A 43,457-nucleotide genomic window follows, 5' to 3' on the forward strand; every position below is an offset into this window, starting at 1 on the left:
GAGTCAACGCCACGGATGTAGCTATACAGCGCTTGCACATCTTCACTGCGCGGGTCCAGCGTGGCCAGCACGTCGGCGATGGTGTCGCTACCGGTACAATTAGCTGCATACTTGGCATCATCTTTAACGGCCGGGTTCACCTCGCACAGCTTGCTAAATGGATCGCTGATATTGGCGACCTTGGCCGGATCTTCATTCACGGTGGCGATATCGAACACCGGCAGCAGGTGCAGGTGGCTGACGCCACTCTTGGCCAGCTCTTTGAGGTGCTTGACCGGTGCGCTATCGGTTTCGGTCAAACCGACAAATTTGCCGCGCTTGTCAGCGTCGGTCGATTCATCGTTACCGGTCAGATCGCGAATGTGGGCCTCATAGATCACCATTTTGGCCAGTTCGGCAGCGCTCTTCTGGCTGTGCGGGCTCTTCAGATCATCCCAGCCATCCGGTTTCAAGCTGGCATCATTCAGATCCACCACCTGGCTGTATTCGGAGTTCATCGCCAGGCTCAAGGCGTAGGGGTCGGTGACCTCATATTTTTCAATCTGGCGAGTGAGCGGGTGGTAGACCTCCATGGCATAGCGGTAGTACTGACCGACCAGATCGCTCTCCCCTGCCACGCTCCAGCTGCCGCTGGCATCGTCGAAGGTCATTGCACGTTTTTCGACAAACTCTTTCTTGTCGTTATAGAGTGCCAGCTCGACCTTGGTAGCGGTCGGAGCCCACAGCCGGAAGGTCACCTCGCCACCTTCGACCACTGCACCATAGCCGAGCTTGGTCGCCTCGGGGGCATAGATCGCATCGAGGGCGCCGGCGCTCTGCACCAGGGTGGCCCCCTGCAGGATACCGTCAGTATCGGTGCCGATGGCCACCAGCTCACCCTTGAGCAGGGGCTTGAGATCTTTACCGGCAGGCAGGGAGAAGGCGGCTGCATCCTTGAGATGCGGATATTTGGCCTGCTGCTCGGCAGTCAGACTGGTCGCGGCCAGGCTGATATAGGGGAAATCGAACACGCCATCGGCATTGGCCTTGATGGTGCCCGAGTCAGTGTAATAGAGGCGAACGTGGGGCTTGTCCTTGCCCCCTTGCCAAATCAGGGTATTGCCATCGATCAAATGAGCGCTGGCCCCCGCCACGCCAAAGGCGGCGGTGAAGGCCTCGGTACGGCTGCCGAAGATTTCGTTCTTGCCCGCGACGATGGCCACGGTGCGATCCGAGTGCTCACTGAAGATCACCTTCATATCGCTGCCAGTCAGGTTGGCCAGATCGCCGTTGCGGGCAATAAAGTTGATGCACCCTTCCACCTTGCTGAGTGGGACCACCCAGGCCGGACCAAAGCTGTCGACCTCAGCAGGAGTCTTGCTCTGGTCATCCCACCCGCTATTCAGGCCGCTATCCGCCGTGGCGTTGCAGGCGTCGTTGTTCCACAGATGCAGGCTGTGGTTGGCGAAGGGGCCCGTGACACCGCGCGCTGCGCTGCTCTGGGTATCGACCAGGGCGATCACGGCCTCGTCGGAACCCGCCATCAGCAGCTCGGCCGGGGGCTGGACATTGGGAAGACGAGCGACAGGCTCATCCTGAGGGGGGGGGGTAGGAGTCGAAGAACTGTTGTCGTTACAGCCTGACAAAAGCGCGAGGAGTGAGGCTGTTACCAGCGCCACTTTGGTCTTTTTCATATCCATATTTTTATAATTCCCGCTGTAGTTAGTCTCGATAGTCGAGCACCTGGTCATTGCCAGGCGGTGTCATATTAATCAGCGGCAATCGATTCAAATGTGAGCGGAAGGGCAAAAAAACCATCCTGTTTCAGCAAGATAACGTTTTCAGGCTGAAACTTCGATCCGGCTCACAGACCTCGCGGTCATTTGGCCTCATATCTGGAAAACGGCAGTCACAGGGTCAGAAAAGCAATGTCTGATCCAGTGGATAGACAAGGAGTTAGCGATGAAACGGATTGAAGAGCAGGCAAGACGACTCGATCAGGAGTATCAGGCGATCGGGCAACTGTTCGACCAGTTCTGCCAGCAGGCTGGTGCCCTGGCCGAACAGTATCACTTCTTCAACTGGCCCGATTATGAAGACTCGCCCCCGTTGAGCCGCGCCTTCACCCTGCTCGGGGAACCCCGCGAGCTGCGGCTGCGCTGTCAGCCCGGTGAGCGCTCCGCCCTCAATGGCCTGATCCAGGTGGTCTCGGAGGATGGCGCTATCGATGCCAGCCTCGGGTTTCGCGCCGATGGCCAGTTGCTGCTGGAGTCCGGCAAGCTGCTGGACAACCCGCCAGGACTGCTGCTCAAGCTGATGCTCGGCGCGATCTGGCAACAGAAACCGCAGGCCGATCTCGCACAACAGGAGCACTAGCAGCAGGGCCAATTGTTAACTCGCTCGGGCCATAACGAAAGCAGGAAGCATCCATAATAGTCTGCATCTGTTCAATGCTGGAGTGATGGGATGACGCCAGAGCATCATGCCTCGCTACGCCCAGTCTGCTCGGCAGCAGATGCTTTGCTGCTATTCCGGCTGCAACGGATCCGCCACCTTCCCCTCCAGCCGCCTGACCGGTTTTTGCAGGATCAGGTTGGCCGGATAGGTGACCAGATCGCCGTTGTCATCGCGCACCCGCACGTAGAAGAGACCAATCTCTGTGATGACGCCGGTGACCGAATCATCCTTGTCAAGGATGCGGATCCGATCGCCAATTCGGTAGGGAAAGGCGAAGAAGATGGTAATGCTGGCGGTGATATTGGAGAGGATCGACCACTGGGCCACCATGGCGACCCCCAGCACCGCGAAGAAGGACGACGCGAGCACCACCAGTCGAGAAAAGTCCAGTCCCCACAGACCGACCAGCACCAGCAAGGTGGCGCATCCGAGCAGAAAGTGGAAAACATGTTCCACATAGATGACCCGGCTTTCACTTACCTGCTTGCTCTGACCGAGCGTCATCAAGCTCTTGTGGATCAGCCGCCGGATCAGGGTATGTCCCAGCAACAGCAGTAGTGTGAACCCTATTGATTGCCACATGTTACGCCCCCTACCACCAGCGTCTGTACTTGAGCCAGATAGCCAGACCGATCGCCAGCGTCACCAGCCAACCACAGAAGACCCAGAAAGCGATCGAACTCTCGGCCCCGGGCATCCCGCCGAGGTTGATGCCAAACAGGCCGGTCAGGAAACTGGCAGGCAAAAACAGCAACGCCATCACTGACATCTGGTAAGCCCGGCTGTTGGTCGCCTCCGTCATCAGATTATTGATCTCGTCTGCCAGTACCGCAGTGCGCGCCACCCCGGCATCAAGATCATCGAGCCAGCGCCGCAGCCGGTCGGCGATATCGAGCAGACGGCGGCGATCATCCTCATCCAGCCAGCTGATCTTCTCATTGGCCAGGCGGGCCACCAGATCTCGCTGGGGAGAGAGATAACGGCGGATAATGATGAGCTGTTTGCGGATCAGCGCCAGCTGGCCATTGGCGGGCAGGTCGCGTACCAACACCATCTCTTCCAGATCGAGGATCTTGTCATGCAGCTCCTCAACAAACTCTCCCGCCCGATCCGTGAGGGCATCGCACATTTCCACCAGCCAGTCGCCCGGCGAGTCGGCACCGCCCCCCAGTTCGAGCTGGTTGAACACATCGAGCTCTGAGAGCAGTGGACGACGACGGCTGCTGATGATGAGATCCGGGGTAATGAAGATGCGCAACGCCACCATCTCTTCGGGCCTGTGCTCCCTGTTGTGGTTGATGCCACGCAAGACCAGCAGCACTGTATCCCCCATTCGTACCAGTTTGGGGCGACTGCTCTGACCGAGCAGCGACTCTTTAGCCGCCTCGCTGAGCAAGGGGCTCTGCAGCAGCCAGCGGGCAGCCTCAGGGTTGCCATAATCCAGATGCAGCCAGCCGGGGTGTGCCGCCGGGACCTCGCTTCCTGCTGCGAGCGGCGCCATGCCCCCCTTGCCATCCAGGGTCAGGGCATAAATTACATCAGTGGGCACCCGATCCATCTCGTCTCCTTCTCGTTGCATGTGCTGGGCCCAGCTTACACCAAAGGCGGGGCGGACTCAGCCCCGCGCCGGACGGAAGATAGCTGTGTTAACATGCCCACTCCCGTTTTTTGCCCGCTTTAACTACAGGAAACCATGCCATGCCCATCTGGGTTGATGCCGATGCCTGCCCCATTCCGGTCAAGGAGATCCTCTACCGCGCCGCCCACCGCGCCCAGGTCGTCACCACCCTGGTGGCCAATCAGGGGTTGCGGGTGCCGCCCTCACCCTTTATCAAGACCCAGCAGGTGGAGAAGGGATTCGATGTGGCAGATCATGTCATTGCCCAGCAGGTTAAGCCCGGCGATCTGGTGATCACCGGCGATATTCCCCTCGCCGCCTGGGTCATCGATGCCGGTGGTCAGGCGCTCAACCCTCGCGGCGAGATCTACACCCGCGAGACCATCAAGGCGCGGCTCGGCATGCGCAACTTTATGGAAGAGCTGCGCTCAGCCGGCGTGCAGACCGGCGGCCCGGCCCCCTTCAACGCCGCCGACAAGCAGCGATTCGCCAACGCCCTCGACAAGTGGCTGGTCAAAGGCAAGCTGTAAAGAGACCCTAAAGGCGCCCTTGCTGGGCGCTTTTTAGCCGTAACATCCTGATTTTTAAAATAACAGCTGACCACAACCATCAGGCTGGTAAGATGCGCCGCCATCTTGTCCACACCGTAATCATCATGACCGCTCAAGGGCACCTGCTCTTCTCCGTTACCTGCACCCTGATCGCCCACAAACTGCAGCTCACTCCGGCCCTGGCCGATGCCAGCCTGTGGCAGACCATACCCGCCGCCCTGGCCAGCGCCCTGTTGCCCGACCTCGATCACCCCAGATCCGTGCTGGGACAGCGACTGCCGTGGATCGCCAAACCCCTGTCACGGCTGCTTGGTCATCGCGGCTTCACCCACAGCCTGCTGGCCGTCGCCGCCGCCATTTGGGGGCTCAATCAAAGCCTGCCACCGGGCACCCTGTCGATGGGGATCAAGGATGCCCTGATCGTCGGTTATCTCAGTCATCTGCTGGGGGACTGGCTCACCCCGGCAGGCATTCCGCTCTTCTGGCCCATCAAGCGCCGCTTCCGGCTGCCGGGCTGGCCACTGCGCAGTGGCGGCGCCATCGAAACCGGCTTTTGCACCCTCACCCTGCTGGTTGCCAGTTGGTGGACCAGCGGTCTCCCCTTGCACTAGCACAGGATGGTAAGAGGGAGGCGGGGGGCGTTCAAATTTCCGCCACATCCGGTGCCACATTCTGGTATGATGCGCGGCCTTAGCGCTCGCGCATCCCCGTTTTCTCCGATATAGAGTCCTTTTGTGAACAACAGCGAATTTAGCAGCCTCAATCTCTCCCCCGCCCTGCAAGAGAACCTCACCAGCCTGGGTTACCTGCAGATGACCCCGATCCAGGCCCAGAGCCTGCCCCTGGTGCTCGATGGCAAAGACCTGATCGCCAAGGCAAAAACCGGCAGCGGCAAGACTGCCGCCTTCGGCCTCGGCCTGCTGGCCAAGCTCAACGTCAACCGCCTCGAAGTGCAGGCGCTGGTGCTCTGCCCGACCCGCGAACTGGCGGATCAGGTGGCTCAGGAGATCCGTCGTCTGGCGCGCGCCCTGCCCAACGTCAAGCTGGTCACCCTGTGCGGCGGCACCCCGACCGCACCTCAGTCCGCCACCCTGAGCTTTGGTGCCCACATTGCCGTCGGCACCCCGGGTCGTATTCTCAAGCATCTGGAGCAAGGCACGCTGGAGCTATCCGGCCTCAAGACGCTGGTGCTGGACGAAGCGGATCGCATGCTGGACATGGGCTTTGGCGAAGATATCAACCGGGTCATCAGCTATGCCCCCGAGCGCCGTCAGACCCTGCTCTTCTCCGCCACCTATCCGGAAGGGATCGCCCAGATGAGCCGTGGCGTGCAGCGCAATCCGGTCGAGGTGAGCGTGGAGTCCCTGCACGAAGGCAGCGCCATCGAACAGAAGCTCTACGAAGTGCCTGCCGGTCAGCGCCTCGATGCCCTCACCTGGCTGCTGAGCCACTACCAGCCGAGCTCCTGCGTGGTGTTCTGCAACACCAAGCGCGCCTGTAACGACGTGGCCGACCATCTGGCTGCCAAGGGCTTCTCGGCGCTGGCATTGAACGGCGATCTGGAACAGCGCGAGCGGGATCAGGTGCTGGTGCGCTTTGCCAACGGCAGCGCCACCATTCTGGTGGCCACCGACGTGGCGGCCCGTGGTCTCGACATCAAGGAGCTGGGCGCCGTCATCAACTACGAGCTGACCTATGATCCGGAAGTGCACGTGCATCGCATCGGCCGTACCGGTCGTGCCGGCCAGCAGGGTCTGGCTCTGAGCCTCTATCAGCCGAACGAGGCCCAGCGCGTCAACTTCATCGAAGAGTACCAGCAGGCCCCGATGCCGCTGGGTGATCTCGACAGCATCGGCCGCGATATCAAGCCGATCGCCCCGCAGATGGTGACCCTCTCCATCGATGCGGGTCGCAAGACCAAGGTGCGGGCCGGTGACATTCTAGGCGCCCTGACTGGCGAAGGCGGCATTGCCGGCGCCGATGTCGGCAAGATCCAGATCGCCGAGCAGTACTCCTACGTCGCGGTGAAGCGCAGCGTAGGGAGCGCCGCCCTCAAGCGGTTGCAGGAAGGCAAGATCAAGGGTCGCAGCTACCGCGCCCGCAAACTGGGCTAAGGTTCTTTGCAAGCCGTTAGCCAGACCACAGGCGCCTGACAGGCGCCTGTTTCATATCTCCGATGCCGCCATGCGGCAAGACAGGCACCATGACCCAAGCAATCCAAACCGATGTGAGCTGCCAGAACTGCGAAGCCTGCTGCTGCCGCCTCGAAGTGATGCTCTTTACCGATACCGGCGTGCCGGACCGTTATGTACTGGAAAGGGAAGGCGAGATACCGGTTATGCGCCGGCTGGACGATGGCTGGTGCGCTGCCCTCGACCGCAACACCATGATGTGCCGTATCTACGAGGTGCGGCCGCTGATCTGCCGCGAATTCGAAATGGGTGAGCCCGACTGCGTTGACGAGCGGGACAAGTGGTTTATCACCCTGAAGTGACCCGGACGCTCGACCGCACTCTCGACCACACTACCCGCGATGATGTGCCACATCCATGAGATGCGGCCGCTGACCTGCCGTGAAATCGAAATGGGCGAGCCCGATTGCGTCGACGAACGGGACAAGTGGTTTATCAAGCTGGCGTAAATGGTGGAGAGGGCGTTCAAGGCCCTTTTGATTGTTGGCGTTGGCGACCGGTGGTGATCCGTCAGGAGAGCGCCAACCCGATGGAGAGCAGCAGGCTGAACAGAAAGGCGCTGATGGCTGTTTTCTTCAGGGCGCCGGTCAGCACCTCGCCATCGTAGCTTTCGCGCAAGGTACGGGCCGCATCGCTGAGAGGCTTCATGGCGGGCAGGAAGATCCACGGCCAGAAACTGGCGGGCTGAGTCAGGATAAAGGCGATGGTCGCCAGCAGCGCAGCCCCCAGCAGCACCCAGTGATAGGCGATGGCGCGGTTGCGGCCAAGGCGCACCGCCAGGGTGATCTTGCCGCTGGCGGCGTCGGTCTCGATGTCGCGCACATTGTTGATATTGAGCACGGCGGTGGCCAGCAAACCACAAGCGGTAGCGGGCAGCAGCAGATCCCACGCCAGACTCTTGGTAAAGAGGTAGTAGGAGCCGAGCACCCCCAGCAGACCGAAGAACAGAAACACCGAGATATCGCCAAACCCGCGATAACCGTAAGGGGTCTTGCCCACGGTGTAGGTCACCGCCGCGACGATGGCCGCACCACCTAACACCACAAATGCCAAAATCTGCAGCCACTGGCCGCCGAAGGCGCTGCCCAGCAACAGCAGGCCACTGGCCACCGCCGCCAGTGCAGTCAGCGCCATCGCCACGCACATCTGCTTTTGGGTAATAAGGCCGGAGACCACCGCCCGCTGTGGGCCGATCCGCTCACCGTTGTCGGCACCGGAGACCGCATCGCCGTAATCGTTGGCCAGGTTGGAGAGGATCTGCAGCAGGATGGCGGTCAGCACGGAGAGCGCCATGATGGTGCCATCGAAGGCACCGCGGCTGGCAGCCAGCCCCGAGCCCAGCAGGATGGAAGAGCAGGCGAGCGGCAAGGTGCGCAAACGCGCCGCCAGCAACCAAACAGAGAAGGTATTTGTCATATTGTGATGGCCAAACAATCGGATTTTGATCGTGTTAAGGGTTATCGAACCGGATTTGGGTATACTTGGCCCCGGAGAGTGAAGCTCCCGCGGGCGATTTACATGGACGAATGGGCAGATAATATATAGGAAATCCTCGCCCTTTGGCATAAACCTACGGCATCCTGCTACCGGATCGCTCGTTACTACCCGGCTCAGACAAGAATCCATGTTGGCTCAGACCCATATCAAGCAACAACTGGACGCCCTGCGTCACAGCAACGTCAGCGGCTTCGTGCGGTTGCGAGTAGCGATCGAGACCCGCTCCTTTCTGGGCTGGCTCGCGGCGCAAACCCTCTATCCCCGCATCTACTGGCAGGCCCGTGGAGAGGATCGTCCCGAGTATGTTGCGCTGGGGGCCATCCATGAGCTGACCGAGCCGCACGCCATCAAGCGGGTGTGTGCCAACACGGCTAGCCAGCATCATGACGACAGCCCCCGCTACTATGGCGGACTGGCGTTCGATCCGGCCCAATCCGGTTGGCAAGGGTTTGGCCCCTGCCGTTTCGTGCTGCCCCGCATCGAGCTGGTGCGCCGTGGCGAGTGCGTCAGCCTCTGCCTCAACCTCTGGCTGGATGACGACAATCTGGAGGCCGAACTGCAAGCGGCCGAAGCCGCCCTCGATGCCCTGCGCCCGGAAGCGCCGCTGCCCGCCCTGCAAAAGCAGCCCTGGCAGCGACAGGATTGCCCCGGCCCCGCCCAGTGGCAAACCCTGGTAGAGCGCGTTACCGCCCCCGATTTTCAGGCGCACACCCCCAAGGTGGTGCTATCGCGGGAGAGCGTGCTGACCAGTCCGAACCATGATGCAGATATCAATCCCTGGACCATGCTCGACCAGTGGGCCCGCCACGCCCAGGACTGCTTCCACTTTGGTTTTCAATTCTCCCCCGAGCAGGCCTTTATCGCCTGCTCCCCCGAGCGGCTCTACCGCCGGGAAGGGAGACACCTCTTTACCGAGGCGCTGGCGGGCACCATCCGCCGCTCCGGCGATGAAGAGGTGGATGCCCAACTGGCCGCCGAGCTGCTGGCCGACAGCAAGAACCGGCTGGAGAACCGGCTGGTGCACGCCGACATCCTCAACCGACTGGCGCCACTGACCCACGATGCCAGCCTGACCGAGCCGCGCATTCTCAAACTCCGGCTGCTGCAACACCTCAAGTGCGATATCGAAGCCGAGCTCAAGCCCGGCGTCTGCGACTGGCAGTTGCTCGATACCCTCCACCCCACACCGGCGGTCGGCGGCGCCCCGCGCGAGGCGGCGCTGGCCTTTATCCGCGAGTTCGAGCCCTACGATCGGGGCTGGTACGCCGGTGCCTGCGGCATGTTGAGTCGGGAGACTTCCGAGTTCTCGGTCGCCATTCGCAGCGCCCGCATTCAGCCGGGCAGCGTCACCCTGTTTGCCGGTGCCGGCATTGTCGCCGGTTCCGAGCCTGTCGCCGAGTGGGCCGAGCTCGACAACAAGATCGCCAATGTGCTCTCCCTGCTGGGATAGTCATTCACCCTTTTCACGCTACGAGAGCCCCTATGCCCACCCGTAAAGAGCCTGCCAGCGAAGAGTTTGCCTGCCCCCCGTTTTCGAGCCAGCACGCCACCTTCAACCACGTCTGGTCCTCCCTCTTGCTGGAGGAGCTCTTTCGCCTCGGGGTGCGCGACATCGCGCTGGCCCCCGGCTCCCGCTCTGCGCCGCTGACCATGGCGGCTGCGGCGCATCAGGGCTTTCGTTGTCACCTGCACTTTGACGAGCGCGGCCTCGGCTTTATGGCGCTGGGGCTGGCCAAGGGGAGCAACCGGCCGGTGGCGGTGATCATGACCTCGGGCACAGCCGTGGCCAACCTCTGGCCCGCCGTGGCAGAGGCCCAGCTCACCGGTGTGCCGCTGATTATTCTCTCCGCCGATCGTCCTCCTGAGCTTATCGACAACGGTGCCAATCAGGCGATCGACCAGCAGGGGATCTTCGGCCACTACCCCGTCTATCAGCAGAATCTGCCGAGCCCCACCCCGACCATTCCGGCCGCTTTCGTGCTGAGCTCGGTAGATCAGGCGCTGGCCAGACAGACGCTCACCCCCGGGGTGGTGCACTTCAACTGCATGTACCCCGAGCCCCTCTACCCGGGCGAGCACTATCAGGATTTCTCGGACTATCTGGCCCCCCTCGGTGACTGGCTCGGCTCGCGCAAGCCATGGAGCCCGTGGCAACAGAGCGAGGCCACCTGCCCCCCTCAGGCACAGTGGGAAACCTTTCGGCAACAGCGCGGCATCGTTGTGGCTGGTCGCATTACCGACCCGAAGCAGGCACAGACCGCCGCCGCGCTGGCGGAGCAACTCGGCTGGCCGCTGCTGGCGGATCTGCAGAGCCAGATCCGCTTCGATAGCCGCAACCTCATCCATATGGATATGGCGCTCAACGACCCTGAATTCGTCGCCGAGCTGGGCCGGGCCGACGTGCTGTTGCAATTTGGCGCGCGGCTTGTCTCCAAGCGGCTTGGCCAGTTCATCAAACACCATTCATGGCAGGATTACTGGCTGGTGGATCCGCAACCGGCGCGGCTCGATCCCGACTACCGACTGCGCAACCGGCTGCTCTGCTGTGCCAGCGCCTTTGTCGCGGCCCATCCGGTCACCACCCGGGCCCCTTGGCACACATTGGCCGAGCTGCAACACAACGCCAGCCAGCAGATCGCCGCCGCCTGCAATCGCTTCTCGGAGCTCGGGGTCTGCCATCGCCTCAACCGCCTGATCGAAGGACAACTGTTTGTCGGCAACAGCATGCCGGCCCGACTGATGGATATGCTCGGTGAAACGGGCAAGGGGCCGAGCCGGGTGATGACCAACCGCGGTGCCTCTGGCATCGATGGCCTGATCGCCACCGCCTACGGTTTTGCCCAATCGGCCCGGCCGGGCAGCGATGAGCCCACCACCCTGCTGCTTGGCGATCTGAGCGCCCTGCACGATCTCAACAGCCTAGCCCTGCTTGGCAAGGCGAGCCGACCGCTGGTGGTGATCCTGCTCAACAACGATGGTGGCAGCATCTTCCGTATGTTGCCGGTGCCCACCGAAGGGGAGCTGCTGGAGAGCTACTACCGGCTGCCCCACGGCCTCAGCTTTGAACATGCCGCCGCCATGTTTGGCCTCGCCTATCGCGCACCGACCACCCTGGCCGAGTTCGAACGCGATTACCGCGCCGCCCTCCAACATGGCGTTACCTTGATCGAGATCCGGGTACCGAGCGAGCAGGTAGCCGATGATCTCAAGGCGCTGGGAGCCGCCATCCGTGAGCGGTAACAACACACCGCTGGTGCTGCTGCACGGCCTGCTGGGGGATGGCGGCGACTGGCAACCGGTGATCGACCGGCTGCCCGCCATCCACTGCATTGCCCTCGATCTGCCGGGTCACGGCCAGCATAGCGCTCTCAACGTCAGCGACTTTGAGCAGAGCCACCAGTGGCTGGTCGCCGAGCTGGCCAGCCGCAACATTGAACGCTATCTGCTGGCGGGTTACTCGCTGGGGGGGCGACTGGCCCTCTATCACGCCAGCCAAGAGCCCGCCGGGCTGCAGGGGCTGCTGCTGGAGAACTGCCACCCGGGGCTACCGGCCAGTGAACGGGCCGCCCGCATCCAGCATGATGAACAGTGGGCGCAGCGCTTCGAGCGCGAGCCGCTGGCCAACGTGCTGGGCGACTGGTACCGGCAAGGGGTGTTTGCCGACCTTGACGACGCGGCCCGGGCCCGCCAGATCGCCCGCCGCCTTGGCAACGACGGTCTGGGCATCGCCACCATGCTGCGCACCACCTCGCTCGGCAAGCAGCCGGATCTCGCCCCCTGGCTCATGGCGTGCCAGCTGCCGGTCACCTGGGTGAGTGGCCAGCGGGATCACAAATTCCATCAGCTGGCTTGCCAGCTGGCGAACCAAGATCGCAGAATCAACCACTTGGTGCTGGATGGCGGCCATAATCTGCACGCCCATCAGCCAGAATCCTTTGCCCGACTCCTCGCGGAGTGGGTCAACCAACAAGAAGAGACGAGTCATGATTGAAGCAATGACGGAAGCGGAACTGTACGCACCTGTTCAACATGCCGGGATTGCTCAACTCTATGTTCAACTCGGTGCTCAACTGCACTCGACCAGATCAGAAGGAAAAAACCATGATTGAAGCAATGACGGAAGCGGAACTGTACGCTCCTGTTGAGTGGCAGGATTGCTCCGCCGGTTACGAGGACATCCTCTATCACAAGTCCAACGATGGCATTGCCAAGATCACCATCAACCGTCCCCAGGTACGCAACGCCTTCCGTCCCCGCACCGTCAAAGAGATGCTGCAGGCGCTGGCCGATGCCCGTTATGACGATCAGATCGGCACCATCATCCTGACCGGTTTTGGCGAGAAAGCCTTCTGCGCCGGCGGCGACCAGAAGATCCGTGGCGACTACGGTGGATACCGCGATGATGAGGGAACTCACCACCTCAATGTGCTCGACTTCCAGCGCGACATCCGCACCTGTCCGAAACCTGTGGTTGCCATGGTGGCCGGTTACGCGGTCGGTGGCGGCCACGTGCTGCACATGATGTGTGACCTGACCATCGCCGCCGACAACGCCCAGTTTGGCCAGACCGGCCCGAAAGTGGGCTCCTTCGACGGCGGTTGGGGTGCTTCCTACATGGCTCGCATCGTCGGCCAGAAGAAAGCCCGTGAAATCTGGTTCCTCTGCCGCATGTACGATGCGAGCCAAGCCCTCGACATGGGTCTGGTCAACACCGTCGTGCCGTTGGCGGATCTGGAGCGCGAAACCGTGCGCTGGTGCCGTGAAATGCTGCAAAACAGCCCGATGGCGCTGCGCTGCCTGAAAGCCGCCCTCAACGCTGACTGTGATGGTCAGGCGGGCTTGCAGGAACTGGCGGGCAATGCCACCATGCTGTTCTACATGACCGAAGAGGGTCAGGAAGGCCGCAACGCCTTCAACGAAAAGCGTCGCCCCGACTTCTCCAAATACAAGCGGAACCCCTGATGACACTAGCCCTGTATCGCTATCAACTGCCTTTTACCCAGCCACTGACCTTTCACGGCAAGGTGGAGGTGGCGCGAGAGGGGCTGTTGGTGCACATCAACGACGGCTGGGGGGAAATCGCCCCCCTGCCCGGCTTCTCGAAAGAGAGTCTGCAACAGGCAGAGGCAGAAGCCCTTGCCACGCTGGCGGCCCTGGCCGCCGGCAACACCCCGAACCCCGTGCTGCCGTCGGTGCAATTTGGCCTCGACTGCGCGCGCCGGACATGGCCCGAGCAGCGCAACCCGCTGCCGGAGCCCTATCCCCTCATTCAAGGCTCCCCCCAGGAGCTGCTGAAAAACTGGAAAATGTGGCTGCATCGCACGCCCAGCAAGGCCAAGCTGAAGGTGGCGCGCTACCCGATGCGTGACGAGCTGGCGCTGATCCGCCTGCTGTGCGATCGCCTTCCCTCCCTCAAGCTGGTGCTGGACGCCAACCAGGGCTGGACCCGCGAGGAGGCTTGGGCCTTCTGCGGCCATCTCGACCCGAACCGCATCGAGTATCTGGAAGACCCTTGTGCCGACTTTGCCGACATCGCCTTTGTCGCCAACCGAACCGGCATGCCGGTGGCGCTGGATGAGCTGCTGGCGCAAGGCAAGCCGTGGGAGCCGATCCCGCAACTGCGCGCGCTGGTGCTCAAACCCACCCTGCTCGGTTCACTGGCCAACAGCGAAGCGCTGATCGCTCGCGCCCGCGAACTGCGGCTCAAGGTGATCATCTCCTCCTGCTTCGAATCGGATCTGGGCCTGAACCAGCTCTTTCATCTGGCAGGCGAATGGACGCCGGAACAGGCCCCGGGCCTCGATACCCGCCGCTGGATGGCAGGCAATCTGCTGGGGGACGATGGCAAACCGGATCTGAGCCGACTGGAGCAACTGTATTACCGTGATTGACCCCTCCCGTTCACCCGAACAGACGCTTTGCCCGGTACGCCACCGGGCAATTTCCACCCCGAACCACATTGCCATCCACACCGGCTCGCCCCTCAGTTACCGCCAGCTCGATGACCGCCTCAACAGCCTGTGCCAACAGCTGGAACAGGCCGGCGTGCGCCGTGGTGATCATCTGGCAGCGGTGGTGCGCGGGGCGCTGGAAGATGTGCTGCTGGCTTGGTCCTGCGTGCGCAGCGGCGTGGTGTTCTGCCCGCTCAATCCCGCCTTTCCCCTCGAAAAACAGCGCGAGCTGGCGGTGCAACTCGATGCCGACGCCTTCTGGTCGGCAGGGGAGATCCCGGCAGGCAACTGGCAATCCTTGCTGCTCGACTTCACATGCGAGCTGCTGGCAAGCGAGGAAGCGTGGCCGCTGGCATCGACCCAGCTCAACAACATGATCCTCACCTCGGGCTCCAGCGGCGCGCCGAAAGCGGTAGTGCACCGGCTCTGCAACCACCTTGCCTCGGCGCGCGGCTCTGCCACCCTCATGCCCCTCGATGAGGAATCCGGCTGGCTGCTCTCCCTGCCGCTGTTCCATGTCGGCGGCTACGCCATCCTGTTTCGGGTCTTTCTGGCGGGCGCCACGCTGGTGCTGGATCAGCGTGAACGCCCCCTCAAGGAGCGGTTGGAGTGCCAACCCATCACTCACTTGTCTCTGGTGCCGACCCAGCTCTGGCGCCTGCTGGCAGAGGGCTTTGACCCTGCTCGCACCCGCCTGCGCGAGTTGCTGCTCGGTGGCGCCGCCATCCCGCAACCGCTGGTGAGCCGCCTCTGTGCCATGGGGCTCGAACCCAAGGTGAGTTATGGCCTCTCCGAGATGGGTAGCCAGGTTTGCACCACCATCCCCGGCGATGCCGGTGTGGTCGGGCTCCCGCTACCGGGACGGGAAGTGTGCATCCGGGAGCAGGAGATCTGCGTGCGCGGCGCCACCCTGTTTGCCGGTTACTATCGGGCAGGCGAGCTGGAACTGCCCCTCGATGGCGAGGGCTGGTTTCATACCCGCGACAAGGGACGCTTCACTGCGGCAGGGGAACTGCTGGTCGAGGGGCGGCTCGACAACCTCTTCATCTCGGGGGGCGAAAACATCCAGCCCGAAACCATAGAGCAGCGACTGGTGGATCATCCCGCCATCGCCCAGGCGCTGGTGGTGCCGGTGCCGAGCGACGAGTGGGGGCAACGCCCCGCCGCCTTTATCGACTGGCACGGCGAGCCGCGGCCTTATGCCGAACTGGCCGCCTGGCTCCGCAGCGGCCTGCCCGGTTTTATGGTGCCCGACCACTGGCTCCCCTGGCCCGATCTTGGCGGCAATCTCAAACCCTCACGCCAACAGTTGGGCAAGGTTGCGCGACAACAGATCGCTCATCAATAGCGATAACCCCCGATCATCAGGATAGATGCACAAGAAGGCCATTTTATTGATTTGTCTGACATAAAAAACAGATGTCAGCAAGGGCAACGACTCCGCCCGCTGATAGCGCTTCACCTGCCCGAATGAGGCGCTCGCTCGCCGTCAAACCTGACGCCAGCGGCCGAGTTGTAATAGAATGCAGATAGCCTCCCCAACTCCAGACCCTGACCGCACCTCGCATGAAGAAGTTTGCCAAGATCCTCCTCGCCAGCCTGCTGATACTGCTGGCACTGATTGCCTCGGTGCTGGCCTATAGCGAATGGATCGTCTCGGATGCCCGCCACTACACCTACGATCAGGTGGATGAGGTGCCCTACAACCGGGTTGCGGTGGTGTTGGGCACCTCCAAATACCTCGCCGGTGGTGGCCCCAACTACTACTTCAAGTACCGTATCAAGGCAGCCGCCGAGCTCTACAACAATGCCAAGGTGGACTTCATCATCGTCTCCGGTGACAACGCCACCGTGCAGTACAACGAGCCGCGCCAGATGCATCGCGCCCTGATCAAGGCAGGAATCCCCGCCTCTGCCATCTATATGGATTTCGCCGGATTCCGCACCCTCGACTCTGTGGTTCGGGCCAGGGAGGTATTCGGTCAGAGTCACTTTACCGTGGTCTCCCAGGGCTTTCATAACGAGCGGGCCATTTTTATCGCCCGCCATTTCGGTATCGACGCGGTCGGCTTCAATGCCGAGGACCCCAGCGCCTATCAGGGGATCCGCACCCGGGTGCGAGAAGTCTTTGCCCGCCTGATGGGGCTGGTCGACCTCTACGTGCTGGACAAGGGGCCCAAGTTTCTCGGAGAGCCGGTCCCCATCGGTCTGCCTGTGCCTTGCCACTCGCTGAGCACTCTCGGCACCCTGCACCCCTGCCTCGCACAACCCAAACCGGCGGTGGATGAGGTTAAGCCAGCGGCGGCAACGGCGCCACTCACTCCCGCTAAAGCCGCCGCCGAGGCGCCTACCCTCATCCAGCCCACATTGCCGATCGCCCCTTCGGCCGCCAGCACCGACCCGGCTGCCCCCTAAACAGAGGACCCGCCAGCGGATTGATCTGCCGAGCCAGACGGGTCGTATCAGGGTGACGGGTCGCGGCATAGATCATCGCAGGGGGGAATAGCAATGAATGAGAGCGTGGTAGTAATAGGGGCTGGCGGCGGGATCGGGGCGGCTCTGGTGGTACACTGGCTGGCGACGGGTGCCGGGCCAGTGATTGCCATCAGTCGTCAACCCGTACCAGCGGGCCTCTCATCGCCGGCTCTTCACTGGATCCGTTGCGATTACAGCGATGAGCAGATGGCAGACGTGGTGGCCTGCATCGCGCAGTTGGCGCCAAGACCGCACCGTGTGGTGATCTGCAACGGCATCCTGCATCAGGGGGAGATCCAGCCAGAGAAGCGGCTGGAAGCGCTCAATCTCGACGCCATGACCCGCCTCTATCAGACCAACGCCTTGCTGCCGCTGCGCTGGATAAGCCAGCTGCTGCCACTGTTTGGCCGCGAGCCCTGCACTCTGGCCGTGCTCAGCGCACGGGTCGGCAGCATTGGCGACAACCGCGCTGGCGGCTGGTATGGCTATCGTGCATCCAAGGCAGCCCTCAACATGCTGCTCAAGTGTGCCGCCATCGAGCTGGCCCGGCGGGCCCCCGGCGTCAAATTGCTGGCCTTCCATCCCGGCACCGTGGATACCCAACTATCCCGCCCGTTTCACGCCAATGTACCGGCGGGAAAGGTGCAGAGTCCCGAGCAGGTAGCCGACCATCTGATTAACCTGATGAACCGGCTGCAACCGGATGGCGAACTGAGCTTTCTCGACTGGCAGGGCAAACCTATCGAGTGGTAGAGGAACTCAGGAGACGCGCCAGCAGCGCCCGCAAGCTCTTGATCACGGCGGGCTTGCCAGCCAGTTGCAACCTCGCAGCCAGTCTTCCCCAGTCAGCATATTGCCAGATGGTGGCGATCAGAAGATAACGCTCTTCAGGAGTCAGTGAACCCAGCACAGCCAGATGGCGCACCAGCCACAGCTGCAAGCTGGATTGGCTCAGTTCGAACGGCTTGTGATGCAGGGCAAAGCACTCAACCTCATCGCGCTCGTACTCGCCAAGCTCCGCTGCGGTAGCGGTGCTGCCTTGCAGACATTGCCATACCAGCTCGGGATCCAATCCTTTCAACTCACCCGCCAGCAGGGTCGGCAGCTGGCGTACAAAACGCTGCTGCCATTGATTCAACTCGATCTCATGCTCGGGTTTCAGCGCTTTGAGCAGCAGGGCTGCGTGACAGCCGCTGGCGGCATCCCGCTGCAGGCCGATGCGCAGCACCGTCAGTCCTGCCTTGCGCCAGAAGGGGAGCAGGTCGGCGCTAGCCGAAAAGGCAGAACCGAGGTAATCGATCCCCGCCTGACGATAATGTTCTTCAAGCCTGCCAAGCAGCAGCGAACCCAGTCCGTGGCGGTGCAGCTCGGGGTGGATGGCGATACGCATCACCCGGGCGTAACTACGCCCCCCCGCCGTTTTAAAACCGGCGTGGGCCAGCAGCGACTGGGGCAGCAGATGGCCGCGCGGACGGCGGCGACCGGCCCAGATCGCCTCGGCCAGTTCGGGATCTATCTCCCCTTCCCGCGCCACCAGCGCCACCCCCAGCAGGCTCGCATCCTGCTCCAGCAGATGGATGTCGAGATCCGGGCTCTCCAGCAGGGATCTGAGATCGCTCGGCGTGGTCTGGTAGTGGGCCAGCACCAGCAAGCCGAAGAGCTGGTTGAGCAATGCCTCGTCGCTCGCCAGCGCCTCCTGACTGACCAGACGCCAGCTCGGGCTGGTCGGCGGCAAGGGCGTTGCCACTTCGGCATTGAGGCCGAGCAGGCGGAAAATCAGCGGCTCCAGCGGATCGCGCTCACTCCAGCGGATGGGCTCAGAGAGGTGGATCTCCTGCCACTGCGGGGTCTGACTATCGAGCACCCGCTTGAAGCGCAGGTGAAAACCGCGTCCCGTCCCCTCGTAACCGTGCTCGGTAGTGGCAAACACGATGCGGCTGTGGCGGGCCAGCATAGCCTCGAGCAGCGGGCTAGGAATGGCAGCCGCTTCATCCACCAGCAGCAGATCGGGATTCATCGCCTCTTGCACCAGCCGATCCGGCGAACAGTAGCTCAGCCCGGTCAGCTGTTCAGGCGTGGTATCTAGCCCGCGAGCGGCGTGGGCAAACAGGGTCGCCACCGTCGCCTGCGAGGGGGCCGTCACCACTATGTGCAGCCCGGGCTGCTGGCGCAGCAGCTCGGCGGCAGCCAGCCCCAGCAGTGCACTCTTGCCACGGCCGCGGTCGGCGCTCAGCACCAGCGGCCGACGACGATGGCCGTGCAACACCTTGTGGATGGCGGGTAGTGCCCGTGCCTGGTCGTCACTCAACGCCCGCTCCGGCCCAAGCAGTTGCCACGGTAACGAGCAAACCGGCAGCTCCAGAGAGAGGGCAGGATCACCCTCCAGCAACCGCACCAGCCGGGCGATAAAGCCGTGGCCCGCCCGGCTCGCCTGCTCCGGCTGGGCCACCAGCCGAATCCGGTCGGGATCCGGCCATGCAGGCCACTGTGTTCTGGGCGGGGTCAGCAGCAACAGCAAGCCACCGGCACGCAGGGTGCCTGCCAGCGCTCCGAATGCGTCGGGGTGAAAACCGCTGAACGTATTGAAGACGAGCGTGTCACACTCCTGACCGAGCCGCTGCAGCGCCTTGGCGGCCGGTTGCGGGGCATAACACTCAGGCCCGGCGCCCAGCCAAAATACGGTCTCGCCGAGCAGGGATTGGGCGCGGGCAATGCACTCGACCTCCTCCCCCTCCAGCCAGATCAGGCGCCGCTCGCCGGCGCGGGCCAACGCCTCGCGCAGGCTGTTGAGCTCAGGGGGCGTCATGAAGCTTGGCGGTCAGCCGGTTTGCGGGGCTCGAACATGCGATCCCCCATCTGATCGATAAAGGTGTGTGCCTTCTGCACCATGAAACGCTCGGCATCGGCCGGATTGGCAAACAGATCGGAGCGGATGAAACGGTGGGTTTGCAGCACGCCGTCCAGCTCCTTGGTGATGCGCCCCGCCAACCGATACTGGCCACCTTCGGCCATGGGTTCCGGATAAATGAGATAGCCGGCATATTCGGTGGGAGTGACTTCAGGCGCCTTGGTCGGCTCGCCCCCGAACAGGGCGCTGAACAGTTTCTTGAGCATGGTGATCTCCTCTGGTTGCCAGCATTGTCCCCAAGGGGTTGCACAGTGGCAAGCAAGGGATCTTATTACCAATGGTTACTTGCATTACGAACCATTCTCATTTAGATTTCACTCAATTCCACAAGAGGTGACCATCATGTACGTCTGTTTGTGCCGTGGCATCACAGATACCCAGATCCGCAAGGCAGTGCAGTCAGGTAAAAGCGAATTCCGCCAGCTCAAGCAATCGCTCGAGGTGGGTGCCCAATGTGGCAAATGCGTGCGCATGACCATGGAGATCATTGCCGCCGAACTCGACAAGATGGAGCAGGAGCAACCCGTGCTCTACTACGAAGTGGCCTGATCCGGACACCTTTTTTCTGATGCGATCCGCCAACAGGGTCACCCTTCTCTCAAGCGAGCTGGCTCGCAGACCTCTTGTTGTCACTTTTCTGGACTAAGCTCTAACGATTGAAGCCTCAGGCACGAACCAAGGAGCACTGTCGATGAAAGGAGACCCCAAGATCATTGCCCACCTCAACAAGGTGCTGGCCAATGAGCTGATTGCCATCAACCAATACTTCCTGCACGCCCGCATCTACGATGACTGGGGCCTCAAGGCGCTCGGGCACAAGGAGTATCACGAGTCCATCGATGAGATGAAGCACGCCGACGAGCTGGTCAAGCGGGTGCTGTTTCTCGAAGGGCTGCCCAACTTGCAGGATCTCGGCAAGCTGCGCATCGGCGAGACCGTCGAAGAGATGCTGCGCTGCGATCTGTCACTGGAGATGGACGCCATCCCCGACCTGAAAGTGGCCATCGCCTACGCCGAATCGGTGCAGGATTACATCAGCCGCGACCTGTTTCAGGAAATACTTGAAGATGAGGAGGAGCACGTGGACTGGCTGGAGACCCAGCTCGACCTTATCGATCGCATCGGGCTGGAGAACTATCAGCAGTCACAGCTGCACCACGGCTCCTGAGCCCACAGGACCCAAAATACAGAGACCCGCCAGCGCGGGTCTCTTCATTTGGGCCGCCATTCATTGGGCCACTATTGACTGAAAACTTTTCGACAGGATCACAGTTAATACGCCCGGCGCAGCATCTGTCACGGCTTTCGATTAGGATACGGCTCTACTCAAACAACACTGCTACGGATGATGTCCATGGAACAGATTGCACGCGAGATGGCACCCCACAAGCGGGTCGCACTGGTGGCTCACGACAACATGAAGACCCCTCTGCTGAACTGGGTGATGCGCCGCAAGGAGGAGCTCAAACTCCACCACCTCTATGCGACCGGCACCACAGGCACCATGCTCGGCAAAAAGGCGCAGTTGCCCATCACCTGCCTCTTCTCCGGCCCCATGGGTGGCGACCAGCAGCTCGGCGCCCTGATCGCCGAAGGGAAGATCGACGTGCTGATCTTCTTCTGGGATCCGCTCAATGCGGTGCCCCACGATCCGGATGTGAAGGCGCTGCTGCGCCTCGCGGCGGTCTGGAACATCCCGGTCGCCACCAACGAAGCGACCGCCGACTTCATCATGGACAGCCCCCACATGCAGCAGGCGTTCAGCGTACAGATCCCGGATTACGCCAGCTACCTCAAGGCGCGCACCGAGTGATCGGCTAACCCATCATGCAAGAGGGCCGCAACAAGCGGCCCTCTTTTATTGGGAAAATGAATCAGCCAGGGAAACAAACCGGCACCGGCTTATAGTGCCCGGGCGAGAATGCGCGCCACCCGATCCGGGTCGATATCCTGCTGCTCACCGAGCGCGGTGCGCCCAACCCGTTTGAGGTTGGAGCAGATCGCCGGAATGCAGCTCTCGCTGAGACCATAGTCCGCCAGCCGGGTGCCCAGCCCCATCTTCTGGAAGAACTGCTCGGTGCGGATGATCGCCTCTTCGATGCGAAATGCCTTGTCCTCACGGGTTGAATGCCACACCCGCTCAGCAAACTGGGCCAGCTTGTCCTGCTTCTGGCTCGCCCGCTCACGCAGCAGCGAGGGGAGCACCACCGCCAGACTCTGGCCATGATCCAGCCCGTAGAGCGACGTCAGCTGATGGCCAATGGCGTGAGCGGCCCAATCCTGCGGCACCCCGCAACCGATAAGGCCATTGAGCGCCAGGCTGGCGGCCCACATCAGATTGGCCCGCACCTGATAGTTGGTCGGCTCCGCCAGCGCCTTGGGGCCGTTCTCCACCAGCACCTGCAGCAGCCCCTCCGCCAGCCGATCCTGCACCTCGCCGCCGACCGGAAAGGTGAGGTACTGCTCGGCGATATGGACGAAGGCATCCACCACCCCGTTGCCGGTCTGGCGCGGCGGCAGGCTGTAGGTGGTCGCCGGATCGAGTACCGCAAATTGCGGCTGCACCAGCGGACTTCTGAAGGAGATCTTCACATCCCCCCGGCTCACTACCGAGGTGGGATTGTTCTCGGATCCGGTGGCAGGCAGGGTCAGCACACAGCCCATCGGTAACGCCTTGTGCACGCTCGCCTGCTTGCCGCAGATATCCCAGGGATCATCCCCCTCGTAGCAGGCCGCCGCCGCGACAAACTTGGTGCCATCGACTACCGAGCCGCCGCCGACCGCTAGCAGGAAGTCGATGCGCTCGCGCTTCACCAGCGCCACCGCCTCCATCAGCAGTTCGTATCTGGGATTAGCGCCGATGCCGGAGAACTCCTGCCACGTCACCCCTTCCAGCGCCCGGGTCAACTGCTCATAGACGCCGTTTTGCTTGATGCTGCCGCCGCCATAGAGCACCAACAGCCGACTGCCGGGCGGGATCAGCTCCGGCAGACAGGCAATCTGCCCCTCACCAAAACAGATGCGGGTCGGGTTGGTATATTGGAAGTTGTACACGGCGGGATCCTCGACTTGAACAGAGCGGGGACATTGTGCGCCTGTGAGGGGGTGAGGTCAAAAGAGGTGGCAGAAGCTTGCCCATCGGTGCCGATCGGGTAGATATCAGAACAGCGGCAGGATCAGGCAGTTTTGGCCTCATCTGTGGATGAGCTCTGCTTGCCGGTCAGGCGATCCATCGCCTCCTTGAGCATCTTCTCTCGCTGCTCGTTGAGCGGCTTGCTCTGCTCCGCCCGCTCTTCCGGCGTCAGCGTCTTGTTGTCGGCGATGGTCTTGAGCTTCTCTTCGATCTCGTTGAACTTCTTGCGATCGAAACCGAGCGCCTTGTCCACCAGCTGCTGCACTGCGCCCCCCTTGTCGGAGCTCATATCCAGCGCCGGTGGCAGCTTGTTGTTCTTGGCAAGGTGTTCGTAGGTCAGCACCTGCTGGGCCTGGCTGGTCATGCGCTGGCTGGAGAGGCTGACCATCTCCTCCCAGCCACCGCCCTGACCGCCGCTACTGGCACTGTTGAGGGTAGCGAGGGCGCGGTTGTTGGATGCGCTCTGGGCAAGCTGCTGGCTGTAGGGTTTGATATCCATGGGGGCTCCAATTCAGTGCTCATCTGCGGCAATGGGCACAGGCTGATCCGGTCACATGGGGCGTCAGGCCCCACCATTATCAATTAAACCAGCAAGTTACAGGCCAACTTGTCAGATGGTGCAAGATCCCGCGCTATGGCGGATCTCACCACGTCCCCCACGCAAGCTGGCGTCAGAATCATGACTCATCTGCTGCCGGCTCTCGCTGTTTTGGCACATTTCGCCGCCAGCTCGCCTCGACGCCAGATAGCTGATGACCGATCTGACCAAGTGCAGCGAGAAGAAATATTCGGAAGAGGAGTTCAAAAAGATCATGAGTCTGTGACCGGCTCACCAACGCAAAGAGGCTCCAACGGGAGCCTCTTTTGCTTTCATCACCTGCCGCAATCAGCGGCGGCTGATAGTGAGCGGGCCGAAGGTCTGGGCCACCGGCATGATCTCGATGCTGTTGATGTTGACGTGGGCCGGTTGCTGGCTCACCCAGAGCACGGTATTGGCGATATCTTCCGGCTGGATAGCCTCCACCCCCTGATAGACGGAGGCCGCCTTGGCATCGTCACCGTGGAAGCGCACGTTGGAGAACTCGGTGCCGCCGCACAGACCCGGCTCAACGTTGGTGACGCGGATGGCGGTGCCCGCCAGATCTGCGCGCAGGTTGAGGCTGAACTGCTTCACGAACGCCTTGGTGGCGCCGTAGACGTTGCCGCCCGGATAGGGGTAGGTGCCGGCGATGGAGCCGATGTTAATGACGTGGCCGCGATTGCGCGCCACCATGCCCGGCAGCAGCAGGCGGGTGAGCAGGGTCAGACCGCTGATGTTGGTGGCGATCATCTGCTCCCAATCCTCGAGATCCGCCTTGTGGGCCGGCTCCAGCCCCAGCGCCAGACCGGCGTTGTTGACCAGCAGATCCACCTCGCTCCACTCGGCTGGCAGAGCGGCGATGGCAGCGCGGGTGGCCGCCTTGTCCTGCACATCGAACGCCAGCGGCAGGAACTGCTCGCCCAGCTCGTCAGCCAGCACAGCCAGCCGCTCGGCACGGCGACCGGTGCCGATGACCTTGTAGCCCGCCTGCACCAGCTGGCGGCTGATGGCCTCACCAAAACCGGACGAGGCGCCCGTTACCATTGCAATCATCTGAACCTCCATTATCTCAACCGATATTGTTATTTATGTTGTTGAAACCAATCTGATTTATTCATCGCTCAATTCACGTCCGGTCGCCTTGCGCCAGACAAATACCACCATATGGAGCAGAAAGAGGGCCGAACCACCCAGCGCAAACAGCAGGCCGGTGAGGGCGTTGACCGAGGTGTCGGCGCCGCACCACCACCAGACCAGCCAGCCACTCAGGCCGATGACAAAAGTCTGGATGGCGCAGACCGGACAGCGCCCCAGCTTGGCCCTGATGGCGGTGGCAAGACAGTTGTCGCAGCTCATCCTGCTCCTCGATTCTGCTCGTTCAACATGATCAGTTGGCCTGTGAAGACGGCTTGCGCGCCTGAGTGCGAGCCACTCTGCGCCGCTCACGCTCCTCGTCGCTCACCAGCGGCAGCACCAGCCGGTGGGCATGCTGGTCGCGGCCATAGTAGTCCGCCAGCCGCTGCTGGGGACGAAATCCCAATCCCTGATAGAGCGCCAGCGCCTCTGCGTTGGCATCCCCCACTTCGAGGCGAATCGCCCCCCAGCCAGCGGCCTTGCCCTCGTGGATCACCTGCTCCAGCAGACGGCGGGCCCAGCCCAGACGACGCACAGTCCAGCGGATGGCGAGGGCCTGAATGACCAGCCGATCCCAGCCTCTGTGCTCCAGCAGGCAGAGATAGCCCATCAGCTGATGTTTCTCATCCAGCAGCAACAGGGTGCGCCCCTTGGCGTGGGCCAGCAGATAGTGCCAGCGGTTGCGGCCAAAGGCGACTTCGGGGGGAAAACAGTAGCGTTCCAGATTAACGATGGCGCCCAGATCATCGGTTCGGGCCGCACGCACGGTCAACACGGGGAGTCCTTGTTCGGTTATTTATCTTCAGCACCAACAATGCGACTTGTATCACAAGTTACCAAAGCGTCATATTAGGCACTGTAACCTCTTGTTTCCCCTCGCGCCATTGTCGTGCTTGTCGGTGCATCGAAGCCCACTGGGGATCCTGCCGCTTAAGGCAGTTTCATCTGTGGAGCCGAAAATATGAGTACCTATGTCATCGTCGAAGAGCTGGGCGACTGGCCCTGTCCTGCCGATTATCTGCTGACCGCCCGCACCTATCTGCAACATGGCGTACCGACCACCGGCGGCCGACCCCGCATCATCAACCTCTGCCGCAATCTGGAACACCTGAGCGCAGGCTACTACTGCTCACTGCTGGCCCAGGCCCGCGGCCACCACTGCCTGCCTGGCCTGCAAGCCATCAGCCGACTGCAACCTCAGCAGCCACCGGCCAAACTGTGGCGCAAGGCACAAGGGTGGCTGGCCCAGCAGAGCGAGGATCGGATTAGGGTGCGCGCCATCTTCGGCCAGTGTGAACAGAGCGAGCTGGCGGGGCTGGCCCGTTACTACTACGGCCTGAGCCAGCTGCCGCTGCAGGAGCTGACCCTGAAACGCGGCCGTCACGGCTGGTCGGTACGCCAGCAGCAGAGCCTGTCGCCGCTGGAGCTGAGCCCAAGCGAGAAAGAGTTAATGCTGCACCACGCTCAGGCACTGGTGGGGACCGGTGACGAGGAGCAGGCGGCGCCGCTCTACCAGCTCGCTATTCTGGTGGATCCCGATGACGGCCGAGCCAGCAGTGATGGGCTGGCGCTGGAGCGCTTTATCCGGGCAGCTGCCGCCCAGGGGATCCGGGCCGAGATCCTGCCCCCCTCCGCCATCGAGCGGCTGCCGGAATTCGACACCCTCTGGCTGCGCGCCGAAACCGCGGTCGGCCACTACACCTTCGAGTTTGCCCGCCGCGCCGAGCAGCTCAAGATGCCGGTGATCGACAGCTCCCGCGCCATCCTGGCCTGCAGCAACAAACTCTACCTCTACGAGTTGATGGTGCGCAGCGGCGTGCCCATGCCGCCGACCATGGTGGTGACCCGCCGCGGCCGCCATCATGTGGATGAGCTGGTACAGCGGCTCGGCCTGCCGCTGATGGTGAAGGTGCCCGATGGGGCGCAGGGGCGCGATCTCGCCATGGCCAGCGACGAGCAGCAGCTGGCTCGCCTGCTGGACGAGGGGCTGGCCCGCTCCGCCCTGCTGCTGGTGCAGAGCCGGATCCCCGCCGAATTTGACTGGCGCATCGGCTTTCTCGACGGCTCGCCGCTGTTTGCCTGCCGCCGCTACCGGCCCGAGCCAGGCAATCGCATTCGCCGCCGCCAACACCCCCTCGACATGAGCCGCATCGAAGCGCTGCCGCTGGCCGAGGTACCGGAGCGGGTGTTGCAGACCGCCCGCCGTGCCGTGCATCAACTTGGCAATGGCCTCTACGGGCTCGATTTGCGCCAGCAGGGGCGTGACTGCGTGTTGCTGGAGATCGTCGACAACCCCTGGATCCGCGGCGATATCGAAGACAAGGAGGCGCAGGACCTCTACGAACGGCTGGCCCGCGCCTTTCGCCAGCGGCTGGAAAACCGGGGCCAGACAAACTCATAACCGCCATGACCTCTTAGCCCACAATGACAAAGAGGGCCCCGCGATGGGGCCCTCTCTCATATCAAAGCGTGCTGTTGCTAACTTATTGCAGACGCAGGAAACGCCCGCTCAAGGGCGGTATCTCCACCGTCACGCTGCTGCCGCCGATAGCCAGACTCTCGCCGCTCTGCAGATCCACCAGCGCACTGCCGCTGCGCAGTTTGCCCGCCGGCAGGTTGTAGCTGAGTGCCGTGGTGGAGAGGTTGAGCAGATAGACCACTTGCTCCCCCGCCGTCTGCTTGATGTCGCCATAGAGGCTGCCATCGGCCACCAGTTTGACTCGCTCCCCCTGATAGAGGGCGGGGTGCGCGGCGCGCATCGCCAGCAGTTGGGCCAGCCACTCTTTCAGCTCTGCCTGTTCGGCACTGGCAACAAAACCGGTAACAGCGGGCACCTTGCCATCGCTGCGGGCCACATGATCGTCGCACAAGCCCTGCGCCGCACAGTCGCCGCTGACCTTGGCAGCAAAACCCGGCACCTCGTCGCCAAACTCCTCGCCATAGTAGAAGGTGATGGGGCCGGAGCGGGCAGCGAGGAAGCCGAAGGCCGCCTTGTGGCGCTGCCAGTAGTCTGCCTGATTGAAGTTGCCGCGCTCCAGCAGATCGCCGAAACGCACCAGATCGTGGTTACCCAGCATCAGGTTTGGCATGGCGTGGTCGGGGTAGTTCTCCACCTTGTTCCAGCTGGCATCAAGCACGCTGGCCCCCTGGCCGCCCTTGCCGGACTCCTCCACCGCCAGCGCCTGCACGATGCCGTAACGCAGCGGGAAGTCGAACGCCGAGGCGAGCGCCGGATTGTCGCTGCTGCCGTAAGCTTGGGCGCGAATGTCGTCAGCCCCCTTCCATACCTCGCCCACCATGTAGCCGAGTGTGCCCCACTGCTGACCGGCTGCCTTGCGCGCTGCACTGACCTGCTCCACCTCACTGCGAATGGCGCGCCAATCATCCAGCCCCAACTGATAGGCCTGATCGAGGCGCCAGCCGTCGATGCCGAACTGCTCGACCCAGTAACGGGCCACCTCCTTGAAGTAGGCGAGGCTCTCCGGCCTGCTGTAATCCACCAGCTGGCCGGGATAACCGGCACCGCCGCTGGTGAGTTCTGGCAGACGCCCCTCTGGCGAGGGCTTGCTCACCCCTACCTTGTTGACGTGACCAAACACCCCGTCGAGGAAGACATAGAGGCCGCGCTGGTGCGCCGCATCCACCAGCTGTTTGAGCTTGGCATTGCTGCCAAAGTTGGGGTCCACGGTGAAAAAGTCACAAGCGAAGTAGCCGGTGGCATCGAGCTTGTTATCGCCGCCTTGCCCCGCGCAGGAGTCGAACACCGGGGTGAGCCAGATAGCGTTGACGTTGAGACTCTTGATGTGATCGAGACTGTCGATGATCCCCTGCAGATCACCGTTGTGCTGGGAGGGGCCATAGCCGACGCCGTAGTTGGCACTGCCGTCACCATCGGCAAACGACTCCACCATTACCTGATAGATGCGCAGGTTGCAGGCGGGTTGATCGTCGCCATAGCAGGCACGACTGGCCGTGGCGACCGGAGGGTGGGTGACCGGCGGATTGACGACGGGGGGAGAGCTCTCCCCGCCTGAACTACCACCGCCGCCGCAAGCCGCAAGTAACAGGGCGGCCCCGAGCAGGCCGCCATAGCGTAACGTTCCCTGTTTCATTGTTATGTTCCCGCTGTGAGAGCAGGCGTCTGATACGCCTGTTTTTCACCATGATAGCGATGCTCACACAGCGGTGTCTGTGACTGAAAACGTTATCTGACTCAACTGGTTAGAGCACACCCGTCGAGGCAAAACGGTCGTTGACCGAGAGCCAGCAACCAGTCGGCCGGCAGGGCGATGTCGTTGGCCCAGCGACCGCCGGTATTGCGGCGATCCGGGTTGGATAACGTCTTCATGCCGCTGTTTTGCCGCAGGCTGAAGTTGTCCATGATGTGGTCGATGTCGTTGTCCCACAGGGTCACCTCTAGGATGCTGGCGGGACGGGTTGCCACTACCACAACAGGACCCATATGTCACACCCCATCCTGACCGGCTGCACCGTGACAGGCGCGCTCACCGGCCAGCAGGGCAAGGGGGGGCGCATATGACAAGCCATACATTTTCCTTATGTATGTGTTTGTTTTGTTATTTTCATTCAACTAATCAAACCTTTCAGCAAGAGAAAGGTTTGCCATCAGGCCGCAAAAAAGGCCTGCGGCGCGAAAGCGGCAAGCCTCTGTCAGGTGAAGCGAAAGCAAGTTGACAATCTGTTGCGCAGGTTTTACCCAAGTGGGTTCAGAAAGGCAAACGACCAAACATGCCAGTCACAGGGACCTGGCGTTGGTTCACAAAAAATGGGGGTTAGCGGAAGGCTTCATGCTCATCGATGGGGGAGATCAGGTGATAGACCTCGTGGGCTGACAGAGTACAACCGACGGGCCACTCCAACTGGTGGTGACGGTTGATGAAGACCCTGGCACAGTGACGCTCGCCCTCCAGCTTTGCAAACAACGGCTGGGCTCGCCAAGGGGTCAGATCCAGCACGCCCGTGGTGCCATCCGATAACACCAGAAACAGGCGCCATCCCCGCACATACTCGACATCGATAAAGACCGGCATCCCTTCGGCTCCGATTGAGATAATTCTCGGCAATTATAAACACCCGCCCCCCCCATCCATACACGCTGTGGCTCACATTTTACCCAGCAGATTATGCTGTGCTCATTAACAGCGCGACATCACATTTTTAGATGATAAATGTGTTAATGTTGACTTTTAACGAAATTTAATGTAACCTTATAAGATTTTATCTGTCATAACCTCACAACAAGTAAAAAACGTGTGTAGACAGACGTTTACAGTCTCATTCAGGAACACACATGACAGTTCTCAAACAGCGATTCGGCCCGTTTTGGCCCTTCGCCGTCTTCTGCGCGCTCGCGCTTTTTTCTCTCTCTTTCAGCCGCATCGCCCTCGGTCTCTGGCAACTGGAGCGGGTGGATGCCGTGGCCGGTTGGCAGGAGATGCTACTGCAAGGGATCCGGGTCGATTTTGCCACCCTCTGCTGGGTCTGGGGCGTCCCCGCCATGCTCACCCTGCTGCTGGCAGGCCCCCACGCCATCGGCCGTGGCTGGATGCAACTGATGCGGGTGTGGCTAACCGTCGGCCTCTGGCTGATGCTGTTCCTCGAGATCTCCACCCCCTCTTTCATCACCGAGTATGGCGTACGCCCTAATCGCCTCTATGTGGAGTACCTTATCTATCCGAAAGAGGTGTTTGCCATGTTGTGGGCGGGGCGCAAGGCAGAGCTGCTGCTTGCTATGGTCTTCAGTGGCGCCGTGCTGGCCGGTGGCTGGTGGTTGAGCAGCCGTCTGGTGCATGGCCTCAGCTTCCCCCGCTGGTATCTGCGTCCGGCGTTTGCCCTGCTCATTCTGGCCATAGGTTTTCTCGGTGCCCGCTCCAGTCTCGGCCACCGCGCCCTCAATCCGGCCATGGTCGCCTTTGCCGAGGATCCCCTGGTCAATGCCCTGACGGTAAACTCTGGTTACTCCCTCTTCTTCGCCATCAAACAGATGGATGCCGAGGAAAATGCCAGCCAGTTTTACGGCAAGATGGCCGACCAGAAAGTGATCGATATTGTACGTCAGGAGAGTGGACGGGCCCCCCATGAGTTCAGTTCGGACACGCAGCCCAGCCAAACCTTCAACGAAGCGAGCTTCAAGGGCAAGCCGAAGAATCTGGTGATCCTGCTGCAGGAGAGTCTGGGCGCCCAGTTTGTCGGCTCCCTCGGCGGCCTGCCGCTCACACCCAATATTGACGCCCTCTCCCAAGAAGGGTGGGCATTTGATCGGCTCTATGCCACCGGCACCCGCTCGGTACGCGGCATCGAGGCGGTGCTGACCGGCTTCACGCCGACCCCGGCCCAGGCGGTGGTCAAACTCGGCAAGAGCCAGACCAACTTCTTCACCATCGCGGATCTGCTCAAGCAGCGGGGTTACGACACCAGCTTTATCTATGGCGGCGAGAGCCACTTCGACAACATGCGCAGCTTCTTCCTCGGCAATGGCTTCAGCACCATCGTCGAACAGAAGGACTTCAAGAACCCGGTGTTCGAGGGATCATGGGGCGCTTCCGACGAAGATCTGATGGCCAAGGCCGACGAGACCTTCAAGGCGCTGCATAAAGAGGGTAAACCCTTCTTCAGTCTGGTGTTCAGCTCCAGCAACCACGATCCGTTCGAGTTTCCCGACGATCGCATCGCCCTCTATGAACAGCCCAAGCAAACCCGCAACAACGCGGCCAAGTATGCGGATTACGCCATCGGCGAGTTTTTCAAGAAGGCGAAGCAGTCGGATTACTGGAAGGACACCCTGTTCCTGGTCATCGCCGACCACGACAGCCGGGTCGGAGGCGCCAGTCTGGTGCCCATCCCCCGCTTCCATATTCCGGGGGTTATCGTGGGCGATGGCATAACGCCGAAGAAGGACACGCGTATCGTCAGTCAGATCGACATGGCGCCGACCCTGCTCTCCCTGATGGGGATCAGCGCCGACTACCCTATGCTCGGCAAGGATCTGACCCGCATGCCCGCCGACTGGCCGGGGCGCGCCATCATGCAATACGACAAGAACTTCGCCCTGATGCGCGGCAAGGATGTGGTGATCCTGCAACCGGAGCGCGAGACGGAGGGCTATGTCTACGATGATGCCAGCGAGAAACTGACCCCGGCTGCGCAGCCGGACACCTTGAAGGAGGATGCGCTTGGTCTTGCCCTGTGGGGCAGCATGGCCTATCAGAAGAGTCTCTATCAGACGGCCAAGGATGAACGCACCGCAACCAATTGAGCCACCCGTGCTGATTAGCAGAATAGAAAAAACCGCCAGCTGGCGGTTTTTTCCATCTATCCATACTGTCGGCCCACTGGCCGTTATCGCTGGGGAAAGCAGGGCAGGGAGCGGCTGAACTTGTGCTCGAATACCAGCGAGGTTTCGAGGTGCACCACCTCCTCGCGGGAGGTGAAGTGATCAAAAACGAAGTTGCGCAGGTGCTCGGTGTCGGAGACACACAGGTGCACCAGAAAATCATCCTTGCCCCCCATGTGGAACAGACTGATCACTTCGGGCAGCGCCAGAATGGCATCGCGGAAGGCATCGATGATCTGGCGGCTGTGGCGGGCCAGCTGCAGGGAGACCATGGCCTGAATGTGGCCACCGAGGGCCTGATAATCCACTTCGCAGTGCGCGCCCTTGAGCACACCATCCTGCTGCAGCTTGCGCACCCGCTCCAGACAGGTGGAGGGGGCAACGCCCACCAGCGCGGCCAGATCCTTGTTGGTCATGCCCGCATCCCGAAACAGATGGGCCAGGATATCCAAATCCAGTTGATCCAGGTTTCTCATCTTAACTCCTTGAACCGCTCAATTTTTTAGACTCTGCCCGTAAACCGGGGCAAACACAACGGCCATTGACATCTCCCCTACCCCGGCACCCAGCAGGTGCCGCTGACCCTGGCACTCGATCAACTGCGGTTGGCCGGTGCCCACGGGGTGGTGACCCTGATGGCGAGCGCCGAGCTGACCCGGCTCGAACTGACGCCGCTCGGCCAGCAGGTCGAGCACGAAGGGATGCGCTGGTTCCATCTGCCCATCGAAGATGATCTGGCCCCCGATGCCACCTTCGAAGCCGCCTGGCAACAAGCGCTACCGCAGCTGCGCGAGCTGCTGGGGGATGGCAAGCCTCTGGTCATCCATTGCAAAGGGGGGAGCGGCCGCACCGGTCTGGTCGCCGCCGCGCTGCTGATGACACTCGGCCAGTCGCAGCAAGAGGCGATGGCCGCCATCAAGGCGCACAGACCCAAGGCGTTCACGTTGGCCTGCCACCGCCTGTGGCTCGACCAGCTGGCCGAACGGCTGGCGCAGGGAGCAGGGAGGTTGACTACCTCCCCCCTTGGTCGTAGGTGAAGACCTTGCCGATATCCTCGAGCCGATAGCTGGTGAGCTGATAGACGTAGTAGTTGAGCCAGTTGGCAAACAGCAGGTGGCCGTGGCTGCGCCAGCTGGCGCGTGGCGTCAGGCCCGGATCGTTATTCGGGTAGTAGTTGACCGGAATGGCCGGGGCGAGCCCCGCGGCCAGATCCCGCTGATACTCCCCATCGAGCGTCAGGGCATCGTACTCCGGGTGGCCAGTGACAAACACCTGACGGCAATCCTTGGTCGCCGCCAGATAGACTCCCGCCTCTTCTGACTCGGCAAAAATCTGCAGGTCGGTGTGAGCACGAATAAGGTCGCCATCAAACGCCGCATAGCGGGAGTGGGGGGCAACAAACTCGTCATCGAAACCACGCAGCAGCGGTTCGTGCTCATCGAGGCGATGATGATGGTACACACCGGAGAGTTTCTCGCCCCGGGTCTGCTTCTCCATGCCGTAGAGCGCCTTGAGCGCCGCCTGCACAGCCCAGCAGAGGAACAGGGTGGAGGTGACATGCTGATGGGACCACTGGATGATCTCGACGATGCGCGGCCAGTAGACCACCTCCTCGAACTCCACCAGCCCGAGCGGCGCTCCGGTGATGATCATGCCGTCGTAGTTGTTGCCACGCACCTGCTCGAAGTCGTGATAGAAGTTCTCGAGGTGGGCCTGCGGCGTGTTCTTTGACTCCCTGTCATCGATGCGCAGCAGATCCACATCCACCTGCAGCGGCGAGTTGGAGAGCATCCGCATCAGCTGGATCTCGGTCTCAATCTTCTTTGGCATCAGGTTGAGGATCAACACCCGCAGCGGGCGGATGTTCTGGGTGACGGCCCGGGATTCCGTCATCACGAAGATGTTCTCCTGCCCCAGCACTTCGGCGGCGGGTAACTGATCCGGGATCTTGATCGGCATGCTTACTCCCTGTACTGCATCGGTAAATATGTCTGGACATCCAGAAGCCTATAATAAAGCTCCCGCCCTGTCATCAGATACCTTTTGTATTCACCCCCGCCTTTGACTAGCATACGGCTCAGTGTCTCTCCTGCTTCCAAGATAATGACCGGTATCAAGATTTCCGTAGATCGACTGCAAGTCGGCAATTATGTATCCCTGCCACTGGGGTGGCGCGAACACCCATTCCTGTTTTCCAGCTTCAAGATCAAAAGTGAAGAAGAGATCGAGCTGATCCGCCGTCTCGGCCTGAAACTGGTCACCATCATTCCCGACAAGAGCGACGCCCCGCCCAAGCCCCTCAATCAGGTACAGCCTCAGCCACAAGAGAGCTCAGACGCCGCCCAGCGCCAGGCACAGATGCAGCAGGAGAAAAATCGCCGCATCGAGCAGTTGCAACAGTACCGCCGCGATCTGCAGCAGTGTGAGAAGCAGTTTCAGCAGTCGCTGGCGCAGGTGCGCAGCGTGATGAGCAAGATCCAGTCCCACCCCCTCAATGCCATCGGCGAGGCGCAGGAGCTGGTCAACGCCATGACCGAGCAGTTGCTCTCGGTGGACGAGATGGTGCTCCATCTGGTCTCCGACAGGGAGGATGGCAACAACCTCTACTTCCACTCCCTCAATGTCAGCGTGCTCAGCATGCTGCTGGCCAAGGAGTGCAAGATGTCGGCCGACCAGATCCGTCAGATCGGCATGGGGGCGCTGTTCCACGACATCGGCAAACTGAAGATCCCGAGCCAGATCCTGCGCAAGACCGAGCCCCTCACCAGGCCGGAGCAAAACCTGATGGCCCAGCATCCGCGCTACGGTCTCGACCTGCTCAATCTGGCCAAGGATTTCCCGGCCGAGGCAAAAGGGATCGTGCTGCATCACCACGAATATCTCGATGGCAGCGGGCCGGAAGGGCTCAAGGGTGGTCAGCTCGATCCACAGACCCAGATGGTGTCGATGATCAACGAATACGATAACCTCTGCCACATGCAGGCCAAGGTGCCCTACTCGGCCCTGAGCGGCCTCTACAAGCAGCGCAAGGCGCAGTTCAATCCGGAGTACCTCAGCATGCTGATCCGGTTGATGGGGATCTACCCGCCCGGCAGCGTGGTGCAACTCTCCAGCGGTCAGGTCGGGCTGGTGATGTCGGTCAACGCTTCCCGCCTGCTCTACCCCTCGGTGCTGGTCTACGATCCGCGCATTCCCCGTCAGGAAGCCGCCATCATCGACCTGCAGCAAGCCGAACTGTCGATCGCCAAGGTGATCCACCCCAAACGGCTGCCGCCCGCCGTGTTTGAGTATCTCAATCCACGTACCCGGATCAGCTACTACTTCGAACACAACAAAGCCTGATTGTCCTGGCCCGAGGCCAACCGTTGTCATCCGTTTAACCCAAGGAGCCCGCCATGCGTATCGAGATCATCAGTACCGGAGACGAAATAGTGACGGGTCTGGTGGTGGATACCAACGCGGCCTGGCTCAGCGCTCTGCTGCTGGAACAGGGGTGGCAGGTGCGCCGTCGCCTGACGGTGGGGGACAACCTCGTCGACCTGAAAGCCGTGCTGCAAGAGAGTGCCAGCCGCGCCGAGGTGGTGCTGGTGTGTGGGGGGCTCGGGCCCACCGCCGACGATCTCACCGCTCTGGCCGCCGCCGAGGCCTTTGACCAGCCGCTCACCCTCTTCCCCGACTGGCTCGCCACCATCACGGCCCGCTACGCCAGCCGTGGCCGCCCGATGGCACAAAGCAATGCCAAACAAGCCTGGTTGCCGCAGGGGTGCGAGATCCTCGACAACCCGGTCGGCACCGCCTGCGGCTTTGTGGTGCGAAGTGGCCAGAGCCAGATCTTCTTCACCCCGGGCGTACCGTTCGAGTTCAAGCAGATGGTGCGCGAGCAGATTCTGCCACGCCTCAAACAGCTGGCCGGGGCACAGATCGATACCGAGCTGCGTCGCTTTTACACCTTCGGCGTCTCGGAATCTGCCCTCAGCGACCTGCTGGATGCCGCCCCCTGGCCCACCGGCATCGAACTCGGTTACCGCTCCGCCATGCCGCTTATTGAACTGAAGCTGATCGGCCACGGCGCCAGCGCCGCTGACATGAAGAACGCCAAGAAAAGGCTGCTGAGCACGATCCGCCCCTGGCTGGTTGGCAGCGGAGATACGGAACCGGCGCAGCAGATCCTCGCGCTGCTGCAAGGCAAGCCGCTGGCTCTGCTGGAGGGGGAGAGTGGTGGCGCGCTGCTGGCGCTTTGTCACGGCCATCCCCGGCTGGAAGCCCGCTTCAGCGCGCAACTGGCAGATGAGCTGGCGCAGTTGCCGACTGCCGATACGGGCCTGCAACTGACCATAGGGCGAGAAGGGGCAGAGGGTGTGCCACTGCAGCTTAGCGCCGATGGCAAGCACATCGGTCAGACGGTCAAGGTCAGCCATCCAGACCCGGAGAGCCGCCGCAAGATCCTCGCCTTTGCCGCGCTCGACATGCTGCGCCGCCACCTGTTGGGTGAGCAGGCGCTCGGCGATTACCTCACGCTGGACAGAACGACACAACGCGGCGGTTAACCACAATCCCTCACCCGGCCAGTGCAGGCCATGCCGCTGGCTGATATATCCGGTCACTCTCCGGCATCCCTCTTGGCTTCATCGCCGAACAGAACACCATTTATACGACCACTATTTATCCGTCTCTTGTCACCGATCCGACCTCAATCCATTGACCATTCGGAGGAGATATCTGAATACTGCCCACTCTCAGGATTGACCACTCGCTTTATTACTCATTGAGAGATTAAATGACACTAGAGGAGCGAGCCGCTCGTTACGTTCTCATCCAGCAAGGAGATGCGGTGTTAAGCAAAGCGTGGCTGCTGCTATCAAGCGATATGGAACTGGTCTGCCTGCGGATTGCCGCCGGTCTCACCAAACCAGTCACGGAACAGGATGTGCAAGCGTTGCTCCTCGCTTCCAACTGTCGCCGCTATCAGCCCCTGCCCGAGGGGATCAAACAGGCCATCAGTCTGCTCAATACCCTGCTCACCAACCCTGCCGCCCCCGTGCCTGCCCATCCGATCCCTGTCGGCAAACGTCATGATGCCAGAGTCACCATTGTGGTGGAAAAGGACCAAATGAGCGCCAACGCCCAGATCACTGCCGACTGGGGTGGCAAGTACATTACTCTGGAACAGCTCCAAGAGGCGATCGGCCAGAGTGAAATCAAACAGGGTGTGAGCGAGCCCCTGCTCACTGCCGCCATCCAGTCAGCCAGGGAGGCCGCCCCCGGCAGCCAGCTCAAGCTGGTGATTGCCTGCGGCCAACCTGCCGTCAATGGCCAGGATACCCGCTATGAGCGGCTGGTGGAGACACCGGCCGAGCGGATCCTCAAACCGCAGGAGCTCGGTCATGGCAAAGTCGATCTGCGGGATCTCGGCTCCATCGTCACCGTCAAGGCCGGTGCTCCGCTGATGCGCCGTCATCCGGCCACCGTCGGGGTACCCGGTTTTACCGTGACCGGTCAGGAGTTGCCCGCCAAGGATGGCAAAGACAGCCCGATGAGTGCTGGCGAGGGCACCTTCATCTCCCCCGACGATCCCGATCTGTTGATCGCCGGTCGGGCTGGCCTGCCCTGTCAGGAGAAAGCGGGCATGAAGGTGGACGAGGTGCTCAGCGTCAAACAGGTGGATGCCCGCCACGGCCACATCACTTTTGAAGGGGGACTGATCGTCAATGGCGACGTCAACCCGGGCATGAGGGTGCGGGTCAGCGGCGATATCGTCATTGGTGGCTTTATCGAAGGGGGCGTGATCGAAGCCGGCGGCAGCATCACGGTTCGCCACGGCATCATAGGCCGCCGCAACGAGCAGGGGGAGTACCTCTGTCAGCTCTATGCCCAGGGGGAGATCCACGCCAGCTACGCCCAGTATGCCCAGCTGGAAGCGGGGGGGGATATCCAGATCCAGAGTCAGCTCAGTCACTGCTATAGCCGCAGCGGGCAGGATATCAAGGTGGGTGACAGCAACATGCGCAAAGGCACTCTGCTGGGTGGCACCAGCATTGCCAATCGCCTGATCATGGCCCCCAGCCTGGGGGCCGAGGCCGCCAACCATACCCGGCTGCAGATCCTCGGCGGCTACTTCACCCACAAGGAGCAGGAACACCAGCTCAAGCTGCGCCAACAGGCGTGTCAGGGCCAGCTGGAGAAAATCAAGGAGCTGGTCATGAAGTTGCTGCAACTGCCCGGCGACAAGCGTAATCCGGATACCCTGCGCAAGCTCAAACCGATCCGGGACCATCAGCTAGCCGAGCTGGCCCAGCTCGATGAGCAGCTCACCGCCAACCAGGAGGAGCTGCGAAACTTGATGGCTCAGATGGAGGTCATTGCCACCCAGCATCTGTTCTCCGGCATCGAGGTCGAGATGGCCAGCTTCAAACGCAAGGTTACCATCACCCGTGGCCCCACCCGTCTGACTATTCACGATGAGCAGCTGGAGATGACCCCTTACGAGGGGCACAAATAGGTCAACATGGACGGAATCATCGCTGAACCGGCCGTGATCCCGCCGCCGATTTTCGCTACACTCGCCACTTCCTTGGCCCCACCGGGCGGGCCAGCCAGACTCAGGTAGTGAAAGATGTACAAGCTGATCGCATTGGATATGGATGGCACCCTGCTCAACCCGCAGGGCCAGATTACTCCCCGCACCCACGCCGCCATCACGGCCGCCCGCGCCAAAGGAGTCACCGTAGTGCTGGCCTCAGGCCGCCCGTTGGAAGGGATGAGCCGCTATCTGGAAGAGCTCGGCCTCACCACAGAACATGATTACGTCATCTGCTACAACGGCGCGCTAGTGCAACAGGTAGCCGATCAGCGTATCATCCGCAGCCAGCTGCTGACCGGCAGTGACGCCAGCGCCGTCGCCAAACTGGCTGACGAGCTGGAGGTGAACGTCCACGGTTTCTCGGTCACCCGTGGCCTGATTAGCCCCCGCGTCAGTACCTACACCGAGCACGAATCCCGCCTGATCGGCATGCCGATCAATCTGATCGACTTCGCTACCCTGCCTGCCGACGAGCAGATCATGAAGGTGATGATGATCGACGAGCCACCCCAGCTCTCCCGCGCCATCGAGCGACTGCCTGCAGCGCTCTATGAGCGCTATACCGTGGTCCAGAGCGCCCCCTTCTTCCTCGAGTTCATGAACAAACAGAGCAACAAGGGGACCGGCGTCGCTGCGCTGGCCGAACACCTGGGCCTGACTGCCGAGCAGGTGATTTGTGTCGGGGATGCGGGCAACGATCGTCACATGATCGAGTATGCAGGTCTCGGGGTTGCGATGGGCAATGCCACCGACGAGATCAAGGATCTCGCCCAGCACACCACAGCCCGCAACGATGAAGATGGTGTGGCCCAGGTGATCGAGCAGTTCGTGCTGAACACCTGATCGTAATCGAGCGCCACTGCGCCCGATAAGGAAATGAAAACGGGGAGGCTGTCAGTCTCCCCGTTTTTTTCTGGTTAGTTATCTGCGTGATGAGATCACTGGTTCGCCAGACACTGGGTATGGGAACCCGGTTGCAGGTAAGGCATCAGCAGGGGTGCCATCCCCTTGAGCACCTGCACCGGCAGCGCCGAGGTGAAGCGGAACTTGTCGGACTGGCTGCCCGGTACATAGGCGGTCAGGGTACCGAAGTGATCATCACCCAGATAAAAAACGAAGGTCGCGGTACGGTTGCGCGCCAGCGAGCTGGTCACGTTGCCATAACGACCGACGGTCTCGATGCGGTTATCCCCGGTCCCGGTCTTGCCCCCCATCGGCAGCACGGTGCCGTCCGGCAGGGTAAAGGCACCGGCGATACGTCTTGCCGTGCCCCCTTCAACAACCTTGGATAGCGCATTGCGCAGGGCTGCCGCCACCTCTGCCGGCATCACCCGGGTTCCCTCGGAGTGCTGCGGCTCAAACTCGGTCTCGAAGGGCGTCCCCTTTGCAAACGAAAGGTGCTCGATACGCAAGGTCGGCGAACGGACACCACCACTCTGGATAATCCCCATCAGCTCAGCCAACGCGGCCGGGCGATCACCGGAGCTGCCCAAGGCGCTCGCCAGGGAAGGTACCAGATGATCGAACGGATAACCCAGCTTGGCCCAGCGCTGATGGATGTCGAGGAACGCTTCAACCTCCAGCATGGTGCGGATCCGGCTGTCACGGGCGCTGCGATGACGGGTCTTGAACAGCCAGCTGTAGACTTCCTGCCGCTCATCACGACTGGCCGCTACCGCGTCGGCAAAGGTCGCCTTGTCGAACTCCTTGAGATAGGCCAGCAGCCACAGCTCCAGCGGGTGCACCCGGGCAATATAGCCCTGATCCGGCAGAGAATACTTGCCCGGGCCATAGCTGACATAGAGCTGGTTGATCCGCTTCGCACTCAGCTTCTCTCGCGGCAACCGCTCCGCCAGGAAGGCAGCAAATGTCGCTTCGTCGGCTTCCGGCATCAGATAGCGGTGAACCGCCGCCAGACGTACCGCGCTCGGTTTGAGGCCGTCGAGGAAGGTATCGAGCTGCTCTTCGGAGGTCTTGCCCCGATATTTGCGCCAGAAGCGCAGCAGATAGGTCTGCCCCTCTTTGTCGGCAAATTTGACCAGATACTCCTGACGGCGGGGATCCTTGTCATCCTTGAGCAACTGGGCACGATTCCCCTCCTTGTAGAGGCTATAGCGCACGATATCCCGCATCAGCCGCACAAAGGGCAGGTTGATGGACTCACGCAGAGAGTCACGCAACGTCGGAATACGCCCGTTATCCTCACGGCGGAAGTTGTTGAAAGTATGCATACCGCCACCGGTAAAGAACCCCTCGTTGGGGCTGGCGGAGTATTTGCGATCCAGCGCAGTTTCCAGCATCACCGGCAAGCTCTTGTCCTGAGCCGTCATCAGATAGGAGATGGCCCAGCGGCTAAGGTTGTCCTGAGAGACGGCCACCAACTTGCGCAGATTCTCGACCGGCATCCCGGCATAGTTGTCGTGCAGCTCGGCCACAATCTCCAGATAGGTGGTCAGCACCCGCAACTTGGCCGTTGAGCCCAGCTCCAGCTTGGAGCCTTCATTGATATCAAAGGGCTGATCGGTGTTGTCGGTCTGCACCCGCACCTTGAAACCTTCCGGCGACTTCTCGAACAGGGTGAAGCTGTAGCGCACATCGCCGGTCTTCTCCGGCGAGAGCAAACGCTCGCCAAACAGGCCTACCTGGGCGGCAAACGCCGGATCGGCCAACTGCTGCAGATAACGGGATACTTCGTTCTGCAGCGGCATATTGAGGCTGGTATCGGCCGTCAGATCCATCCGGTCGAGGTCATAGAGCTGCACCCCGAGCTGACGGCTCAGGCGAGTACGGGCAACCTGTAACCCCTTGTTGTTGTTAACCTTGGTGACGGCAGGGGACTGCAGGAAGTCACGGAACGAGATCTTGGCCTTGAGCGCGGCCTCCATCAGGGGCGGCGTGATCATCCCCTCCTGCACAAACAGGCGCAGGTAGCTGTCGGTCAGGGTAGCCAATGCCTCTCGCCCCTGAGCCAGATAGTAGGAGGGGCGGCGGTGCGCAATCATCAAAGAGACCACCTGACGCAGGGCAAGCCCCTGTTCGGCCAGCGGTGCGTTCTGGTTGCGGGCGGGGTCCAGCAGACGGTTCACGTCATCGACATTTGCACCAAACCAGACCCAGAGACCATCTCCCAGACCATGGACTTCACCATATCCCGGCGCAGCCGAGAGCGGTACCGAGTTGAGGTAGGCCCAGGCGACCAGTTTGCGCGCTTCAAGGGTTTCCGGCCCGAGACGATAGGCCCGCACACTGGCAGAGGCCATCTGACGGATCTTCTCGGTCGGCGACAGGGTCAGGCCATCCGGCGAGTGGCGATACTTCTCCACCTGGGTCGCCAGGGTACTGCCACCGGCAGATTGATCCTGCATATCGAGCGCCTTGCCCACCTGGGAGAGCGCCGCCTTGGCAAAGCGGGGCCAGTCGACAGCCGGGTTGGCCAACGGCTCTTCGTTGCTCAACAGATCGCGGTTCTCGATAAAGAGCAACGACTGGATGATGAACGGTGGAATGGAGTCAAAATCCGGATAGTGATGGGTCGGATACTTGAATTGATAAAAAGGTTCTGCACGGCAGTCGTGCAGCGTCAGCCCTGCCTGCACCTTCTCGGTATAAGGGACGAAAAAGCCACGACTGGCATAGTCGTAGAGTGCATCGGAGAACCGAGCCTGCTTGCTGATTCCGTAACCGCGCTGCAACAGCCGCTCCTGCATCATCGGCAGTTGAACATAGCCAAGCCGCTTGTCGAACGGGCCATCCTCAGGGAAGGCGATCTGCTTACTCTGGCCCGGCTCAACCTGATAAGTGAGCTTGGCGGCGTAGCGGGAGATCTCCTGAGATTGCAGCGTCGAGGTTTTCATCTCATAGCCAACCAGAGCGATCCCCCCCCCCAGGCACAATAAAATGAGAAAACAGAACAACCAACGCCACCAGGGACGACGCTTGCGGTTTGGATTCCCGTCCGTGGTCTGGACAGATGAATTTTGAGATGCCACTTGTGTCAAATCCGTTTGTTTTGATGCGCCCATATCAGCCCCACCATGGTTGCGCAATTTATTGTATTTCACTCAAGCTTAGTCTTTTCAAGTCAATGGCTTGAAACTATTGACTGCTCTAATTGTGATGGTAACAGGGCAATTCTAAAAAGGGGAGCCGATTGTTGCAGGAGTGGCAGAGATCCGAGCTGATAACAAAACACCGGCCAATGGCCGGTGTCTCTTAGCGTGAAAGCTTAACCCTTACTTATGAGAGCTCATGCCCTTCAGTTTGGAGCTCAACTCTTTACGCTCTTTGGAGAGCTCGGCGTTCTTGATGATGTGATCATCCACGCGCTCTTCATAGTCGGTACGCATGTTAGCGATGATCGCCTGCACATCATCAATGCTCATGCCCGGCTTGATGTAGTCGCTCAGGTTATCGAGCAGCAGTACGCGCTTCTGGTTGTCACGGATCTTCTTCTCGTTATCCGCAATTTCACGCTTGAGTTTGTTCTGGCGACGGGACATACGCACATATTCCAGTACATCGCTGAAGGTGGACTTGTTTACTTGTTCCATATCGATACCACTGACTTAAGGTTGATAAAAACTGGCCAAGTTACACCTGGAACCCGGCAAACTCGGCGCGGGACAGGCAAACTCAAGATGTCATTACTCTACCGAGTTATAAGCGAGATACAACCCTAATCGCGCGCCATGAACAGAGTTTGGCCAAAAGTAAACCAGTAAAATGGTTGATAATCCGCCAGATAAGGCTTCGGAGGTGGTACGCAAGCTGGGACGCCAGGATGTGTTGGTGCGCTTGACGACCAGTCCACAGGCACGCAAGAAGTGGTCGCAACTGCCGGACACGGTGGAAGCCCGTTTGCTGACCCGCAACATCAACGGCAAGGAGCGTCAGGTGTTGACCTCGATGGTCGACCCGATGCGCTTCCCGGGGGCTGACATCGTCGAGCTCTACAGCCATCACAGGGATACACGGCGAGTCAGCTGAGTTTTCACATGGCGTCGGTGTACTTGATCCATGAACTGAGCTGCATGGCTAATAACATCATG

At 61.3% G+C, this 43,457-nt stretch carries 41 protein-coding genes and 3 pseudogenes (1 of these 44 cut by a window edge); 26 read left to right on the top strand and 18 right to left on the bottom strand.

The features are described from left to right. Nucleotides 1-1,679: the beginning of a pullulanase-type alpha-1,6-glucosidase gene (gene pulA, locus BN1125_RS09070; RefSeq protein WP_084202291.1), read on the bottom strand. The gene continues 2,362 nt to the left of window position 1, outside the view; the window shows 1,679 of its 4,041 coding nt (coding positions 1-1,679); it begins with the start codon at nt 1,677-1,679; its stop codon lies off the left edge, out of view. Between the two features lie 262 nt (nt 1,680-1,941). On the opposite strand from pulA, the gene BN1125_RS09075 reads away from it, so the two are divergent. Continuing rightward, complete coding sequence (locus BN1125_RS09075) at nt 1,942-2,355, top strand: hypothetical protein (protein WP_042011926.1); 414 nt, start codon at nt 1,942-1,944, stop codon at nt 2,353-2,355. A 150-nt stretch (nt 2,356-2,505) separates the two neighbouring features. On the opposite strand, the gene BN1125_RS09080 is transcribed toward BN1125_RS09075, so the two are convergent. After that, nucleotides 2,506-3,018 carry a mechanosensitive ion channel domain-containing protein gene (locus BN1125_RS09080; RefSeq protein WP_042011928.1) on the bottom strand — a complete coding sequence of 171 codons (513 nt, stop codon included), beginning with the start codon at nt 3,016-3,018 and terminating at the stop codon, nt 2,506-2,508. Between the two features lie 10 nt (nt 3,019-3,028). After that, nucleotides 3,029-3,994, bottom strand: coding sequence for a zinc transporter ZntB (zntB, locus tag BN1125_RS09085; protein ID WP_042011929.1), 966 nt, complete (start codon nt 3,992-3,994; stop codon nt 3,029-3,031). 140 nt (nt 3,995-4,134) lie between these two features. Between zntB and BN1125_RS09090 the strand changes: the two genes are divergently transcribed. The 5 genes and pseudogenes from BN1125_RS09090 to BN1125_RS19895 form a co-directional block, all read left to right on the top strand. Further along, nucleotides 4,135-4,584 (top strand): YaiI/YqxD family protein, encoded by a 450-nt coding sequence (locus tag BN1125_RS09090; protein WP_042011931.1) that lies wholly within the window; start codon nt 4,135-4,137, stop codon nt 4,582-4,584. Between the two features lie 125 nt (nt 4,585-4,709). Beyond that, entirely contained in the window at nt 4,710-5,216 is a 507-nt protein-coding gene (locus tag BN1125_RS09095) for a metal-dependent hydrolase (RefSeq protein ID WP_042011987.1), read from the top strand. Between the two features lie 123 nt (nt 5,217-5,339). Next, nucleotides 5,340-6,719, top strand: coding sequence for an ATP-dependent RNA helicase DbpA (gene dbpA / locus BN1125_RS09100; RefSeq protein WP_042011932.1), 1,380 nt, complete (start codon nt 5,340-5,342; stop codon nt 6,717-6,719). An 89-nt stretch (nt 6,720-6,808) separates the two neighbouring features. After that, complete coding sequence (locus BN1125_RS09105; protein WP_042011933.1) at nt 6,809-7,099, top strand: YkgJ family cysteine cluster protein; 291 nt, start codon at nt 6,809-6,811, stop codon at nt 7,097-7,099. A 39-nt stretch (nt 7,100-7,138) separates the two neighbouring features. Beyond that, nucleotides 7,139-7,246 (top strand): annotated as a pseudogene (locus BN1125_RS19895) (YkgJ family cysteine cluster protein); the annotation flags it as partial. Nucleotides 7,247-7,307: 61 nt separating this feature from the next. Here the strand turns inward: BN1125_RS19895 and BN1125_RS09110 are convergent. Continuing rightward, nucleotides 7,308-8,213, bottom strand: a complete 906-nt coding sequence (locus tag BN1125_RS09110) for a 1,4-dihydroxy-2-naphthoate polyprenyltransferase (protein ID WP_042011989.1) — start codon at nt 8,211-8,213, stop codon at nt 7,308-7,310. Nucleotides 8,214-8,421: 208 nt separating this feature from the next. Here BN1125_RS09110 and BN1125_RS09115 point away from each other — a divergent pair, with 208 nt between their 5' ends. The 9 genes from BN1125_RS09115 (at nt 8,422) to BN1125_RS09150 (ending at nt 17,473) form a co-directional block, all read left to right on the top strand. Further along, nucleotides 8,422-9,744 (top strand): isochorismate synthase, encoded by a 1,323-nt coding sequence (locus BN1125_RS09115; RefSeq protein ID WP_042011935.1) that lies wholly within the window; start codon nt 8,422-8,424, stop codon nt 9,742-9,744. Between the two features lie 32 nt (nt 9,745-9,776). Continuing rightward, on the top strand, nt 9,777-11,534 hold the full coding sequence (gene menD, locus BN1125_RS09120) for a 2-succinyl-5-enolpyruvyl-6-hydroxy-3-cyclohexene-1-carboxylic-acid synthase (RefSeq protein WP_042011936.1): 1,758 nt from the start codon (nt 9,777-9,779) through the stop codon (nt 11,532-11,534). Next, nucleotides 11,494-12,285, top strand: coding sequence for a 2-succinyl-6-hydroxy-2,4-cyclohexadiene-1-carboxylate synthase (gene menH / locus BN1125_RS09125; RefSeq protein WP_042011938.1), 792 nt, complete (start codon nt 11,494-11,496; stop codon nt 12,283-12,285). Before menD ends, menH begins: the two co-directional genes overlap by 41 nt. After that, nucleotides 12,278-12,403: a hypothetical protein gene (locus tag BN1125_RS19680; RefSeq protein WP_280136069.1), complete on the top strand. Its 126-nt coding sequence runs from the start codon at nt 12,278-12,280 to the stop codon at nt 12,401-12,403. Before menH ends, BN1125_RS19680 begins: the two co-directional genes overlap by 8 nt. Beyond that, nucleotides 12,396-13,256, top strand: a complete 861-nt coding sequence (menB, locus tag BN1125_RS09130) for a 1,4-dihydroxy-2-naphthoyl-CoA synthase (protein ID WP_042011940.1) — start codon at nt 12,396-12,398, stop codon at nt 13,254-13,256. The genes BN1125_RS19680 and menB overlap by 8 nt, the downstream gene beginning before the upstream one ends. Further along, entirely contained in the window at nt 13,256-14,185 is a 930-nt protein-coding gene (gene menC / locus BN1125_RS09135) for an o-succinylbenzoate synthase (protein ID WP_042011942.1), read from the top strand. Before menB ends, menC begins: the two co-directional genes overlap by 1 nt. After that, nucleotides 14,178-15,593 (top strand): o-succinylbenzoate--CoA ligase, encoded by a 1,416-nt coding sequence (menE, locus tag BN1125_RS09140; protein WP_042011944.1) that lies wholly within the window; start codon nt 14,178-14,180, stop codon nt 15,591-15,593. The genes menC and menE overlap by 8 nt, the downstream gene beginning before the upstream one ends. Nucleotides 15,594-15,811: 218 nt before the next feature. Beyond that, nucleotides 15,812-16,660: a SanA/YdcF family protein gene (locus tag BN1125_RS09145; RefSeq protein WP_042011945.1), complete on the top strand. Its 849-nt coding sequence runs from the start codon at nt 15,812-15,814 to the stop codon at nt 16,658-16,660. A 93-nt stretch (nt 16,661-16,753) separates the two neighbouring features. Beyond that, nucleotides 16,754-17,473 (top strand): SDR family NAD(P)-dependent oxidoreductase, encoded by a 720-nt coding sequence (locus BN1125_RS09150; RefSeq protein ID WP_042011946.1) that lies wholly within the window; start codon nt 16,754-16,756, stop codon nt 17,471-17,473. Here the strand turns inward: BN1125_RS09150 and BN1125_RS09155 are convergent. Both BN1125_RS09155 and BN1125_RS09160 read right to left on the bottom strand, forming a co-directional pair. Continuing rightward, nucleotides 17,460-19,526 carry a tRNA(Met) cytidine acetyltransferase TmcA gene (locus tag BN1125_RS09155; protein ID WP_042011947.1) on the bottom strand — a complete coding sequence of 689 codons (2,067 nt, stop codon included), beginning with the start codon at nt 19,524-19,526 and terminating at the stop codon, nt 17,460-17,462. The two genes, BN1125_RS09150 and BN1125_RS09155, sit on opposite strands and share 14 nt — an antisense overlap. Further along, nucleotides 19,523-19,834: an HlyU family transcriptional regulator gene (locus BN1125_RS09160; protein ID WP_042011948.1), complete on the bottom strand. Its 312-nt coding sequence runs from the start codon at nt 19,832-19,834 to the stop codon at nt 19,523-19,525. The genes BN1125_RS09155 and BN1125_RS09160 overlap by 4 nt, the downstream gene beginning before the upstream one ends. Nucleotides 19,835-19,970: 136 nt before the next feature. Here BN1125_RS09160 and BN1125_RS09165 point away from each other — a divergent pair, with 136 nt between their 5' ends. The 3 genes from BN1125_RS09165 to BN1125_RS09175 all read left to right on the top strand — a co-directional run bounded on the left by BN1125_RS09165 (nt 19,971) and on the right by BN1125_RS09175 (nt 21,441). Further along, the gene (locus tag BN1125_RS09165; protein ID WP_005335965.1) at nt 19,971-20,177 is read left to right on the top strand and encodes a bacterioferritin-associated ferredoxin; all 207 of its coding nucleotides are present in this window, start codon (nt 19,971-19,973) and stop codon (nt 20,175-20,177) included. Nucleotides 20,178-20,319: 142 nt separating this feature from the next. Continuing rightward, on the top strand, nt 20,320-20,796 hold the full coding sequence (gene bfr / locus BN1125_RS09170; protein WP_005354959.1) for a bacterioferritin: 477 nt from the start codon (nt 20,320-20,322) through the stop codon (nt 20,794-20,796). 186 nt (nt 20,797-20,982) lie between these two features. Further along, nucleotides 20,983-21,441, top strand: a complete 459-nt coding sequence (locus tag BN1125_RS09175; protein WP_042011950.1) for a methylglyoxal synthase — start codon at nt 20,983-20,985, stop codon at nt 21,439-21,441. A gap of 89 nt (nt 21,442-21,530) precedes the next feature. Here the strand turns inward: BN1125_RS09175 and BN1125_RS09180 are convergent, their stop codons facing one another. The 5 genes from BN1125_RS09180 to BN1125_RS09200 form a co-directional block, all read right to left on the bottom strand. Further along, nucleotides 21,531-22,682 carry an iron-containing alcohol dehydrogenase gene (locus BN1125_RS09180; protein ID WP_042011951.1) on the bottom strand — a complete coding sequence of 384 codons (1,152 nt, stop codon included), beginning with the start codon at nt 22,680-22,682 and terminating at the stop codon, nt 21,531-21,533. Nucleotides 22,683-22,804: 122 nt separating this feature from the next. After that, nucleotides 22,805-23,260 (bottom strand): hypothetical protein, encoded by a 456-nt coding sequence (locus BN1125_RS09185; protein WP_042011952.1) that lies wholly within the window; start codon nt 23,258-23,260, stop codon nt 22,805-22,807. A gap of 387 nt (nt 23,261-23,647) precedes the next feature. Then, a complete protein-coding gene (locus tag BN1125_RS09190; protein ID WP_042011954.1) occupies nt 23,648-24,394 on the bottom strand; it encodes an SDR family oxidoreductase in 747 nt (248 codons plus the stop codon). A 57-nt stretch (nt 24,395-24,451) separates the two neighbouring features. Further along, the gene (locus BN1125_RS09195) at nt 24,452-24,697 is read right to left on the bottom strand and encodes a DUF3624 domain-containing protein (RefSeq protein WP_042011956.1); all 246 of its coding nucleotides are present in this window, start codon (nt 24,695-24,697) and stop codon (nt 24,452-24,454) included. Between the two features lie 31 nt (nt 24,698-24,728). Continuing rightward, on the bottom strand, nt 24,729-25,250 hold the full coding sequence (locus BN1125_RS09200) for a GNAT family N-acetyltransferase (protein ID WP_042011957.1): 522 nt from the start codon (nt 25,248-25,250) through the stop codon (nt 24,729-24,731). Between the two features lie 186 nt (nt 25,251-25,436). Between BN1125_RS09200 and BN1125_RS09205 the strand changes: the two genes are divergently transcribed. Beyond that, complete coding sequence (locus BN1125_RS09205; protein ID WP_042011959.1) at nt 25,437-26,876, top strand: RimK family protein; 1,440 nt, start codon at nt 25,437-25,439, stop codon at nt 26,874-26,876. A gap of 82 nt (nt 26,877-26,958) precedes the next feature. Here BN1125_RS09205 and BN1125_RS09210 read toward each other — a convergent pair whose 3' ends face one another. The 3 genes from BN1125_RS09210 to BN1125_RS09220 form a co-directional block, all read right to left on the bottom strand. After that, on the bottom strand, nt 26,959-28,587 hold the full coding sequence (locus tag BN1125_RS09210; RefSeq protein ID WP_042011961.1) for an alpha-amylase family glycosyl hydrolase: 1,629 nt from the start codon (nt 28,585-28,587) through the stop codon (nt 26,959-26,961). Nucleotides 28,588-28,688: 101 nt separating this feature from the next. Further along, on the bottom strand, nt 28,689-28,937 hold the full coding sequence (locus BN1125_RS09215; protein WP_042011962.1) for a hypothetical protein: 249 nt from the start codon (nt 28,935-28,937) through the stop codon (nt 28,689-28,691). 331 nt (nt 28,938-29,268) lie between these two features. After that, entirely contained in the window at nt 29,269-29,526 is a 258-nt protein-coding gene (locus tag BN1125_RS09220) for a DUF2442 domain-containing protein (RefSeq protein WP_042011963.1), read from the bottom strand. Nucleotides 29,527-29,786: 260 nt separating this feature from the next. Here BN1125_RS09220 and BN1125_RS09225 point away from each other — a divergent pair, with 260 nt between their 5' ends. Next, a complete protein-coding gene (locus tag BN1125_RS09225) occupies nt 29,787-31,751 on the top strand; it encodes an LTA synthase family protein (protein WP_042011964.1) in 1,965 nt (654 codons plus the stop codon). An 83-nt stretch (nt 31,752-31,834) separates the two neighbouring features. Here the strand turns inward: BN1125_RS09225 and BN1125_RS09230 are convergent, their stop codons facing one another. Continuing rightward, complete coding sequence (locus BN1125_RS09230) at nt 31,835-32,305, bottom strand: Lrp/AsnC family transcriptional regulator (protein WP_042011965.1); 471 nt, start codon at nt 32,303-32,305, stop codon at nt 31,835-31,837. Between the two features lie 75 nt (nt 32,306-32,380). Between BN1125_RS09230 and BN1125_RS09235 the strand changes: the two are divergent. After that, nucleotides 32,381-32,866: pseudogene (locus tag BN1125_RS09235) on the top strand (phosphatase domain-containing putative toxin); the annotation flags it as partial. Here BN1125_RS09235 and metA read toward each other — a convergent pair. Continuing rightward, nucleotides 32,841-33,788 carry a homoserine O-acetyltransferase MetA gene (gene metA / locus BN1125_RS09240; RefSeq protein WP_042011966.1) on the bottom strand — a complete coding sequence of 316 codons (948 nt, stop codon included), beginning with the start codon at nt 33,786-33,788 and terminating at the stop codon, nt 32,841-32,843. The pseudogene BN1125_RS09235 and the gene metA sit on opposite strands and share 26 nt — an antisense overlap. A gap of 144 nt (nt 33,789-33,932) precedes the next feature. Here metA and BN1125_RS09245 point away from each other — a divergent pair, with 144 nt between their 5' ends. From BN1125_RS09245 to yidA, 4 genes are all read left to right on the top strand, one after another. After that, nucleotides 33,933-35,171, top strand: coding sequence for a cyclic di-GMP phosphodiesterase (locus BN1125_RS09245; protein ID WP_042011967.1), 1,239 nt, complete (start codon nt 33,933-33,935; stop codon nt 35,169-35,171). 53 nt (nt 35,172-35,224) lie between these two features. Beyond that, the gene (locus tag BN1125_RS09250) at nt 35,225-36,376 is read left to right on the top strand and encodes a CinA family nicotinamide mononucleotide deamidase-related protein (protein WP_042011968.1); all 1,152 of its coding nucleotides are present in this window, start codon (nt 35,225-35,227) and stop codon (nt 36,374-36,376) included. A gap of 284 nt (nt 36,377-36,660) precedes the next feature. Next, nucleotides 36,661-38,328 (top strand): DUF342 domain-containing protein, encoded by a 1,668-nt coding sequence (locus BN1125_RS09255; protein WP_042011970.1) that lies wholly within the window; start codon nt 36,661-36,663, stop codon nt 38,326-38,328. A gap of 114 nt (nt 38,329-38,442) precedes the next feature. Beyond that, complete coding sequence (yidA, locus tag BN1125_RS09260) at nt 38,443-39,252, top strand: sugar-phosphatase (RefSeq protein ID WP_042011972.1); 810 nt, start codon at nt 38,443-38,445, stop codon at nt 39,250-39,252. A 95-nt stretch (nt 39,253-39,347) separates the two neighbouring features. Here the strand turns inward: yidA and BN1125_RS09265 are convergent, their stop codons facing one another. Together BN1125_RS09265 and tmaR are read right to left on the bottom strand one after the other, a co-directional pair. Then, nucleotides 39,348-42,431, bottom strand: a complete 3,084-nt coding sequence (locus BN1125_RS09265) for a transglycosylase domain-containing protein (RefSeq protein ID WP_042011973.1) — start codon at nt 42,429-42,431, stop codon at nt 39,348-39,350. A gap of 210 nt (nt 42,432-42,641) precedes the next feature. After that, on the bottom strand, nt 42,642-42,959 hold the full coding sequence (gene tmaR, locus BN1125_RS09270) for a PTS system regulator TmaR (RefSeq protein WP_042011974.1): 318 nt from the start codon (nt 42,957-42,959) through the stop codon (nt 42,642-42,644). A 202-nt stretch (nt 42,960-43,161) separates the two neighbouring features. Between tmaR and BN1125_RS09275 the strand changes: the two are divergent. Further along, nucleotides 43,162-43,457 (top strand): annotated as a pseudogene (locus BN1125_RS09275) (IS4 family transposase); the annotation flags it as partial.

This window comes from Aeromonas fluvialis (assembly GCF_000819885.1).
Classification (GTDB): domain Bacteria; phylum Pseudomonadota; class Gammaproteobacteria; order Enterobacterales; family Aeromonadaceae; genus Aeromonas; species Aeromonas fluvialis.

Coding starts and splice junctions, on each gene's coding strand:
- BN1125_RS09250 (WP_042011968.1), top strand. CDS start 35,225: ATGCGTATCGAGATCATCAGTACCGGAGACGAAATAGTGACGGGTCTG.
- menC (WP_042011942.1), top strand. CDS start 13,256: ATGACACTAGCCCTGTATCGCTATCAACTGCCTTTTACCCAGCCACTG.
- BN1125_RS09155 (WP_042011947.1), bottom strand. CDS start 19,526: ATGACGCCCCCTGAGCTCAACAGCCTGCGCGAGGCGTTGGCCCGCGCC.
- menB (WP_042011940.1), top strand. CDS start 12,396: ATGATTGAAGCAATGACGGAAGCGGAACTGTACGCTCCTGTTGAGTGG.
- menH (WP_042011938.1), top strand. CDS start 11,494: ATGATCTCAAGGCGCTGGGAGCCGCCATCCGTGAGCGGTAACAACACA.
- BN1125_RS09225 (WP_042011964.1), top strand. CDS start 29,787: ATGACAGTTCTCAAACAGCGATTCGGCCCGTTTTGGCCCTTCGCCGTC.
- BN1125_RS09185 (WP_042011952.1), bottom strand. CDS start 23,260: ATGGATATCAAACCCTACAGCCAGCAGCTTGCCCAGAGCGCATCCAAC.
- BN1125_RS09090 (WP_042011931.1), top strand. CDS start 4,135: ATGCCCATCTGGGTTGATGCCGATGCCTGCCCCATTCCGGTCAAGGAG.
- BN1125_RS09245 (WP_042011967.1), top strand. CDS start 33,933: ATGACCGGTATCAAGATTTCCGTAGATCGACTGCAAGTCGGCAATTAT.
- BN1125_RS09175 (WP_042011950.1), top strand. CDS start 20,983: ATGGAACAGATTGCACGCGAGATGGCACCCCACAAGCGGGTCGCACTG.
- BN1125_RS09205 (WP_042011959.1), top strand. CDS start 25,437: ATGAGTACCTATGTCATCGTCGAAGAGCTGGGCGACTGGCCCTGTCCT.
- menD (WP_042011936.1), top strand. CDS start 9,777: ATGCCCACCCGTAAAGAGCCTGCCAGCGAAGAGTTTGCCTGCCCCCCG.
- BN1125_RS09230 (WP_042011965.1), bottom strand. CDS start 32,305: ATGAGAAACCTGGATCAACTGGATTTGGATATCCTGGCCCATCTGTTT.
- BN1125_RS09075 (WP_042011926.1), top strand. CDS start 1,942: ATGAAACGGATTGAAGAGCAGGCAAGACGACTCGATCAGGAGTATCAG.
- BN1125_RS09210 (WP_042011961.1), bottom strand. CDS start 28,587: ATGAAACAGGGAACGTTACGCTATGGCGGCCTGCTCGGGGCCGCCCTG.
- BN1125_RS09215 (WP_042011962.1), bottom strand. CDS start 28,937: ATGGGTCCTGTTGTGGTAGTGGCAACCCGTCCCGCCAGCATCCTAGAG.
- BN1125_RS09150 (WP_042011946.1), top strand. CDS start 16,754: ATGAATGAGAGCGTGGTAGTAATAGGGGCTGGCGGCGGGATCGGGGCG.
- BN1125_RS09165 (WP_005335965.1), top strand. CDS start 19,971: ATGTACGTCTGTTTGTGCCGTGGCATCACAGATACCCAGATCCGCAAG.
- yidA (WP_042011972.1), top strand. CDS start 38,443: ATGTACAAGCTGATCGCATTGGATATGGATGGCACCCTGCTCAACCCG.
- BN1125_RS09190 (WP_042011954.1), bottom strand. CDS start 24,394: ATGATTGCAATGGTAACGGGCGCCTCGTCCGGTTTTGGTGAGGCCATC.
- tmaR (WP_042011974.1), bottom strand. CDS start 42,959: ATGGAACAAGTAAACAAGTCCACCTTCAGCGATGTACTGGAATATGTG.
- BN1125_RS09105 (WP_042011933.1), top strand. CDS start 6,809: ATGACCCAAGCAATCCAAACCGATGTGAGCTGCCAGAACTGCGAAGCC.
- BN1125_RS09220 (WP_042011963.1), bottom strand. CDS start 29,526: ATGCCGGTCTTTATCGATGTCGAGTATGTGCGGGGATGGCGCCTGTTT.
- metA (WP_042011966.1), bottom strand. CDS start 33,788: ATGCCGATCAAGATCCCGGATCAGTTACCCGCCGCCGAAGTGCTGGGG.
- bfr (WP_005354959.1), top strand. CDS start 20,320: ATGAAAGGAGACCCCAAGATCATTGCCCACCTCAACAAGGTGCTGGCC.
- BN1125_RS09195 (WP_042011956.1), bottom strand. CDS start 24,697: ATGAGCTGCGACAACTGTCTTGCCACCGCCATCAGGGCCAAGCTGGGG.
- BN1125_RS09265 (WP_042011973.1), bottom strand. CDS start 42,431: ATGGGCGCATCAAAACAAACGGATTTGACACAAGTGGCATCTCAAAAT.
- BN1125_RS09160 (WP_042011948.1), bottom strand. CDS start 19,834: ATGCTCAAGAAACTGTTCAGCGCCCTGTTCGGGGGCGAGCCGACCAAG.
- BN1125_RS19680 (WP_280136069.1), top strand. CDS start 12,278: ATGATTGAAGCAATGACGGAAGCGGAACTGTACGCACCTGTTCAACAT.
- BN1125_RS09080 (WP_042011928.1), bottom strand. CDS start 3,018: ATGTGGCAATCAATAGGGTTCACACTACTGCTGTTGCTGGGACATACC.
- BN1125_RS09110 (WP_042011989.1), bottom strand. CDS start 8,213: ATGACAAATACCTTCTCTGTTTGGTTGCTGGCGGCGCGTTTGCGCACC.
- BN1125_RS09115 (WP_042011935.1), top strand. CDS start 8,422: ATGTTGGCTCAGACCCATATCAAGCAACAACTGGACGCCCTGCGTCAC.
- BN1125_RS09095 (WP_042011987.1), top strand. CDS start 4,710: ATGACCGCTCAAGGGCACCTGCTCTTCTCCGTTACCTGCACCCTGATC.
- zntB (WP_042011929.1), bottom strand. CDS start 3,994: ATGGATCGGGTGCCCACTGATGTAATTTATGCCCTGACCCTGGATGGC.
- BN1125_RS09145 (WP_042011945.1), top strand. CDS start 15,812: ATGAAGAAGTTTGCCAAGATCCTCCTCGCCAGCCTGCTGATACTGCTG.